This is a genomic window from Vreelandella neptunia (assembly GCF_000712975.1).
GTDB lineage: Bacteria > Pseudomonadota > Gammaproteobacteria > Pseudomonadales > Halomonadaceae > Vreelandella > Vreelandella qaidamensis.
In genome coordinates, this window is record NZ_JHQL01000005.1 from 115,343 (window position 1) to 171,069 (window position 55,727).

Annotated in this window: 63 protein-coding genes, 4 tRNA genes and 1 riboswitch (1 of these 68 cut by a window edge); of the genes, 15 read left to right on the plus strand and 52 right to left on the minus strand. The window is 53.1% G+C overall.

Annotated features, from left to right (window positions below):
• Positions 1 to 1,972, minus strand: the 5' portion of a protein-coding gene (locus tag CR46_RS0114990) for a CRISPR-associated helicase/endonuclease Cas3 (protein WP_030074189.1). 704 nt of this gene lie to the left of the window's left edge; the window shows 1,972 of its 2,676 coding nt (coding positions 1–1,972); it begins with the start codon at positions 1,970 to 1,972; its stop codon lies off the left edge, out of view.
• A 160-nt stretch (positions 1,973 to 2,132) separates the two neighbouring features.
• Here CR46_RS0114990 and CR46_RS0114995 point away from each other — a divergent pair, with 160 nt between their 5' ends.
• The 5 genes from CR46_RS0114995 (at position 2,133) to CR46_RS0115015 (ending at position 6,710) form a co-directional block, all read left to right on the plus strand.
• Positions 2,133 to 2,795: a hypothetical protein gene (locus tag CR46_RS0114995; RefSeq protein ID WP_030074190.1), complete on the plus strand. Its 663-nt coding sequence runs from the start codon at positions 2,133 to 2,135 to the stop codon at positions 2,793 to 2,795.
• A gap of 340 nt (positions 2,796 to 3,135) precedes the next feature.
• Positions 3,136 to 3,870 (plus strand): metal ABC transporter ATP-binding protein, encoded by a 735-nt coding sequence (locus CR46_RS0115000; RefSeq protein ID WP_030074191.1) that lies wholly within the window; start codon positions 3,136 to 3,138, stop codon positions 3,868 to 3,870.
• A complete protein-coding gene (locus CR46_RS0115005) occupies positions 3,854 to 4,744 on the plus strand; it encodes a metal ABC transporter permease (RefSeq protein WP_030074192.1) in 891 nt (296 codons plus the stop codon). Before CR46_RS0115000 ends, CR46_RS0115005 begins: the two co-directional genes overlap by 17 nt.
• A gap of 27 nt (positions 4,745 to 4,771) precedes the next feature.
• The gene (locus CR46_RS0115010; protein ID WP_030074193.1) at positions 4,772 to 5,875 is read left to right on the plus strand and encodes a metal ABC transporter solute-binding protein, Zn/Mn family; all 1,104 of its coding nucleotides are present in this window, start codon (positions 4,772 to 4,774) and stop codon (positions 5,873 to 5,875) included.
• A gap of 139 nt (positions 5,876 to 6,014) precedes the next feature.
• Positions 6,015 to 6,710: a cupin domain-containing protein gene (locus CR46_RS0115015; RefSeq protein ID WP_030074194.1), complete on the plus strand. Its 696-nt coding sequence runs from the start codon at positions 6,015 to 6,017 to the stop codon at positions 6,708 to 6,710.
• Here CR46_RS0115015 and CR46_RS0115020 read toward each other — a convergent pair.
• Together CR46_RS0115020 and gloA are read right to left on the minus strand one after the other, a co-directional pair.
• On the minus strand, positions 6,691 to 7,056 hold the full coding sequence (locus CR46_RS0115020; protein WP_030074195.1) for a DUF6164 family protein: 366 nt from the start codon (positions 7,054 to 7,056) through the stop codon (positions 6,691 to 6,693). The two genes, CR46_RS0115015 and CR46_RS0115020, sit on opposite strands and share 20 nt — an antisense overlap.
• Before the next feature lies 1 nt (position 7,057).
• Positions 7,058 to 7,591: a lactoylglutathione lyase gene (gloA, locus tag CR46_RS0115025; protein ID WP_030074196.1), complete on the minus strand. Its 534-nt coding sequence runs from the start codon at positions 7,589 to 7,591 to the stop codon at positions 7,058 to 7,060.
• A 244-nt stretch (positions 7,592 to 7,835) separates the two neighbouring features.
• Here gloA and CR46_RS0115030 point away from each other — a divergent pair, with 244 nt between their 5' ends.
• From CR46_RS0115030 to thiE, 4 genes are all read left to right on the plus strand, one after another.
• Positions 7,836 to 8,210, plus strand: coding sequence for a DUF2237 family protein (locus CR46_RS0115030; RefSeq protein ID WP_030074197.1), 375 nt, complete (start codon positions 7,836 to 7,838; stop codon positions 8,208 to 8,210).
• A 154-nt stretch (positions 8,211 to 8,364) separates the two neighbouring features.
• Complete coding sequence (locus CR46_RS0115035; RefSeq protein ID WP_030074198.1) at positions 8,365 to 8,709, plus strand: hypothetical protein; 345 nt, start codon at positions 8,365 to 8,367, stop codon at positions 8,707 to 8,709.
• Between the two features lie 120 nt (positions 8,710 to 8,829).
• Positions 8,830 to 8,925: riboswitch (TPP riboswitch) on the plus strand.
• Positions 8,926 to 8,951: 26 nt separating this feature from the next.
• Positions 8,952 to 9,761, plus strand: coding sequence for a hydroxyethylthiazole kinase (gene thiM, locus CR46_RS0115040; RefSeq protein ID WP_030074199.1), 810 nt, complete (start codon positions 8,952 to 8,954; stop codon positions 9,759 to 9,761).
• A complete protein-coding gene (thiE, locus tag CR46_RS0115045; RefSeq protein WP_030074200.1) occupies positions 9,751 to 10,371 on the plus strand; it encodes a thiamine phosphate synthase in 621 nt (206 codons plus the stop codon). Before thiM ends, thiE begins: the two co-directional genes overlap by 11 nt.
• Before the next feature lie 72 nt (positions 10,372 to 10,443).
• Here thiE and trhP read toward each other — a convergent pair whose 3' ends face one another.
• The 49 genes from trhP to CR46_RS0115285 all read right to left on the minus strand — a co-directional run bounded on the left by trhP (position 10,444) and on the right by CR46_RS0115285 (position 47,955).
• The gene (trhP, locus tag CR46_RS0115050; RefSeq protein ID WP_030074201.1) at positions 10,444 to 11,808 is read right to left on the minus strand and encodes a prephenate-dependent tRNA uridine(34) hydroxylase TrhP; all 1,365 of its coding nucleotides are present in this window, start codon (positions 11,806 to 11,808) and stop codon (positions 10,444 to 10,446) included.
• Between the two features lie 189 nt (positions 11,809 to 11,997).
• Positions 11,998 to 12,873 (minus strand): DMT family transporter, encoded by an 876-nt coding sequence (locus CR46_RS0115055; protein WP_030074202.1) that lies wholly within the window; start codon positions 12,871 to 12,873, stop codon positions 11,998 to 12,000.
• Between the two features lie 98 nt (positions 12,874 to 12,971).
• On the minus strand, positions 12,972 to 14,324 hold the full coding sequence (locus tag CR46_RS0115060) for a serine hydrolase (protein ID WP_232222403.1): 1,353 nt from the start codon (positions 14,322 to 14,324) through the stop codon (positions 12,972 to 12,974).
• A gap of 264 nt (positions 14,325 to 14,588) precedes the next feature.
• Positions 14,589 to 14,975 (minus strand): 50S ribosomal protein L17, encoded by a 387-nt coding sequence (gene rplQ, locus CR46_RS0115065; protein WP_030074204.1) that lies wholly within the window; start codon positions 14,973 to 14,975, stop codon positions 14,589 to 14,591.
• A gap of 39 nt (positions 14,976 to 15,014) precedes the next feature.
• On the minus strand, positions 15,015 to 16,010 hold the full coding sequence (locus CR46_RS0115070; RefSeq protein ID WP_009723881.1) for a DNA-directed RNA polymerase subunit alpha: 996 nt from the start codon (positions 16,008 to 16,010) through the stop codon (positions 15,015 to 15,017).
• A 125-nt stretch (positions 16,011 to 16,135) separates the two neighbouring features.
• Positions 16,136 to 16,756 (minus strand): 30S ribosomal protein S4, encoded by a 621-nt coding sequence (rpsD, locus tag CR46_RS0115075; RefSeq protein ID WP_030074205.1) that lies wholly within the window; start codon positions 16,754 to 16,756, stop codon positions 16,136 to 16,138.
• Positions 16,757 to 16,768: 12 nt separating this feature from the next.
• Entirely contained in the window at positions 16,769 to 17,155 is a 387-nt protein-coding gene (rpsK, locus tag CR46_RS0115080) for a 30S ribosomal protein S11 (protein ID WP_027337525.1), read from the minus strand.
• A gap of 52 nt (positions 17,156 to 17,207) precedes the next feature.
• Positions 17,208 to 17,564, minus strand: a complete 357-nt coding sequence (rpsM, locus tag CR46_RS0115085; RefSeq protein WP_030074206.1) for a 30S ribosomal protein S13 — start codon at positions 17,562 to 17,564, stop codon at positions 17,208 to 17,210.
• Positions 17,565 to 17,687: 123 nt separating this feature from the next.
• Positions 17,688 to 17,801 (minus strand): 50S ribosomal protein L36, encoded by a 114-nt coding sequence (gene rpmJ, locus CR46_RS18260; RefSeq protein ID WP_009099023.1) that lies wholly within the window; start codon positions 17,799 to 17,801, stop codon positions 17,688 to 17,690.
• A gap of 28 nt (positions 17,802 to 17,829) precedes the next feature.
• Positions 17,830 to 19,161 (minus strand): preprotein translocase subunit SecY, encoded by a 1,332-nt coding sequence (gene secY / locus CR46_RS0115090; RefSeq protein ID WP_030074207.1) that lies wholly within the window; start codon positions 19,159 to 19,161, stop codon positions 17,830 to 17,832.
• Positions 19,162 to 19,596 (minus strand): 50S ribosomal protein L15, encoded by a 435-nt coding sequence (gene rplO, locus CR46_RS0115095; protein WP_030074208.1) that lies wholly within the window; start codon positions 19,594 to 19,596, stop codon positions 19,162 to 19,164.
• Positions 19,597 to 19,599: 3 nt separating this feature from the next.
• Entirely contained in the window at positions 19,600 to 19,782 is a 183-nt protein-coding gene (gene rpmD / locus CR46_RS0115100) for a 50S ribosomal protein L30 (protein WP_009723888.1), read from the minus strand.
• Between the two features lie 6 nt (positions 19,783 to 19,788).
• Positions 19,789 to 20,289, minus strand: coding sequence for a 30S ribosomal protein S5 (gene rpsE / locus CR46_RS0115105; RefSeq protein ID WP_007111990.1), 501 nt, complete (start codon positions 20,287 to 20,289; stop codon positions 19,789 to 19,791).
• 11 nt (positions 20,290 to 20,300) lie between these two features.
• On the minus strand, positions 20,301 to 20,651 hold the full coding sequence (gene rplR / locus CR46_RS0115110) for a 50S ribosomal protein L18 (protein ID WP_009723890.1): 351 nt from the start codon (positions 20,649 to 20,651) through the stop codon (positions 20,301 to 20,303).
• Positions 20,652 to 20,660: 9 nt separating this feature from the next.
• The gene (gene rplF / locus CR46_RS0115115) at positions 20,661 to 21,191 is read right to left on the minus strand and encodes a 50S ribosomal protein L6 (RefSeq protein WP_009723891.1); all 531 of its coding nucleotides are present in this window, start codon (positions 21,189 to 21,191) and stop codon (positions 20,661 to 20,663) included.
• Positions 21,192 to 21,200: 9 nt separating this feature from the next.
• Positions 21,201 to 21,593: a 30S ribosomal protein S8 gene (gene rpsH, locus CR46_RS0115120; RefSeq protein WP_009723892.1), complete on the minus strand. Its 393-nt coding sequence runs from the start codon at positions 21,591 to 21,593 to the stop codon at positions 21,201 to 21,203.
• Positions 21,594 to 21,625: 32 nt separating this feature from the next.
• Entirely contained in the window at positions 21,626 to 21,931 is a 306-nt protein-coding gene (gene rpsN / locus CR46_RS0115125) for a 30S ribosomal protein S14 (protein WP_009723893.1), read from the minus strand.
• A 10-nt stretch (positions 21,932 to 21,941) separates the two neighbouring features.
• Positions 21,942 to 22,481, minus strand: a complete 540-nt coding sequence (rplE, locus tag CR46_RS0115130; protein ID WP_009723894.1) for a 50S ribosomal protein L5 — start codon at positions 22,479 to 22,481, stop codon at positions 21,942 to 21,944.
• An 18-nt stretch (positions 22,482 to 22,499) separates the two neighbouring features.
• Positions 22,500 to 22,814 (minus strand): 50S ribosomal protein L24, encoded by a 315-nt coding sequence (gene rplX, locus CR46_RS0115135; protein WP_009723895.1) that lies wholly within the window; start codon positions 22,812 to 22,814, stop codon positions 22,500 to 22,502.
• Between the two features lie 14 nt (positions 22,815 to 22,828).
• Entirely contained in the window at positions 22,829 to 23,200 is a 372-nt protein-coding gene (gene rplN / locus CR46_RS0115140) for a 50S ribosomal protein L14 (RefSeq protein WP_009723896.1), read from the minus strand.
• Positions 23,201 to 23,250: 50 nt separating this feature from the next.
• A complete protein-coding gene (rpsQ, locus tag CR46_RS0115145; protein ID WP_009723897.1) occupies positions 23,251 to 23,511 on the minus strand; it encodes a 30S ribosomal protein S17 in 261 nt (86 codons plus the stop codon).
• Position 23,512: 1 nt separating this feature from the next.
• Complete coding sequence (rpmC, locus tag CR46_RS0115150) at positions 23,513 to 23,704, minus strand: 50S ribosomal protein L29 (RefSeq protein WP_009723898.1); 192 nt, start codon at positions 23,702 to 23,704, stop codon at positions 23,513 to 23,515.
• Positions 23,704 to 24,117 (minus strand): 50S ribosomal protein L16, encoded by a 414-nt coding sequence (rplP, locus tag CR46_RS0115155; RefSeq protein WP_007112000.1) that lies wholly within the window; start codon positions 24,115 to 24,117, stop codon positions 23,704 to 23,706. The genes rpmC and rplP overlap by 1 nt, the downstream gene beginning before the upstream one ends.
• Before the next feature lie 15 nt (positions 24,118 to 24,132).
• On the minus strand, positions 24,133 to 24,834 hold the full coding sequence (gene rpsC / locus CR46_RS0115160) for a 30S ribosomal protein S3 (RefSeq protein WP_030074209.1): 702 nt from the start codon (positions 24,832 to 24,834) through the stop codon (positions 24,133 to 24,135).
• Between the two features lie 11 nt (positions 24,835 to 24,845).
• Entirely contained in the window at positions 24,846 to 25,178 is a 333-nt protein-coding gene (gene rplV, locus CR46_RS0115165; RefSeq protein WP_010626471.1) for a 50S ribosomal protein L22, read from the minus strand.
• Positions 25,179 to 25,196: 18 nt separating this feature from the next.
• Complete coding sequence (rpsS, locus tag CR46_RS0115170; protein ID WP_009098993.1) at positions 25,197 to 25,472, minus strand: 30S ribosomal protein S19; 276 nt, start codon at positions 25,470 to 25,472, stop codon at positions 25,197 to 25,199.
• A 33-nt stretch (positions 25,473 to 25,505) separates the two neighbouring features.
• A complete protein-coding gene (gene rplB, locus CR46_RS0115175) occupies positions 25,506 to 26,336 on the minus strand; it encodes a 50S ribosomal protein L2 (protein WP_030074210.1) in 831 nt (276 codons plus the stop codon).
• Positions 26,337 to 26,353: 17 nt separating this feature from the next.
• The gene (gene rplW / locus CR46_RS0115180; protein ID WP_009723902.1) at positions 26,354 to 26,650 is read right to left on the minus strand and encodes a 50S ribosomal protein L23; all 297 of its coding nucleotides are present in this window, start codon (positions 26,648 to 26,650) and stop codon (positions 26,354 to 26,356) included.
• Positions 26,647 to 27,252: a 50S ribosomal protein L4 gene (gene rplD, locus CR46_RS0115185; protein WP_030074211.1), complete on the minus strand. Its 606-nt coding sequence runs from the start codon at positions 27,250 to 27,252 to the stop codon at positions 26,647 to 26,649. Before rplD ends, rplW begins: the two co-directional genes overlap by 4 nt.
• A 15-nt stretch (positions 27,253 to 27,267) precedes the next feature.
• On the minus strand, positions 27,268 to 27,906 hold the full coding sequence (gene rplC, locus CR46_RS0115190) for a 50S ribosomal protein L3 (protein ID WP_009723904.1): 639 nt from the start codon (positions 27,904 to 27,906) through the stop codon (positions 27,268 to 27,270).
• A 150-nt stretch (positions 27,907 to 28,056) separates the two neighbouring features.
• Positions 28,057 to 28,368 carry a 30S ribosomal protein S10 gene (gene rpsJ, locus CR46_RS0115195; protein WP_009098983.1) on the minus strand — a complete coding sequence of 104 codons (312 nt, stop codon included), beginning with the start codon at positions 28,366 to 28,368 and terminating at the stop codon, positions 28,057 to 28,059.
• A 160-nt stretch (positions 28,369 to 28,528) separates the two neighbouring features.
• Positions 28,529 to 29,722, minus strand: a complete 1,194-nt coding sequence (tuf, locus tag CR46_RS0115200; RefSeq protein WP_009723905.1) for an elongation factor Tu — start codon at positions 29,720 to 29,722, stop codon at positions 28,529 to 28,531.
• 29 nt (positions 29,723 to 29,751) lie between these two features.
• Positions 29,752 to 31,875, minus strand: a complete 2,124-nt coding sequence (fusA, locus tag CR46_RS0115205) for an elongation factor G (protein WP_030074212.1) — start codon at positions 31,873 to 31,875, stop codon at positions 29,752 to 29,754.
• Between the two features lie 167 nt (positions 31,876 to 32,042).
• Complete coding sequence (gene rpsG, locus CR46_RS0115210) at positions 32,043 to 32,513, minus strand: 30S ribosomal protein S7 (protein WP_009098975.1); 471 nt, start codon at positions 32,511 to 32,513, stop codon at positions 32,043 to 32,045.
• A 141-nt stretch (positions 32,514 to 32,654) separates the two neighbouring features.
• Positions 32,655 to 33,029: a 30S ribosomal protein S12 gene (gene rpsL, locus CR46_RS0115215; protein ID WP_009098973.1), complete on the minus strand. Its 375-nt coding sequence runs from the start codon at positions 33,027 to 33,029 to the stop codon at positions 32,655 to 32,657.
• Between the two features lie 198 nt (positions 33,030 to 33,227).
• A complete protein-coding gene (rpoC, locus tag CR46_RS0115220) occupies positions 33,228 to 37,442 on the minus strand; it encodes a DNA-directed RNA polymerase subunit beta' (protein ID WP_030074213.1) in 4,215 nt (1,404 codons plus the stop codon).
• Positions 37,443 to 37,452: 10 nt separating this feature from the next.
• Complete coding sequence (gene rpoB / locus CR46_RS0115225) at positions 37,453 to 41,529, minus strand: DNA-directed RNA polymerase subunit beta (RefSeq protein ID WP_030074214.1); 4,077 nt, start codon at positions 41,527 to 41,529, stop codon at positions 37,453 to 37,455.
• A 350-nt stretch (positions 41,530 to 41,879) separates the two neighbouring features.
• The gene (rplL, locus tag CR46_RS0115230; protein WP_030074215.1) at positions 41,880 to 42,251 is read right to left on the minus strand and encodes a 50S ribosomal protein L7/L12; all 372 of its coding nucleotides are present in this window, start codon (positions 42,249 to 42,251) and stop codon (positions 41,880 to 41,882) included.
• Between the two features lie 112 nt (positions 42,252 to 42,363).
• Positions 42,364 to 42,867, minus strand: a complete 504-nt coding sequence (gene rplJ, locus CR46_RS0115235; protein WP_030074216.1) for a 50S ribosomal protein L10 — start codon at positions 42,865 to 42,867, stop codon at positions 42,364 to 42,366.
• Positions 42,868 to 43,174: 307 nt separating this feature from the next.
• Complete coding sequence (gene rplA / locus CR46_RS0115240; RefSeq protein ID WP_030074217.1) at positions 43,175 to 43,867, minus strand: 50S ribosomal protein L1; 693 nt, start codon at positions 43,865 to 43,867, stop codon at positions 43,175 to 43,177.
• 2 nt (positions 43,868 to 43,869) lie between these two features.
• A complete protein-coding gene (gene rplK, locus CR46_RS0115245) occupies positions 43,870 to 44,301 on the minus strand; it encodes a 50S ribosomal protein L11 (RefSeq protein ID WP_009098963.1) in 432 nt (143 codons plus the stop codon).
• 123 nt (positions 44,302 to 44,424) lie between these two features.
• Positions 44,425 to 44,958 (minus strand): transcription termination/antitermination protein NusG, encoded by a 534-nt coding sequence (nusG, locus tag CR46_RS0115250; RefSeq protein ID WP_009723912.1) that lies wholly within the window; start codon positions 44,956 to 44,958, stop codon positions 44,425 to 44,427.
• Between the two features lie 8 nt (positions 44,959 to 44,966).
• The gene (gene secE / locus CR46_RS0115255; RefSeq protein ID WP_030074218.1) at positions 44,967 to 45,350 is read right to left on the minus strand and encodes a preprotein translocase subunit SecE; all 384 of its coding nucleotides are present in this window, start codon (positions 45,348 to 45,350) and stop codon (positions 44,967 to 44,969) included.
• A gap of 73 nt (positions 45,351 to 45,423) precedes the next feature.
• A tRNA-Trp gene (locus CR46_RS0115260) sits at positions 45,424 to 45,499 on the minus strand.
• A gap of 145 nt (positions 45,500 to 45,644) precedes the next feature.
• Positions 45,645 to 45,719: transfer RNA gene (locus CR46_RS0115265), tRNA-Thr, on the minus strand.
• A 14-nt stretch (positions 45,720 to 45,733) separates the two neighbouring features.
• Positions 45,734 to 45,807, minus strand: a tRNA-Gly gene (locus tag CR46_RS0115270).
• A gap of 105 nt (positions 45,808 to 45,912) precedes the next feature.
• A tRNA-Tyr gene (locus tag CR46_RS0115275) sits at positions 45,913 to 45,996 on the minus strand.
• Positions 45,997 to 46,135: 139 nt separating this feature from the next.
• Positions 46,136 to 46,975 (minus strand): type III pantothenate kinase, encoded by an 840-nt coding sequence (locus CR46_RS0115280; RefSeq protein WP_030074219.1) that lies wholly within the window; start codon positions 46,973 to 46,975, stop codon positions 46,136 to 46,138.
• Positions 46,972 to 47,955, minus strand: a complete 984-nt coding sequence (locus CR46_RS0115285; RefSeq protein WP_030074220.1) for a biotin--[acetyl-CoA-carboxylase] ligase — start codon at positions 47,953 to 47,955, stop codon at positions 46,972 to 46,974. The genes CR46_RS0115280 and CR46_RS0115285 overlap by 4 nt, the downstream gene beginning before the upstream one ends.
• A gap of 163 nt (positions 47,956 to 48,118) precedes the next feature.
• On the opposite strand from CR46_RS0115285, the gene typA reads away from it, so the two are divergent.
• From typA to CR46_RS0115315, 6 genes are all read left to right on the plus strand, one after another.
• On the plus strand, positions 48,119 to 49,945 hold the full coding sequence (gene typA, locus CR46_RS0115290; protein ID WP_030074221.1) for a translational GTPase TypA: 1,827 nt from the start codon (positions 48,119 to 48,121) through the stop codon (positions 49,943 to 49,945).
• Between the two features lie 319 nt (positions 49,946 to 50,264).
• Positions 50,265 to 51,698 (plus strand): sodium-dependent transporter, encoded by a 1,434-nt coding sequence (locus CR46_RS0115295; protein ID WP_030074222.1) that lies wholly within the window; start codon positions 50,265 to 50,267, stop codon positions 51,696 to 51,698.
• Between the two features lie 52 nt (positions 51,699 to 51,750).
• The gene (locus CR46_RS0115300) at positions 51,751 to 52,521 is read left to right on the plus strand and encodes an ABC transporter ATP-binding protein (protein ID WP_030074223.1); all 771 of its coding nucleotides are present in this window, start codon (positions 51,751 to 51,753) and stop codon (positions 52,519 to 52,521) included.
• 85 nt (positions 52,522 to 52,606) lie between these two features.
• Positions 52,607 to 53,335, plus strand: coding sequence for an ABC transporter ATP-binding protein (locus CR46_RS0115305; protein ID WP_030074224.1), 729 nt, complete (start codon positions 52,607 to 52,609; stop codon positions 53,333 to 53,335).
• A gap of 16 nt (positions 53,336 to 53,351) precedes the next feature.
• Entirely contained in the window at positions 53,352 to 54,356 is a 1,005-nt protein-coding gene (locus CR46_RS0115310; RefSeq protein ID WP_030074225.1) for a branched-chain amino acid ABC transporter permease, read from the plus strand.
• Complete coding sequence (locus CR46_RS0115315; protein WP_030074226.1) at positions 54,356 to 55,681, plus strand: branched-chain amino acid ABC transporter permease; 1,326 nt, start codon at positions 54,356 to 54,358, stop codon at positions 55,679 to 55,681. Before CR46_RS0115310 ends, CR46_RS0115315 begins: the two co-directional genes overlap by 1 nt.
• Positions 55,682 to 55,727: the final 46 nt, after the last annotated feature.

Below are 55,727 nucleotides of genomic sequence, written 5' to 3' on the forward strand. Positions count from 1 at the left end.
GTAAATCAATGGGTGCGATATCGCTGACCATCACATCCACATCACAGTCCAAGGACTCCTGGAATACCTGCGTGCTGATTAACACCTGGCCCTTGCGCATGTCGGGTGTCGAATCCTTGCCTAAACGCTCAATGACCTGAGATTCAATGCGCTGCCTATCCACCATGGCAAAACGACTGTGGAATAGCAGGCAGTGCTCTGGGTCAGGATGGCGGGCAGCAATCGCTTCAAACGCGCGAATAGCGTCATCAACGGTATTGCGCACCCAGGCAATACACTCACCGGCCTCTATTGCCGCCAGCACAGCATCAATGGCCTGCTCTTCTTCGGTTAGCCAATCAACCTCTACGCTTCTAGCAACTTCCTTGCGTGAGCCAAGCGGCAATTCTAGCGGCTGCCCTTCACTCACATGAGTCAGAAGCGGAAAATCATCTTTTTGTGGCGTTGTTTCTGACTGGCCAAGTCCTGCTTGCCAAGCAGCCATCAAGTCACTGCGCATAGCGCGGGGAAGCGTCGCGGTTAACAGAATAGCGCTACCGCCCTGCCGAGCGTGGTAGCTTAGTAGCTGGCTTAGCAGCGTCTGCATGTAATTGTCGTAGGCATGCACTTCATCAATCACTAACACCTTGCGCGCCAGCCCATACAATCGCAGTGACTGATGACGAAATGGCAAAATAGCCATCAGCGCCTGATCGATAGTGCCGACACCGACTTCAGCCAACAGTGCTTTTTTACGCGAGTCCGCTAGCCATTGATTACAGCGGCTGGTCGCTGAGAGCTCACTGCTGGTGTAATCAAGATCGCCAGGATGAGGCGCCGCAACCGCTGCCATAAAATCATCGTTTAAATCCCGCGCCCCATGGGCAAGAACAAAAGAAGGCATTGATTCAGCGGTGTAAAATCGACGATGTAAATTGCCTAGCCGTGCATACATGGCGTTAGAAGTGGCCATTGTAGGCAGTGCAAAATAAAGCCCATCGCCATGACCTGCTGCCAACAGGCGCTGGGTAAGAATGCAGGCAGCTTCTGTTTTCCCTGAACCTGTCTCATCTTCCAATATAAACAGCTGTGGCCCATCGGTAATTGCCACCGTTTCCGCTGCGTGCTGCAAAGGGGTAGGCGTGACAGTTTGCTGGCCAAACCAGCTTGCCATACCCGCGTAAGGAAGTGGCTCAGGGAGGCGTTTAAATCCTGTTTCTTGCAGTGCCCGCTCTGCGTTAGCCAACGCCATTTGCCAGTAATCAGTAAGTGGCATCTTCATTTGGTGGTAAGCAAAGTGATCCTGATTAGAACCTAACCAATCACTTAATGTTGCCCAGCCTGCAATTGACCAGCTTAAGGTTTGCAGCGCATAAACCCACTCTTCAGAAAACAGCTGCTCGGTGGGCCAATCTGGCGGGACAATGTCGGCCCAATCAGCAATAAACTGACGCGTTGCCTCCACGTCATCTGCGTGTTGATCACGGCAAAAGAATGCCTCTACATCAACTTTTCCTGCCTCAACAGGCTGGCCGTGATGGCCGAAAAAAGGCGGTGTGAGGACAGGCAAAGCTGCGCGTAGCGCCTTGCGCTCCATACGGCTAAATCCAGCAGGCCATCGTAGCGTGCCGTCTTCAAACCATTCATGCCATTTAGCCTCCCAAATCACTGCGCCTAAGCGGTCATGGCGCTGCGTATAGGCACATTGTGCTATTGGCGGTACCAAATCTTGATTTGCTGAAGATGTAAAAAGCCCTTGAAAAGCTCGTGAGAACTTACCGATATCGTGCAGGCCAAGCCAAAAAACCAATAGCTGGCGCAGCGCTTCAGGTTTAAGACTTAGTTGTGCTGCCAAGCGTTGCGTCAGCGGCCTATCAGGCGAAAGCAATAGCCAACCCACAGCAGCAACATCGAGGTTGTGATAAGGCAATAGGTGGCACTCAACAGCCTGCCCTTTGGCCTGCGCTTTACCCCAGTAGCGGTAGTAAGTCACTGCTGCCTCCTTGCGCCTTTGTCTATCCCTCCATCTAACCATTCTTTACTCACCCTCGCTATTGACCTTAGTCATACTTAGCGCTCCTGAACACCACGCCATCTCGTTGCACGTGACGTGCTACGCTTTACGTTACTTTTTCTTATTTAGGTAATTTGCTATGCCGATGTTTCGTGTGTGGGCGGCTTCTGCGCTGGTGCTATTTACGCTGTCTACGCAAGCTCAGGCGCAGTCGTCTACTGACTGGACAATGTATGACGATGTGTTTGAAAACGGGGCACACCATGCGGCGTGGTGGGATGCGGGGTGGACGGGGATTTATGCGACGAGCCTTGCCTTTGATGCTTACCAGTCGAGCGAGGCGAGTAGCCGCAATGACCGCTTTGATGCGCGGGTGGGGGTGGTGAAGTCGGCTTTAGCCTTGGGTGGAATGCTCACGGATCGGCAGCCACATCAGGCGGCATTGATTGAGTACGAGCGTTTGAAAGCGCGTGGCGAGCTGAGCGGCGTGCAGGCGCTGGGGTTACAGCTTGCCCAGGCGGAGCGTGAACGCCGTGGGTTTGAGGCGCGCCTTAGTTCGCTGTTGGTGAATAGCGTGGCGGGCGCGGTCATTGCCGCCGATGGCCGTGAACGCGATGGCGCGGTGAACTTTGCCACCGGTATGCTGATCAATGAGCTGCAGATTTGGACGCAGCCCAACCAGGCCTCCAGTGCAATTAACCGCTTTCAGCCTGCTCGCCTCTCGGTTGGCCCTGTCACGCTGGATGGCGAATACGCATTATTGATCTCCCCACAGCAAATTGGTGCTACGTGGCGCTATTAGCCGCGACGTGATCGCCGTATGCCATGGTGATAGTAAGAGACACGTTGATTCACGCACGGGGTACTGCCAGTCGATTTAACATTGTCAGTGCAGCAGGATTGTCAGCACACCAGGAGCGCGTAAAATATTGGCCTCTTTTTTGGTTTCACCAATTGTTATGTTATAACTTATTTATTGGTTAGCGAGGACACTCAATGAGTGAGCATATGCATCGCCATAACAAGGAAGGTCCTTGTCATTTTTCGTTGATGTCGTTATCTGCCGCGAAGCGGTTGGGTTTAGTGGCACTCCCGCTGCTGGGGTTGTGGGGTTTAGTGGTGTGGGCCAGCGGGTGGCCACTATGAGTGAACGTTCACTTTCACGCTTGCAGTTGCATGATTTGCACCTTGCCCAGGGCGGACGCACGGTTCTTGAGCATGTTGATGGCGATATAAAGCCCGGTGCTATTACGGCGCTGATTGGCGCGAATGGGGCGGGTAAAAGTACGTTGATCCAGGCGATTATGGGTGAGCTACGTCCTATTAGTGGTGAAGTAGTCTGCACGATCGATAAAGCACGCCGTGCGTGGTTGCCCCAGCAGTTGGCGTTAGACCTGACTTTTCCGATGAGCGTTGAAGAGTTGGTAATGACCGGCAGCTGGCCAAGCCATGGGGCGTTAAAAGGCTACTGCGCAGCGCATTATCGCAAGGGCCGCGACATCATGGCGCGCTTGGGTATTTCGCATTTGGCTCACCGCCCTTTGGGTGAGCTTTCTGGTGGTCAGCGCCAGCGGGCACTGATTGGCCGTACGTTGATGCAGGAAGCGGAGCTTTTGTTACTGGATGAGCCGTTTGCCAATGTGGATAGCGATACGGTGGATATTTTAATTCGCAGCTTGCGTCAAATGGCCGATGAAGGCGTAACCATCATTGTTGTCCTGCACGATATGGATCACCTAAGCCGCCTAGCCGATGAAGTGTTGATGTTAAGTGGTGGGCATGGGCGCTGGGTCGCGCCTAGCGCGCTTAACCACCAACATGCACCAGCACAGGTGGTGCCGTTTGCTTTGGGAGGTCGTCATGCTGGCACTGCTTGATGCATGGTTTGTGGCACCTTTCGAGTATGGCTTTATGCGCCGTGCTGTCGTTGGTGGCTTAGCCCTTTCGCTTGCTGCCCCTCCGTTGGGCGTATTTTTGGTGCTACGGGGCATGAGCTTGATTGGCGATGCCATGGCGCACGCTATTTTGCCTGGTGTGGCACTGGGTTTTTTGCTCGCAGGGTTCTCTCTGCCGGTGATGAGCGTCGGCGGTGTTCTGTTCGGCGTGATGGTGGCCTTACTTGCTGGAGCTGTGTCGAAAATGGGCGGCCAGCGGGAAGATGCGGCGATGGCGAGCTTTTTTATTATTTCGCTAGCGGCCGGAGTATTACTTATTTCTATGGGTGGCAGCAGTGTGGATTTAACCCATGTGCTGTTCGGCTCAATTTTGGCGATTAACTCCACAGCGCTACTGCTCATTGCCTCTATCAGCACGTTGATTGTGATTATTCTGGCGATTATTTTCCGGGCGTTGGTCGTGGAGTGTTTAGACCCCCTGTTTTTACGCGGGCAAAGCCGCCGCAGTGGCTGGGTACATAGTGTTTTTTTAGGGCTATTGGTGCTGAATTTAACTGCGGGGTTCCAAACATTGGGCACGTTAATGGCGGTGGGCTTAATGATGCTGCCTGCTACAGCAGCACGGTTTTGGAGTAAACGACTGGAAGGCTTAATCGGCATTGCCGTGGTCTTAGCCATGATCGCTAGTACCGGTGGCTTGTTGATTTCGTTCCACCTTGATACCCCCTCTGGGCCAAGCATTATTTTGCTGGCGGGGTTGGGCTATCTACTGTCGGCACTGTTCGGCCGCTATCACAGCTTAGCCGCGAAGCTGCGGCGTAAGACAACGCCGCTAGCGCTTGAACAGTCGTCATAACTTTTTATCTTTTTGAAGGAGCGTTGTATGTCGCTTTTCTCTTCATCGCGCTGGTTGGTAGGCGTTTCAGCCATGCTGGCACTGCCTGCGGCAATGGCTAACGATCGTGTTCAGGTGGTGACCAGCTTCTCTATTTTGGCCGATATGGTCGAAAACGTGGGCGGCGAACATGTCGAAGTTACATCGCTTGTCGGCCCTGACGGCGATGCTCATGTTTATTCGCCCAGCCCAGGCGATGCCCGCGCGCTGGCTGGCGCTGATATGGTGGTGTTTAACGGGCTGTTATTTGAAGGCTGGATGGAGCGCTTGATTGAATCGAGCGACTATTCGGGCGCACTGGTTATGGCAACGACAGGCCTTGAACCCCGAGCTTTTGCCGAGCATGGTCATGAAGAAGAGGGTCATGATGACCATGGGCACGGGCACGACGATCACGGGCACGACGATCACGGGCATGACGACCACGGGCACGACGAGCACGATCACAGTGAACATAACCACGGCGATGATGATCCACATGCATGGCAGGACCTACGTCAAGCAAAGGTCTACGTTACCAATATTCGCGATGGCTTGATCGAAGCTGACAGCGCTAATGCCGATAGTTATCAAGCGAATGCTGAGCGTTATTTAGCAGAGATAGAGCAGGCGGATAGCGAGATTCGCGATTTGTTAAGCGGCATTCCGGCATCTGCCAGCGTGATTACCGGCCACGATTCGTTTGGCTATTTTTCAAATGCTTATGGGGTGAGCTTTCTTTCTCCTGTCGGCCTGTCTACTGAAGCTGACCCCAGCGGCGCTAGCATGGCTGCGCTGGTGGATGTCATCGAACAGGAAAACGTGCAGGCACTATTTCATGAGAACATGACCAACCAAGCGATCATTAATCAGCTTGCCGAAGAAACTGGCCTGCCGATTGTTGGCACGCTATATGCTGATGCGCTGGCCAGTGAAGGCGACGCCAGCACTTACCTGGGCATGATGCGTCATAACGCCAAGGTGTTGCACGCGGCTCTGGCCGAGGCGGGTCAAGCTAATGACGACCACGACCACGACCACGACCACGACCACGACCACGACCACGACCACGACCACGACCACGACCACGACCATCATGGTCATGCTCATTAAGATAAAATGTAAACATTTGAATACCGTCAAGCAGACGGTATTTTTTTGCGTTGCATTTTGCCCTGGGGATGGGGAGACTTGCACTACTGCTGCGAATTTTCACCTCTGCAAATTTTCACCCCTGTAAAGAGCCAACACCATGCGACTGAACGCCGATTTTAGCCACTTTGCCTGTGTCACACCGGATCAGTATCGTTGGGTGGACTCCCCCAGTGCTGGTGTAGAGCGCATGATGCTGGACCGCATTGGCGACGAAGTCGCCAGAGCTACTAGCCTGGTGCGCTACGCGCCGAACAGCCAGTTCAGCCGTCATACTCACGGCGGTGGTGAAGAAATTTTGGTGCTGGAAGGTGTCTTTGCCGATGAGCATGGCCGCTATCCGGCAGGCAGCTACTTACGCAACCCGATTGGCACTGGTCATACCCCGCAAATAGGCGAAGAAGGCGCACTTATTCTGGTTAAGCTACACCAGTTTGATGAAGATGACCTTCTTCAGCTGGCCGTGCCTGCCCATCGCCTTCCCTGGCAACCCGACCGGCGGCCTGGCATTACTTATAAAATGCTACACACCTATAGCTCAGAACAGTACGGTCCTGAACGAGTCAGCCTAGAACGCTGGGAGGCCGATACAACGGTGTCTTATCCAACGCTTAGCGGCGGTTTAGAGCTATTTGTGTTGGAAGGTGCTGTTCTTAGTGATGGGCAGGAGTACGCAACTGGCAGTTGGTGTCGCTTCCCGGTGGGTGCGGCACCTCAGTTGCAAGCAGGTAGCGAAGGCGTGCAGCTTTATTTAAAGCGCGGCCATTTAGCCGCCGCTAATTTACTAAGCCAATAAACGGTAGCAGCGTCAATAACGCAATCAGTATCACGGCAACCATCACCAATAAGACTTGCACGGGGTGGGCGAGAAAGCGCCGCCATAACGTAGGGGCATTGCCACTAGCAACGGCTTCTTCATGGGCGCGCCGTGCGTTGGCTTGGCGGTTTTCCTGATACGCTGCCAACGCTGCTTCGGCAGCCTCGCGTTGTGCGGTGTTACGCAGCCAAATGGCATCGACACCCAGGCGAAAAAACCCCGCCTGGGTTTCATACACATCAAAGCCCTGCTCATCTAGCAGCTGGCGTACTTCCATCGCCTCTTCATCTGTCACGTGGCGCAACCGAAACAGCAAGTGGGCCATGTTAGTCGCCCTTATCAGCCATACGGTCTGCCTGAATCACCTCGATCCAGTAGCCGTCTGCATCTTTGACAAAAATAACGTCTTTCATCTTGCCCTGATCCGCGCGCTTAACGAACGTCACCTGATGCTCGTCGAACCATGCTTGAGCGGCTTCTAGGTCAGGCACGCTAAAACAAATATGACCAAACCCTTGGGGCTCTGCGTTACCGTCGTGATAGGCAAAATCTTGCTGATCCTCGGTGCTCCAGTTATGCGTTAACTCTAACAAGCCTTTCTGACTGAAGGTCCAGGCAGTACGGGCTTGAAGGTCTTCCGGTACATTATCGCTGTCATCCATATTGGCTAGAAAGTAGAGCGAAAACTGCATCTCTTCAAAATCCAATCGACGTAGCACCTGCATGCCAAAGACCGTGGAGTAAAACGCTAGCGCGCGTTCGGGATCTTTTACCCGCAGCATCGTATGATTTAAGCGAAACCCTTGGGTTTGCGGCGCCGCGGATGCGACACCGGGATGTTGTTCGCCTTGAAACGACATAACCTCTCCTATTTCATATTCATAAAATACGTTGACGAACCCTACAACTTGTACAAAACTTTGACCACTTTCAATATTTTGTAAGCTTTTAAGTACAAACGTTTTTAAGTACGTAAGCTTTTACGTACGTAGTCTATCAGCACCTGATGCACTACCTTACCTCATCATGCTGTTTCACTATTTAAAAGGTGGGCATCGTTTAGCTAGCCCTTAGCTTAGCCCGCCCTATGCCAGAGGAGCCACTATGTCTCGTGATCGCAATGTGCTAGGTGAACCATTAACTCCCTGCTGCCATGACCCTAAAACTGGTTTTTACCGTGATGGCTTTTGTCGCACAGGGCCCGATGATGTCGGTACGCACTCAGTATGCGCGATGGTAACCGAAGAATTTTTAACGTTTTCAAGAGCTCAAGGCAACGACCTAGTGACTCCACGCCCAGAATATGGGTTTCCAGGCCTGCAGCCCGGCGACCGCTGGTGTGTCTGTGCTAACCGTTGGCAGGAAGCTGCACAAGTTGGCTTGGCTCCACCAGTGTTATTGTCTGGCACTCATGAGAAAACATTAGAGATTATTCCATTCATCAAGCTGCAGCAGCATGCACTGGATGCTGTTCATTAAGTGCTTTCGCTTCGAATCCTGGAATTTCTATGCAAACCTTCTACACTCTAGTGTGTATTTTTACAAAACTTAATTACCTTTACTAACTTCGCTTGTAGCATTCCTCTAGAGAACACTGTGATGCCTTACTAACGGTATCCACTTGGAGTTTGTCATGACTGCGATTGATATGACCCTCGGCGACCATCTAACACTCAAGCAGTTGGCCCGCGCTATACAGAATGGCTTTTCGCCTATTGTGGAAGTCGAATCCATGGATGGCATCTATAAAGTTCGCTTCCATCACGCTAACGGTGTCTCTGATTTAACCAATGCCCAAGGCCATGTCAGTACCTTTTTGGGCACTGGTGAAATTCGCGATACTCTAGGCCAATTAGGCCTTACTCATGGCGTGCTTACCTTTGCAGACCAGTGTGGCGATGAAATGATTGGTGTCGAAGGAAAAGCGATAACTCCCGATGAAATGTTAACTTACGGTACACGTATCGCATTTCGCTAATCGCGCTTCGCTAATAGCTAACTGTTCGCTAATAGCTAACTGGTAGTCTGTTAATAGCTAAGACAGTTAGTAGCGCGAAAGCCCTCAGGCTTTACAGATTGATCTAAGCCAAGGATAGTACTACCACGACAGGGGCGCCCATGACTAATGGGCTGAGAAGCACCCTTTGAACCTGAACCGGATAACGCCGGCGTAGGGAGTCGTGGTGCGGCTGCACCACCTCCCCCTGCCGGGAGGATATTATGCTTTCACGCCCACTCGGCGATTACCTCATCGATCTGCGCGCTGCGACACCACTGGTACATTGCATTACCAACTACGTGGCGATGAACAGCACCGCTAATTTGCTATTAGCGACAGGCGCATCCCCTGCCATGCTACATGCGCAAGAAGAGGTGGCTGAATTCACCGCTATTTCTGGCGCGCTATCGATCAATATTGGCACCCTCTCTTCCCCTTGGGCTGACGCCATGGTTATCGCTGCGCGCACCGCCCAGCAAAACAATATTCCATGGGTGCTCGATCCTGTTGCGGTTGGTGCCACCACCTTTCGCCAGCGTTTGTGCAAGACGCTGCTGACTTATCAACCCAGCGTTATTCGCGGCAACGCCTCGGAAATCCAAGCGCTTAACGGTTTGGCTAGCCTGGGGCGAGGCGTTGATGCCACCACCAGTTCTCAAGAAGCCACGACCGCAGCCATTGCGCTAGCACAACAACATCGTTGCGTCGTCGCGGTTACCGGTGAGACAGATGTCATCACTGACGGCACCCATCATTATCGGCTTAAAGGTGGTCACCCGTTAATGCCCCGCGTGACTACCTTAGGCTGTGGACTGAGTGCGCTGGTGGCAAGCTTTGTGGCCGCCAATCACGAGCAGCCGTTGGAGGCCAGCTTGGCCGCCTTAGCATGTTTTAGCATAGCGGGCAGTCGCGCAGGTAAGCAGGCTCAAGGCCCTGGTAGTTTCCAGGTGGCGCTGTTGGATACGCTCTATCAGTTAACGCCCGACGATCTCTCAACTTTTGCTCAATTGGAGGCAGTGCATGCCGTTTGATCTTTCGCTCTATCTCATTACTGATGCTGAGCTATGCGCCGAATTTGGCCTTGAAAAGACGGTCGAAGCGGCTATACAAGGCGGCATTACCATGGTGCAGCTTCGCGATAAATACGCGAGTGACGAGCAAATGATCGCCCAGGCCAAACGCCTCAAAGCGATGTTATCAGGTAGTGGCGTTCCACTGATTATTAACGATCGTCTGAACGTGGCGTTAGCCAGCCAAGCTGATGGCTTACATGTCGGGCAAAGCGACACGGCTGTTCAAGAAGCGCGAAACACTCTCGGCCAGCACGCCATTATTGGGCTTTCGATTAACACCCCTGCCCAACTTCAGGAAGCTCCCGTCGAACTGCTCAATTACGTCGGTTTAGGGCCCGTCTTTGCAACTGGCAGCAAACAAGATCATGCCCAACCAATTGGCTTTGATGGGCTGGCATGGCTTGCTAATGCTTGCCAACTCCCCAGTGTCGCGATTGGTGGACTAAAAGCTGAACACATGGCTCAAGTGAAAGCCGCTGGGGCAAACGGTATTGCGGTTATTTCTGCTATTTGTGGTCAGCCAGACCCACGCTTAGCCGCGCAGGCCTTTTTCCACGACCGCTTGTAACCATCTTCCTAACGACGCTCTTAACGGGTCTCTTAAGACCACGCAACAACTGTGCGTGATTTTAAGGATAATTTAAGCAGCAGGTACGCCGAGTTGAACCGCGGCAATAGATCCTGCTGGCTTGAGGTCGCGCATCAAAAGCGCAAACTCTAGCTGTTCAGGAGGGATGCTGACGCCTGGCACTGGGATACGTACCCGGTGCCCAGAGCCAGGAGCGGCCTTTTGGGCTTCGCCGCGGGTATTCTCAATATGGTCAAGCACAAAACGGTGGTTTCCACTTGGCAGCATCAGCTCCATGCCATCGCCTATTTCAAAGCGGTTTTTCACCTCAATGTCTAGCCAGCCACGCACGGGATCGTAGCCCAATACTTCACCGACAAACTGTTGGTGGACACCGATAGAACTGCCCTGCTCATAGCTCTGAAATTCATCGTGTACATGGCGCCGATAGAAGCCTTCGGTGTACCCCCTGTTGGCTAGGTTTTCAAGCTCATCCATTAGCCCCATATTAAAGGGACGGCCAGCCACGGCATCGTCGATTGCGCGGCGATAAACCTGCGCGGTACGCGCAACGTAGTAGTGGGACTTTGTCCGCCCTTCGATCTTTAGCGATGCCACACCCATTTCTGTCAGGCGCGCTACGTGCTGTACCGCACGCAGATCCTTCGAGTTCATAATGTAGGTGCCGTGTTCATCTTCGTACACCGGCATTAATTTACCGGGGCGGGTAACGTCTTCAATTAGCGCCGAGAGCTCGTCTTGGTCGGCGGCAGTCGTGCTAACACCGGCAGGTATCAGGTCGCCTGTCTCATCTTGGGTAGCCGCTATCGTGTTGTATTTCCAACGGCATGCATTGGTGCAGGTACCTTGATTGGGGTCGCGGTGGTTAAAATAGCCCGATAGCAGGCAGCGCCCAGAATAAGCGATACATAGCGCACCGTGAACAAAGGTTTCGATCTCTAGGCCAGGGCACTCGGCACGAATTTCACCTATTTCTTCAAGGGATAACTCCCGAGATAAAATAATGCGGCTGATACCTTGGCGCTGCCAGAATTGCGCAGCGGCCCAGTTCACCACGTTAGATTGCACCGAAAGATGGATCTCTTGATCCGGCCAGCGATCGCGAATCATCATAATCAGACCCGGGTCTGACATGATCAGCGCATCCGGCCCCGCCTCAATGACTGGCTCCATATCCCGCAGGTACGTTTTCAATTTGCTGTTATGTGGGGCAATGTTAGAAGCAACGTAGAACTTCTTGCCTCGCGCGTGGGCGTAGTCAATACCACGATGCAAATTATCGACTTTAAAATCGTTGTTGCGCACCCGAAGTGAATAGCGAGGTTGACCTGCGTACACCGCATCAGCCCCATAGGCAAACGCGTAACGCATATTTTTAAAAGTACCGGCAGGCGAGAGTAATTCAGGAGCTTGCATAGATAGTCACCGTTGTCAGGACGATGGCGCAGGAGCGCTTATGATGAGAGTGGCGGATTATAACTAGCTCAAGCCCTCTGTCTTGCCCAGCTACCAACTTTGATGATCCAGATCAAAAAGTAACCGTAATCAGTTGTTTGATAACCCTTAGGGGTAACAACGCTGTTGCTCACCCAGCGGCCAACACGTTTACGCAGTTGGGCGACGCTTCAGCGTCGTACGGCGGTCATGGTAGGCAATCGCTAGCCCGCTGCCCATAATCAGCGCACTGCCCACCCATACCCATAGGTCAGGCAGTTCTCCCCAGAACCACCAACCCAACAGTACCGCCCACAGCATGGCCGTGTAATCAAACGGTGCTGCAATAGCCGCTGGGGCAAAGCGAAAGGCTAGGGTAATAAATACGGTGGCTCCGATACCTAATACACCGGCGGCTAAAAAACCCAACCAGTGCCAGGGCTGCGGGGTCTGCCATACCCAGGGCAAGCTAATAGTTGTCAGTAAAAAAGGTACTAACGTCATATAAAATACCATTGCCCATAGGTGCTCCCGAGCGCCATAGCGACGCGCAGTAATCATCAGCAATGCATAGAAAACTGCCGCCCCCAGAAGGGTCAGCGCGCCCACCTGAAACGCGCCACCACCTGGGCGAACCACGATTAATACACCAACAAAACCAACTAACGATGCTATCAGTACCGGTGGATCAATACGCTCACCAAGCAGCGGCACCGACAGCAGCGTGACAAACAGCGGCGCTACAAATGCAATCGCTGTGGCTTCGGCAAGCGGCATCAGCGTTAGCCCCCAAACAAAGCAGACCATGGTGGCAGTGTAAATTAGCCCTCTTAACAAATGCACACGAGGCCGCGCGGTACGCAGCTTGCGTAATCCACCTGAGAAATAAGCCAAGAGTGCAATTAACGGTAATGACACTAAGGTACGAAAGAAAATAATCTGTAACGGCGAATGCACTTCACCTAGCCATTTCGACACCGCATCACCCAACGCTAAGAACAGCACCCCCAAGCACATACAGAGAATGCCTTTTAACGACGTAGTCACGATGCTCTCCTTACTTTCCGGACACTATCTAGCGGAATTCAACACTAATAAAAACCCCGCCAATGGGACACTGGCGGGGTCGCGATTGTCGTGTGGCTTTATAAGCTTGCGTTGACCACCATGCACTCCATACCCTGTGCCTTTAACGACCTACAGGCACGCCTTGCACGCGGTTCATCCAGTGCCACGACCCTAGCGCGGAATACTGTTGTTTGGCCCTCTAGCGCATCGATAGCAACACGTCCACCCACTTCATGGGGTAGTCGTTGAGCTGCTTGACGTGCCAGTTGCTCAGCGCGTGCCGCTTGGCTAAAAGCCCCTACCTGAATGCCCCAGCTATCTGAGGAGATTGCTCCCTGGGGCACTCCGGCAAGCTCTCGCTCACGTTCAAGAAAAACAGCAAGTGGGTCTGGGGCATTGGTTGTAGATGCTTCCGCCGCTTCTTCCATTGAGCGTGAAAGGCGCTCTTCAACTTCGACAGACGGCGTAGAAGAAGCTGGTAAAGGGGACAACCTGGTCGCGGTTAAATCATTCCTAGTAGTGCCGTCACTCGCCAGTACGGGACGACTAGCTGCAGGTGGCGTTGTTACAGGCCGAGAAAGGGGGCGAGCAACAGGACCAGAAAAAGCCATATATTCGCTAGAAAAATTGGTATTCGCCAGCCATGTCTGCTGGTCTCGTAGGGCTGCACGTGCAAAGCTACGGTCTAATAGGTTAGCCATATGAGCATCTCGAGACGCCCCACTAAAGCCCCCCATTACAATTCCCACCAAACGACGACCGTCGTGAACAGCCGTTGTCGCCACGTTAAAACCCGATGCACGGATAAAGCCGGTTTTAAGGCCATCTGCCCCTGGGTAGTTTTTCACTAAACGGTTATGGCTGGTATGGCGGGTACCGCGATAAGTAAATTCTTGCAGCCCAAAATAGTGATAGTACTGAGGAAAGTCTTTCATCACTCGAACGGAGAGGGTCAGCATATCTCGAGCAGTCGTTACCTGTTGATCATCAGGCAGACCAGAGGCATTACGAAAGGTAGTGGCATTCATACCCAGTTCACGAGCTTTATCTGTCATTATTGCCCCAAAGCGTTGTTCGCTTCCTCCTAACGCTTCGGCTACTACGACAGCGACATCATTCGCTGACCGCACTGCTAACGCACGTATAGCAGTATCTACAGGAATAGTACTACCTGCCGATAACCACAATTTAGTGGCTGGCATTGCTGCGGCTTGAGCAGAAACCGGCAGCGGCTGATCTAAACGAAGTTCGCCGCTTTCCAATGCTTCAAACGTAAGGTACAGCGTCATCATCTTGGTTAACGATGCAGGATAGCGACGCTCATCGGCATTCTCGGCGTACAAAACTTCCCCGTTTTCCAGATCTACCACGATACCCGCATAGCGCGGATTTGCCTGGGCAGCTGTCGCAATCCCCAACAGCAATACCATCAGAGACAATGGAAGCCACCAACACGCGACTTTTGTTGAGTACATTCCCCTTGTTGCCATACATGCCCCTTTCTTATTTGGCGTGATGTCGCCTTGCCTGCGAATGTCCTGATTAGCACACTTTAACGATCTAAGACTAGCACGGTAACTCGGCAAGTGAATTAACTAAGCAGTATATCGCTTGGAAACACAATGAATAGACCAAAAAAAACCGACCCTAAGGGGGTCGGTTTTCATTCTTGCTGAGTGACAGCGCAGAGAAACTTACTCTTCTGCCGCTGCTTCTTCAACAACCGGGCGATCTACTAGCTCAACGAACGCCATAGGTGCGTTGTCGCCTGTGCGGAAACCGCACTTGAGAATACGGATGTAGCCACCCGGACGCTCGGCATAACGCGGACCTAACTCGTTGAACAATTTGCCGACGGCTTCTTTAGAGCGCGTACGGGAAAATGCCAAACGACGGTTTGCAACGCTATCCTGCTTAGCTAAGGTAATCAGCGGCTCGATAACGCGACGCAGTTCCTTGGCCTTAGGCAGGGTTGTCTTAATGACTTCATGTTCGACCAGCGAGACAGACATGTTCTTAAACATGGCCTGACGATGCGAGCTGGTACGATTCAGATGACGACCACTCTTACGATGACGCATGGTTGTAATTCCTTACCAAACTGGGACTCGAGTCGACACTCACGCGGAGGCCTTGTCGTCCTTCAGGCTAGCGGGTGGCCAATTTTCCAGCCGCATACCGAGGGACAAGCCACGCGCTGCCAGTACATCTTTGATTTCATTCAAAGACTTTTTACCAAGATTAGGTGTCTTCAGCAGCTCAACTTCAGTGCGCTGGATCAGATCACCAATATAATAAATATTCTCGGCTTTTAGGCAGTTAGCGCTGCGAACTGTCAACTCAAGATCGTCTACGGGGCGCAATAGGATAGGATCAACAAGATCCTCTTCCTCTTCGACTTCCTGTTCTTTGTCAGCTTCCAGGTCGACGAAGGCGGCCAGCTGCTCTTGCAGAATGGTCGCACTGCGACGGATAGCCTCTTCCGGATCCAGTGTACCGTCGGTTTCCAGATCGATAATTAGCTTATCGAGGTCGGTACGCTGCTCAACACGAGCGGCTTCAACCGAATAGGAAACACGCCGAACAGGGCTGAAGGTGGCATCCAGCTGCAGGCGGCCAATTGCACGTGTCTCCTCATCAGAGCCACGAGCGTCAGCCGGTTCGTAACCACGACCCAGCGCTACCTTAAGCTGAATTTTCAGCTCGGCACCTTCATTGACATGAGCAATGACGTGATCCGGGTTGACGATTTCGACGCTATGATCAAGCGCAATGTCGCCAGCGGTGACGACAGCTGGGCCCTGCTTGTTCAGCGAGAGCACCGCCTCGTCGCGGCTGTGCATCTTGATCGCAACATCTTTCAAGTTCAGGAGGATTTCGATGACATCTTCCTGCACCCCTTCGAGTGCACTGTATTCGTGCTCTACACCGGCAATTTCAGCCTCTACCACGGCAGCGCCGGGCATAGACGAAAGCAGAATGCGACGAAGTGCATTCCCCAGGGTGTGACCAAAGCCGCGCTCGAACGGTTCGAGAACGATTTTGGCATGATGTGCGCTGATTTCTTCGACCTTGATGTCGCGAGGGCGAAGAAACTCTGTCACTGAACGCTGCATATGAACACCTTTCAGGCTGCCAAACGGATACTGAGTACTCTAGAGCACACTACTCAAGAGCATCTGGGCGGTTAGCTTTGCTACCCCGCCCAGGTCTCAAGAAGCAGAAATGTAAATCAAACTGCTTACTTGGAGTACAGCTCGACGATCAGGTTTTCGTTGATGTCGGCAGTCAGGTCACCGCGTTCAGGCAGAGCCTTGAAAGTGCCTTCCATCTTCTTGGCGTCGATTTCGATCCAAGCGATGTCGCCACGGTTGGCCGCAATGGTCAACGAGTGTTGAATACGTGCTTGGTTCTTCGCCTTTTCGCGAACAGCTACGACGTCACCGGGCTTCACTTGATAAGAAGCAACGTTAACAGTACGGCCGTTCACAGAAATCGCCTTGTGGCTGACCAGCTGACGCGCTTCAGAGCGAGTCGAGCCAAAGCCCATGCGGTAGACGACGTTATCCAGTCGGGATTCAAGCAACTGCAACAATACTTCACCAGTCGCACCTTTCAGGCGAGCGGCTTCTTTGTAATAGTTGCGGAACTGCTTTTCGAGTACGCCATACATACGGCGTACTTTTTGCTTCTCGCGAAGCTGCAAGCCGTAGTCGGAAAGACGCTGACGACGCTGGCCGTGTACACCCGGGATTTGCTCGGATTTACACTTTTTCTCGAAGGGAGTCACGCCACTCTTTAAAAAGAGATCGGTGCCTTCACGACGAGACAGTTTGCACTTCGGTCCAATATAACGAGCCATGAATCTGTCTCCTTAAACGCGGCGTTTCTTAGGCGGACGGCAGCCATTGTGGGGAATGGGCGTCGCGTCAATGATGCTTTGCACGCGGAAGCCGGCGGCATTGAGAGCGCGCACAGCGGATTCACGGCCAGGACCGGGGCCTTTGACCAGCACGTCTACGTTTTTCACACCATACTCGGCTGCAGCAGTTGCTGCACGTTCACTTGCCACTTGAGCAGCGAACGGGGTGCTCTTACGAGAACCACGAAAACCCGAACCACCGGCAGTTGCCCATGAAAGAGCATTGCCCTGGCGGTCTGTGATCGTCACGATCGTGTTGTTAAAAGAAGCGTGGATGTGCGCTACGGCGTCCACTACCTGCTTTTTAACCTTTTTACGGTTACTACGCGGGTTAGCCATGTTGATGTCTATTCCTGTCTTTACGTCAACTCTCTATTAAAGAGCCTGCGTATTATTTGCGGATCGGCTTACGCGGGCCCTTACGGGTACGCGCGTTAGTCTTAGTCCGCTGACCACGCAGCGGAAGACTACGACGATGACGCAGACCACGGTAGCAGCCTAAGTCCATGAGACGCTTAATATTAAGCGTAACATCACGACGAAGGTCGCCTTCTACGGTGTACTTGCCAACTTCAGAACGCAGGGTATCAAGCTCATCGCTAGATAGATCCTGGATCTTGGCAGTAGGCGCGATACCGGCAGCAGCACAAACGTGCTGTGCGCGGGTACGGCCAATCCCGAAGATATAGGTCAGCGAGATCGCCGCATGCTTGTTGTCCGGGATATTGACGCCTGCAATACGGGCCATCAGCTTACTCCGAAATTTGAGCGGCTTGCTCGTTTATTCATCTACAAAAGGCGCAACAGCATACCCCTTTATAAGCCTTATGGCAAGGGGTATGCCGGCACCCGCTTAAAAACAACCCAGGAATTAACCCTGGCGCTGCTTGTGCCGCGGTTCGATGCAAATGACGCGGACAGCGCCATTGCGACGAATGATCTTGCAGTTACGGCACATCTTCTTTACGGAAGCTCGAACTTTCATCGTTCTCTCCAAATCGCAACGGCGCGCCTCAGCGCGTGATGCCGCCGCTACCGTAGCCTTTCAGGTTGGACTTCTTCATCACCGAGTCATATTGATGCGACATGAGATGCGACTGCACCTGGGCCATGAAGTCCATGATGACCACAACCACGATTAGAAGCGAGGTACCACCGAAGAAAAACGGCACGTTCCAAGCGACTATCAGGAACTGGGGCATCAAGGAAACCGCAGTGATATACAAGGCACCGAACAAAGTAAGACGAGTCATTACTTTATCGATATAGCGAGCGGTCTGCTCGCCGGGGCGAATGCCCGGCAGGAAAGCACCTGACTTTTTGAGATTGTCAGCTACATCCTTGGGGTTGAAGACCAGCGCTGTGTAAAAGAAGCAGAAGAATACCACTGCCGCCGCGAAAAGCAAGATGTAAAGCGGTTGGCCAGGGCCTAACGCTTGTGATGCACGCTGCAACCACTCCATTCCTTCGCCAGCACCAACCCACTGACCAATTGAGGCCGGGAAGAGCAAAATACTGGAGGCGAAAATTGCTGGAATAACACCAGCCATATTCACTTTCAAAGGCAAATAGCTGCTTTGACCTGCATACATCTTATTGCCAACCTGTCGCCTAGGGTAATTCACTTTCAAACGGCGTTGACCGCGTTCGATGAATACCACAAATGCAACGGTAGCAATACCTAGCACTGACAGCGCTAACAGCGGAAGAACATTCCAGGCCCCTTCATTACGAGCAAGCTCGAATGCTTGCCCGACGGCACTGGGCAGCCCAGCAACGATCCCCGCGAAGATTAGCAGCGAAATACCGTTGCCAATACCCTTCTCGGTGATCTGCTCACCTAGCCACATCATAAACACCGCACCTGACACAAACGTAATCACGGCGGTGAAATAGAAGCTAAAGTCAGCGCTGTATGCGATGCCTTGGCTAGCCAGACCGACCGACATGCCGGTCGCCTGGACAAGAGCCAGTATCACCGTGCCGTAGCGGGTGTACTGGCTAATCTTGCGGCGGCCAGCCTCACCCTCTTTCTTGAGCTGCTCAAGATGAGGAGAGACTGCAGTCATGAGCTGCATGATAATCGACGCCGAAATGTAGGGCATTATGCCCAAGGCGAGGACGCTCATACGCTCCAGGGCGCCACCTGAGAACATGTTGAACATGCCTAGGATGGTGCCCTGTTGCTCCCTAAACAAGGCAGCAAGCTGGTCAGGATTGATACCGGGAACGGGAATGTGGGCACCAATACGGTACACCACGATGGCGAGGAGTACGAAGCGCAAACGCGCCCACAGTTCACTCAGACCGCTGCCCATCGCCGGCATATTTCCTGACTTGGCCATTTAGTCCTCTACCTTGCCGCCGGCGGCTTCGATCGCTTCACGGGCACCTTTGGTGACCTTGATACCACGAACGGTAACCGCCTTGTTCAGTTCGCCAGAAAGGATGATCTTCGCGTGAAGCGTCGCATCCTTCAGCACGTTGGCTTGCTTCAGAGTTTCCATAGTGACTTCGTCACCAGCAACCTTAGCAAGTTCAGCCAGACGTACTTCTTCAGATACCAGCGACTTAGCAGACGTAAAGCCAAACTTCGGCAAACGACGCTGTAGTGGCATCTGACCGCCTTCGAAACCAGGCTTGACGCTGCCGCCACTGCGAGATTTCTGACCTTTGTGGCCACGGCCGCCGGTCTTACCAAGACCGGAACCGATACCACGACCAACGCGCTTTTCAGCGTGTTTGGAGCCCGGTGCAGGGCTCAGGGTATTGAGTTTCATGGATTACTCTCCCTCAACGCGCACAAGGTAGTTAACCTTGTGGATCATGCCGCGTACGGCAGGGGTGTCTTCCAGCTCAACCGTGTGACCGATGCGACGCAGACCCAGGCCTTTCATAGTAGCCTTGTGCTTGGGCAAAACGCCGATGGTGCTGCGGATCTGGGTAACCTTGATCGTTGCTGCCATGGTGCCTTACCCCGTGATCGCTTCGACAGACAGACCGCGCTTAGCGGCCACGTCTTCCGGTGCTTGCATGGAGGAGAGACCTTTAACAGTCGCCCGTACCACGTTAACCGGGTTGGTGGAACCGTAGCACTTGGCCAGTACATCATGGACGCCAGCAAGCTCTAGTACAGAGCGCATAGCGCCGCCAGCGATGATACCGGTACCTTCAGAAGCCGGCTGCATGTACACCTTGGAAGCACCATGACGGGCTTTTACCGGGTACTGAAGCGTATGGCCTGCAAGGTTGACCTTGACCATGTTGCGACGAGCTTGATCCATCGCTTTCTGAATCGCGACCGGCACTTCACGCGCCTTGCCACGACCAAAACCGACACGACCTTTACCATCACCAACGACGGTCAGCGCGGTGAAGCCGAAAATACGACCACCTTTGACCACCTTGGCGACGCGGTTAACCTGCACTAACTTCTCTTGCAGATCACCGCTTTGCTGTTCGTTCTTCGCCATCGTAAAACCCTTTAGAATTCCAGGCCGCCTTCACGAGCGGCGTCGGCCAGAGCCTTAACGCGACCGTGATACTTAAAGCCAGCACGATCGAAGGCCACCTGGGTGATGCCTGCTTCTTTAGCGCGTTCAGCAATCAGAGCGCCAACCTTAGAGGCGGCTTCTGCGTTGCCAGTCGCACCCTCGCGCAGTGCTTTGTCCAGCGTAGAAGCACTGGCTAGCACTTTGCCACCATCCGGCGAGATAATCTGCGCATAGATGTGACGCGGAGTACGGTTGACGCACAGGCGATACACGCCCAGCTCGCGGATCTTTGCGCGAGCGCGGCGGGCACGACGGAGACGAGATTCTTTCTTCGCGTTCATAACCCTGCCTTACTTCTTCTTGGCTTCTTTGCGACGCACCTGCTCGTCGGCGTACCGAACACCCTTGCCTTTATACGGCTCAGGGGGACGGAAGGCGCGGATTTCCGCGGCGCACTGGCCGAGCATCTGCTTGTCCGCGCTTTTCAGCACGATCACGGTGTTCTTCGGCGTTTCCGCTGAGACACCCTTAGGCAGTTCATAGTCGACCGGGTGCGAGAAGCCCAGTGAAAGATTGAGCGTCTGGCCCTTAGCTTGGGCACGATAACCGACGCCTACAATTTCGAGAGTTTTTGTGAAACCCTCGGATACGCCCGTTACCAGGTTCTGAACCAAGGCGCGGGTAGTACCGGCCATTGCCCAGCTCTTGGCAGACTCACTCGGGGCGAAGGTCAGCTGACCATCTTCTTGACCAATCACCACATCTTGGTGAATGGTCATAGATAGTGTGCCCTGGCCGCCTTTGGCGGTCAGCTGGCCAGCATCGATTTTAATCTCGACACCAGCAGGCACTTTAACCGGATATTTCGCTATGCGGGACATTCCAGCCTCCTAGAATACGGTGCAGATGACTTCGCCACCGACGCCTGCTTGGCGCGCGGCACGATCGGTCATGACACCATTAGAGGTGGTGACAATCGCGATACCCAGACCATCGGCGACCTTAGGCAGGTTGTCCTTGCCCTTGTATTGGCGCAAAGACGGCTTGGAAACCCGCTGAATGTGCTCAATAACCGGCTTACCCTCGAAGTACTTGAGAGTAACGGTCAGCTCGGGTTTAACGCCTTCAGCCACCGTAAAGTCGGTAATGTAGCCTTCTTCCTTTAACACGCGGGCCACTTCAACTTTCAGCTTGGAGGACGGCATGGTAGCCGTCTCCTTGGTGGCCATCTGCGCATTGCGGATACGGGTAAACATATCCGCTAGAGTGTCTTGCATGCTCATTTAATGTGCGCTCCTGATGATTCGACGTGACGTTACCAACTGGACTTTTTCAGACCAGGGACGTCGCCACGCATGGCGGCTTCACGCAGCTTGTTACGGCCAAGGCCGAACTTGTTGTAAAAACCGTGCGGACGGCCAGTGACGCGGCAGCGGTTACGCTGACGCACCGGGCTTGAGTCACGCGGCAGTTGCTGCAGCTTCAGCGTCGCCTCGAAACGTTCTTCTTCAGAAGCGTTCACGTCCGAGATGATTTTCTTGAGCTCTGCGCGCTTAGCCGCATACTTCTCGACTAGCTGAGTACGCTTGAGCTCGCGCTCTATCATACTTTTCTTAGCCATGATCCAACCCTTATTTCTTAAACGGGAAGTTCAGTGCCGCTAATAGCGCACGACCTTCCTCGTCGGTGTTGGCGGTAGTAGTGATAGTGACGTCCAGCCCCCGGATACGATCGATCTTATCATACTCGATCTCTGGGAAGATGATCTGCTCACGCACACCCATTGAGTAATTGCCGCGACCGTCAAAAGACTTCGGATTGAGACCACGGAAGTCACGCACGCGGGGAATCGCAATGTTCACCAAACGGTCCAAGAAGTCCCACATACGCGCTGAGCGTAGTGTAACTTTGACACCAATCGGCCAACCTTCGCGCACCTTGAAGCCCGCGATGGACTTGCGTGCCTTGGTCACCAACGGTTTTTGACCGGAGAGTTTCTCCAGGTCGCCGATGGCATTATCGATCAGCTTTTTATCGCTGACCGCTTCGCCGATACCCATGTTCAGAGTCACTTTCGTGATCCGGGGTACCTGCATTACGTTGGCGTAGCTGAACTGCTCTTTGAGCTGAGCCACGACCTCGTTTTGATAACGTTCTTTCAAGTTCGCCATTTTGCTACCCGACTCGCGTTAGGCGTCGATCTGCGTCTGCGTCGACTTGTAGATACGTACCTTGGTACCGTCTTCCTTAACTTGGAAGCCGACGCGATCCGCCTTACCGGTCTCCGAATTGAAGATGGCTACGTTGGACGCGTGAATCGGAGCCTCACGCTCGACGATACCGCCCTGATTTCCCGCCATGGGATTAGGCTTGGTGTGACGTTTAATCATATTCACACCGGACACCACGAAACGGTTTTCTAATACCCGCTTAACAGTGCCACGCTTGCCTTTATCCTTCCCGGCGATGACGATGACTTCATCGTCACGTTTGATCTTTTGCATATCCGCCTCGCTCCTTACAGCACTTCAGGCGCTAGGGAAATGATCTTCATGAACTTCTCATTACGAAGTTCACGAGTTACCGGCCCGAAGATACGCGTGCCGATCGGCTGTTCGTTGGTGTTATTCAACAAAACTGCCGCATTTCCATCGAAACGGATCAGCGAACCGTCACTACGACGGACGCCACTACGGGTGCGAACGACTACCGCTTTCAGCACTTGGCCTTTTTTGACCTTACCGCGCGGAATCGCTTCCTTCACCGTTACCTTAATGACGTCACCAACGCGAGCGTAGCGACGGTGTGAACCGCCTAACACCTTGATGCATTGCACCCGGCGCGCTCCGCTGTTGTCGGCGACATCCAGCATTGTCTGAGTCTGAATCATCGGTTTTCTCCAAACCTAATCTGACTGCACTGGTTGAACAGACAAGGGGATTAACCCTTGGCTTGTTCGACCACCTCGACCAGCGTCCAAGCTTTCTTCTTGGAAAGCGGACGGCACTCCTGAATGGAAACCGTATCGCCTGCCTTAGCCTGGTTCGCCTCATCATGGGCGTGCAGCTTGGTGGAGCGCTTGACGTATTTTCCGTAGATCGGGTGACGCTCACGACGCTCGATCATTACGACGATGGATTTATCCATCTTATCGCTCACCACCTTGCCGGTGAGCGTACGTGTTTTTTTCTCTTCGGCCATCTTATTCACCTGCCTTCTCGTTGAGCATAGTCTTCACGCGGGCGATATCCCGGCGGACCTGCTTGAGCAGATGAGTCTGGCTCAGTTGGCCAGTGGCCTTCTGCATGCGCAGGTTAAACTGCTCGCGGAGTAGCTCGAGGAGTTGCTCTTGAAGCTCTCCTACGGACTTTTCACGAATTTCCTGGGCTTTCATCACATCACCGTCCGTTTAGCAAAGGTGGTGGACAAGGGCATCTTCTGTGCGGCCAACTCAAATGCTTCACGGGCCAGCTCTTCAGATACACCTTCAATTTCGTACAGGACCCGACCCGGTTGGATCTGGGCTACCCAGTACTCAACGGAACCTTTACCTTTACCCATACGAACTTCGAGCGGCTTCTTGGAGATCGGCTTATCAGGGAAGACGCGGATCCAAATTTTACCGCCACGCTTAACGTGACGTGTGATCGCACGACGGCCGGCTTCGATCTGGCGCGCAGTAATGCGGCCACGACCGGTTGCTTTGAGACCGTACTCCCCGAAGCTGATCTTGCTTCCGCGATGCGCCAGGCCACGGTTGCGGCCTTTCATCATCTTACGGAATTTCATACGCTTGGGCTGTAACATCGACTCGCTCTCCCCTTACCTGGAACCTTTCTTCTTGGGCGCGTTGCCGGCAGGCTGTTGCTTAGCCTTGGCACGTACTTCCTCGATACCACCGAGGATTTCGCCCTTGAAGATCCACACTTTGACGCCGATGACGCCGTAGGTGGTGTGAGCTTCGTAAGTGGCGTAGTCGATATCCGCACGCAACGTGTGCAACGGAACGCGACCTTCGCGGTACCATTCGGTACGTGCGATTTCGGCACCACCCAGACGACCTGACAGCTGAATCTTAATGCCGCCAGCGCCAAGACGCATTGCGTTCTGTACCGCGCGCTTCATAGCACGACGGAACATGACGCGACGCTCAAGCTGACCCGCTACGTTAGCAGCGACTAGCTTGGCATCCAGCTCCGGCTTGCGAACTTCTTCAATGTTCACATGAACCGGAACGCCCATCATCTCGGTGAGATCACGACGCAAACGGTCGACATCTTCACCTTTTTTGCCAATCACGATACCCGGACGGGCAGTGTGAATGGTGATGCGGGCATTATTAGCCGGACGCTCGATGTGAATGCGGCTTACGGAAGCGTTTTTCAAACGCTGTTCCAGGAAGCTGCGCACTTCGAGATCATTATTGAGCTTATCGGCATAGGCGCCGCGCTCGGCATACCAGACAGAAGCATGGTCTTTGACGATGCCCAGTCGAATGCCTGTTGGATTGACTTTCTGACCCATCTGGTCGACTCCTACTTCTCGGCTACCTTGACGGTGATGTGACAGGTGCGCTTCAAGATACGATCCGCACGCCCTTTGGCACGCGGCTTGATACGCTTGAGCGTCATGCCCTCATCGACGCAGATGGTCGAGACACGCAGCTCGTCTATATCCATGCCGTTATTTTCTTCCGCGTTTGCAATGGCGGACTGCAGCACTTTCTTAACCAGCTTGGCAGCCTTCTTCGGTGAGAAGGTCAGCAGGTCGAGTGCTTCGGCGACCGGTTTACCGCGCACCTGGTCAGCCACCAAACGGGCCTTCTGGGCGGATAAACGAGCGCCACGCAGCTTAGCTGTGACTTCCATCTCTCAATCCTCTCTGGCTTACCGTTTGGCTTTCTTGTCCGCCGCATGCCCGCGATAAGTGCGAGTAGCAGCGAATTCGCCCAGCTTGTGACCAACCATTTCCTCGGAGACATGCACCGGGACGTGTTGGCGACCGTTATGGACAGCGATTGTGAGGCCTACCATGTTTGGCAGGATCATCGAACGACGCGACCAAGTCTTGATCGGTTTGCGATCGTTCTTCTCCACTGCAGCCTCTACCTTCTTCAAAAGATGAAGGTCAATGAAGGGACCTTTCTTTAGTGAACGTGGCACAGCCGTTACCTCTTAATGTCTTGGCAATTTAGATCAACGCGTCTTATTACGACGACGAATGATCAGCTTGTCGGTGCGCTTGTTCTTACGCGTCTTGTGACCCTTAGTCGGCACGCCCCATGGGGATACCGGGTGACGACCACCACTGGTGCGGCCTTCGCCACCACCGTGCGGGTGATCGACTGGGTTCATCGCGACACCGCGAACAGTCGGACGCACGCCTCTCCAGCGCTTCGCACCGGCCTTGCCAAGTTGACGCAGGCTGTGCTCAGAGTTGCTCACTTCACCCAAGGTCGCGCGGCATTCAGCCAGTACTTTACGCATTTCGCCAGAGCGAAGACGCAAGGTGGCATAATTACCTTCACGAGCGACCAACTGGGCGCTAGTACCGGCACTGCGAGCAATCTGCGCGCCTTTGCCCGGCTTCAGTTCGATACCGTGAACGGTAGAACCAAGCGGGATGTTGCGCAGCGGCAAAGCATTACCTTTCTTGATGGGCGCGTTTACACCAGATTCCAGCACGTCACCCGCGCTGACACCTTTCGGTGCAATGATGTAACGACGCTCGCCATCAGCGTACTTTAGCAGTGCAATGTGCGCACTGCGGTTCGGGTCGTGCTCCAGACGCTCAACAGTGGCAGGAATGCCATCTTTTGTGCGCTTGAAGTCGATCAACCGATAGTGGTGACGATGACCACCGCCCACGTGGCGAGTGGTGATGCGACCGTAGTTGTTACGGCCACCGGACTTGGACTGTTTTTCCAAAAGCGGTGCATAAGCACGGCCTTTGTACAGTTCTTCACCAACGATCTTAACGACGTGGCGACGACCGGCGGATGTGGGTTTGGTCTTGACGATTGCCATTATCCGTACTCCTGCCCTTATTCGGCGCCAGAGAAGTCTTCGAGCGTTTCACCCGCAGCCAGGGTCACATACGCTTTGCGGTAACCCTTACGCAGGCCAACGCCGTGAGCAGTACGCTTAGTTTTACCCTTCACGTTCAATACTTGAACGCTGCCGACCTTCTTGCCGAATAGTGCTTCAACGGCTTTCTTGATCTCGGGCTTGGTAGCATCAGATGCCACTTTGAAAACGTACTGGTTGCGCTCGGCTGCCATCGCGGCCTTTTCGGTCACGTGCGGTCCAAGCAGAACCTTAAATACGCGCTCCTGGTTCATGCCAGCTTCTCCTCGAATTTACGCAGGGCGGAGACGGTGACCAGAACCTTATCAAAGGCAACTAGGCTCACCGGATCAGCTGCAGCGACATCCACCACGTCAACGTGGGGAAGGTTGCGTGCGGCCAGATAGAGCTTCTCGTCAATTTCTTCAGTAACGATCAACACTTTCTCAAGGTTGAGCTCTTTCAGCTTGGCAGCTACCTGCTTGGTCTTCGGCGCTTCAACGCTAAACTCTTCAATAGCGATCAGACGCTCTTGACGTACGAGTTCAGACAGGATGGAACGCATCGCCGCACGGTACATTTTGCGGTTTACTTTCTGGCTATGGTCCTGAGGACGCGCCGCGAAAGTTACGCCGCCGCTGCGCCATAGCGGAGAGCGGATAGTACCGGCACGTGCACGACCGGTACCCTTCTGACGCCACGGCTTTTTACCACCACCACGTACGTCGGAACGGTTCTTTTGAGCGCGAGTACCTTGACGGCCACCAGCCAAATAGGCAGTTACCACCTGGTGAACCAGCGCTTCGTTGAATTCTTTGCCAAAAGTGGCGTCGGCTACTTCAACGGTACCCGTGCCTGCAGCAAGATTCAGATTCATTGGTAATTATCCCCTTCAGCGAGCTTTCACGGCGCTGCGAACGATAACATCGCTACCGGTCGCGCCCGGAACAGCACCTTTGATCAGCAGCAGGTTACGCTCGGCGTCGACACGGACGATCTCAAGGCTCTGTACGGTGCAACGGGCATTACCCATTTGACCGGCCATTTTTTTGCCTTTAAATACGCGACCCGGGGTCTGACACATGCCGATAGAACCCGGCGCGCGGTGCGACAGGGAGTTACCATGCGTGTTGTCTTGGGTACGGAAATTCCAGCGCTTAACAGCACCCTGGAAGCCTTTACCCTTAGAGGTGCCGGTCACATCAATCATTTGACCAGCTTCGAAGAGGGATACGGTGAGTTCGCCACCCACTTCTGGAGATTCTTCGCCTTCTGCAAGACGAAATTCCATCAGTGAACGACCAGCCTCAACACCCGCCTTGGCAAACTGACCCGCTTGCGCTTTGGTGAGGTGCTTGGCTTTGCGAGAACCTGTGGTGACCTGAACCGCTGCATAACCGTCAGACTCAAGGGTCTTAACGCGCGTTACACGGTTAGGATCAACTTCAATAACGGTCACGGGCACAGAAGCGCCATCTTCGGTAAAGACACGGGTCATCCCGGCCTTTTTACCGACTAAACCGATAGTCATACTCAGTCTCCTATAGTGTACGGGGCTATCACCCGCTATGGCTGCCCTTTCCAGAGCATTCCACTAGCACATTGTGTGGCGCCTCACGGCGCGGCGGCTGCTGCTCATTCTAAAAATTAATGAGCGCTGGGCCGCGAGTGTCTAGTGTAATTAGTCGAGCTTGATTTGCACGTCTACGCCAGCGGCGAGATCGAGCTTCATCAATGCATCAACAGTTTTCTCGGTTGGCTCAACAATATCGAGCACACGCTTGTGCGTACGAATCTCATACTGGTCACGCGCATCTTTGTTGACGTGCGGTGAAATCAGAATGGTGTAACGCTCGCGGTTGGTCGGCAGCGGGATCGGACCACGAACCTGAGCACCAGTACGCTTAGCGGTTTCAACGATTTCCGCTGTGGACTGATCAATCAGGCGATGGTCGAACGCTTTCAACCGAATGCGAATCTTTTGGTTCTGCATTTGCCCTAAACTCCAATGGATGTCGACGGCGCGAGCCGTCTACCCACGCATTCAAAGGATGCGCATTATAGGCACGCCAAAAGCCCATGTCAAACATTTGCTATTGGTGCGCAGAAAAGGGGGCTCTAACGAGCCCCCTTGATCAATCAATCAAGCAAGCTTACTTGATGATTTTTGCAACAACGCCAGCACCAACGGTACGACCACCTTCGCGAATTGCGAAGCGCAGACCGTCGTCCATAGCGATCGGAGCGATCAGGGTAACAACCATCTTAACGTTGTCGCCCGGCATTACCATTTCAACACCTTCCGGCAGTTCACAAGTTCCCGTTACGTCAGTGGTACGGAAATAGAACTGAGGACGGTAGCCCTTGAAGAAAGGCGTGTGACGACCACCCTCTTCTTTGGACAGCACGTACACTTCTGCTTCGAAGGTAGTGTGCGGGTTGATGGTGCCTGGCTTAGCCAGAACCTGGCCACGCTCGACGTCATCACGCTTAGTACCACGCAGCAGAGCGCCAACGTTCTCACCTGCACGACCTTCGTCGAGCAGCTTACGGAACATTTCAACACCGGTAACGATGGTTTTAGTGGTGTCGCGAATACCGACGATTTCTACTTCTTCGCCCGCTTTAACGATACCGCGCTCTACACGACCGGTAACAACAGTACCGCGGCCAGAGATAGAGAACACGTCTTCGATCGGCATCAGGAACGGCTGGTCGATAGCACGCTCCGGCTCAGGAATGTACTCATCCAGAGCTTTGATCAGATTCGCAACAGCAGTAGTACCCATGCCGTTTTCGTCTTCACCGTTCAGCGCCATCAGCGCAGAACCAGTGATGATCGGCGTGTCGTCACCCGGGAAGTCGTACTCGTCGAGGAGTTCGCGAACTTCCATCTCAACCAGTTCAAGCAGCTCTTCGTCATCGACCATGTCCGCTTTATTCAGGAACACAACGATGTACGGAACGCCAACCTGACGAGACAGTAGGATGTGCTCACGCGTCTGCGGCATCGGGCCGTCAGCAGCAGAACATACCAGGATTGCGCCGTCCATCTGCGCAGCACCGGTGATCATGTTCTTGACGTAGTCAGCGTGCCCCGGGCAGTCAACGTGTGCGTAGTGACGCTCTTCAGACTGGTATTCAACGTGAGACGTAGCGATGGTGATACCGCGCTCGCGCTCTTCAGGAGCGTTATCGATGGTATCAAACTCACGCCAGTCACCGCCGAAAACCTCAGCAGACACGCGGGTTAGGGCCGCTGTCAGGGTCGTTTTACCGTGGTCGACGTGACCGATGGTGCCGACGTTGACGTGCGGTTTGGAACGTTCAAATTTTTCCTTAGCCACTGCTATAACCTCTTTACGTTAGCTAACGGTTAACCGTTTTGATTGATGACGGCTTCAACGACGCTGGAGGGCGCCTCCTCGTACTTCGCGAACTCCATAGAGTAGCTCGCGCGGCCCTGGGTTTGCGAGCGTAGGTCGGTTGCATAACCGAACATCTCACCCAGTGGCACCGTTGCACGAATGACTTTACCAGAAGAGGAGTCATCCATGCCCTGCACCAGACCGCGACGACGGCTCAGGTCGCCCATGACGTCACCCATAAATTCTTCGGGGGTCACGATTTCGACCTTCATCACCGGCTCCAGCAGCACGGCCTTGGCCTTCCTGGCACCTTCTTTCACTGCCATAGAAGAAGCAATCTTGAACGCAGTCTCATTAGAGTCCACGTCGTGGAAGGAACCATCAAACAGCGTTACCTTGACGTCGATCATCGGGTAGCCCGCGATGACACCGTTTTTGAGCTGTTCGTAGGCACCCTTCTCAACCGCAGGCACGTATTCTTTGGGAACCGCACCACCTACGATTTCAGAGTTGAATTTGAAGAAAATTTCGCCTTCGCCTTCACCCTTTTCTGCTGCTACCAGCGGCTCGATACGCAACCAGACATGACCGTACTGACCGCGGCCACCTGACTGACGTACAAACTTACCTTCCTGCTCAACACTACCGCGAATGGTTTCACGATAGGCAACCTGAGGCTTGCCGATATTGGCTTCAACCTTGAACTCGCGACGCATACGGTCAACGATAATGTCCAGGTGTAGCTCGCCCATACCAGAAATAATGGTCTGGCCGGTTTCTTCGTCAGTCTTAACCTGGAAGGAAGGGTCTTCCTGGGCCAGTTTACCCAGAGCGATACCCATTTTTTCCTGGTCAGCTTTCGACTTCGGCTCAACCGCTACCGAGATAACCGGATCCGGGAATTCCATGCGCTCGAGAACAATTTTGTTATCGATATCACATAGAGTGTCGCCCGTGGTCACGTCTTTCAGACCGATACACGCTGCGATATCACCCGCCAGAATCTCTTTAATCTCTTCACGCGAGTTGGCGTGCATCTGAACAATACGGCCAACACGCTCTTTCTTCTGCTTAACGGAGTTGTAAACGCCGTCACCAGATTTAAGAACGCCCGAGTAGACGCGGATAAAGGTCAAGGTACCAACGAAGGGGTCGGTAGCGATCTTAAACGCCAACGCTGCGAACGGTGCGCTATCATCGGCTACACGAGTAGCGATGGTACCGTCTTTATCGTCAAGCTCACCTTCGATCGCTTTAACTTCTGTCGGCGAAGGCATGTATTCGATAATACCGTCGAGCACTGCCTGAACACCTTTGTTCTTAAATGCAGAACCACAGGTAACCAGAACAATGTCGTTTGCTAACGTACGCGCACGAAGACCAGCCTTGATCTCTTCAACTGTCAGCTCACCGCCTTCTAAATACTTGTCCATCAGCTCTTCAGAGCCTTCGGCAGCGGCTTCAATCATTTGCTCGCGATATGTTTCGGCTGTTTCTTGTAGCTCAGCCGGAATATCAACGAGATCAAAGTTCATACCCAGACTCGCCTCATCCCACAGGATGGCCTTCATCTGGATCAAGTCGATGACGCCTTTGAAGTCTTCTTCTGTGCCCCAGTTGATCTGGATTGGCACAGCGTTAGCCCCCAAGCGCTCTTTAAGCTGGTCAACGACCATAAAGAAATCAGCGCCGGTACGGTCCATCTTGTTGACGAATACCATGCGCGGAACTTCATACTTATTGGCCTGACGCCAAACAGTTTCGGTCTGCGGCTGAACGCCGGAAGAGCCACACAGTACAACGACAGCACCATCAAGAACACGCAAAGAACGCTCAACTTCGATTGTGAAGTCAACGTGTCCAGGCGTATCAATGATATTGATGCGATGCTCGTCAAACTGCTTGCTCATACCTTGCCAGAAGGTGGTAACAGCAGCAGAGGTGATTGTAATACCACGCTCTTGCTCCTGCTCCATCCAGTCTGTCGTCGCAGCACCGTCGTGTACTTCACCCACTTTGTGGGAAAGACCGGTATAAAACAGTACGCGTTCCGTTGTCGTGGTTTTACCCGCGTCAACGTGAGCGACGATACCGATATTGCGATAACGATTAAGTGGAGTCTTGCGTGCCACGGTGAAGCTCCCGTTAGTTGGCGATGCTCGTTAATTCAGCAGTATTCATTTTGCGTATGCTACTGCCGCCATCGACAACGATAGCGGCGACGTGTTGCAACATGGCGAAAAAATTCTTTAACGCAGCGCAACCAGCAAAAATGAATACATACTTAGAAACGCCGAGTTTAGAAACGATAGTGAGAGAAGGCCTTGTTGGCTTCTGCCATACGATGCACATCTTCACGCTTCTTAACAGCCGAGCCTTTGCCTTCAGCGGCATCCAGCATTTCACCTGCCAGGCGCTGAACCATCGTTTTTTCACCGCGGCGACGCGCAGCGTCCACCAACCAGCGCATTGCTAGGGCTTGGCGACGCGAAGGACGAACTTCGACCGGCACCTGATAGGTCGCACCACCAACGCGGCGCGACTTAACTTCGACCATCGGCTGGATGGTTTCCAGCGCTTTGTCGAAGATTTCCAGCGGCTCTTCATTACTACGCTCGGCAACCTTGTCCAACGCACCGTAGACGATGCGCTCAGCTATGGACTTCTTGCCGCTGACCATCAGATGGTTCATGAACTTCGCCAGACGCTCACTTCCGAACTTAGGATCCGGCAGGATTTCGCGTTTAGCTACAACTCTTCTTCTAGGCATGATAAGCCCTCAATTAAGGATCCTTCAGGTAAACCCGGAACTAATGTGTGCTAATTGCACCGCCCGACCTTACTCTTATCAGACCGTCATATTCGTATTAAGGTAACAACACAGCATCGTAAAACGCTGCAACAAGACGCCTTAGGACTTCGGACGCTTGGTACCGTACTTAGAACGACCCTGCTTACGGTTCTGTACGCCGGAAGTGTCGAGTGCGCCACGAACGGTGTGATAACGCACACCTGGCAAATCCTTTACACGACCGCCACGGATCAGAACAACAGAGTGCTCTTGCAGGTTGTGACCTTCACCACCAATGTAAGAAGACACTTCGAAACCGTTGGTAAGGCGCACACGGCAAACCTTACGCAAGGCCGAGTTCGGCTTCTTAGGGGTAGTAGTATAAACGCGCGTACATACGCCGCGCTTTTGCGGGCATGCCTGAAGCGCAGGTACGTCACTCTTAGTGACGGGGCGCTTGCGCGGCTTGCGCACTAGCTGATTAATCGTTGCCATGGTGTTTAGCTGACTCCAATGGTTGCCTGGCCTTTCAACAAATACGAGCAGCGGATGCGGGCGCACCCGCCCCACTGTTAAAGGCTGCGCATTCTAAAGGCTGACCCTAGGTGGCGTCAAGTCTTGCTGGCGGTTTAACCAGCAAGACTGCGCCATAAGGACCAGCGACTCGTTGTTACTCGTTTGCCTTACCGCTAATTACAGCTCGTCGTCTGAATCAAGGGCGGTTAACTGAGCACCAAGCTCCTGCTCAACTTCGGTAGCCGAGGGGTTGAACAAGCGCTCAACGTCTTCACGTTTGCGACGACGCTCTGCGTGGTGAGTCAGGCCGGTACCTGCCGGAATCAGACGCCCAACCACCACGTTTTCTTTCAGGCCGCGCAGATAGTCGCGTTTGCCTGTCACCGCTGCTTCGGTCAATACACGGGTCGTTTCCTGGAACGATGCCGCTGAAATGAACGACTCAGTGGCCAAGCTGGCCTTAGTGATACCCAGCAGCAAGCGCTGATACTTGGCTGGGAATTTACCTTCTTTCTCAAGACGCGCATTCTGCTCTAGTACGCGTACAAGTTCGGCTTGATCGCCAGTAATAAAGTCAGAGTCACCTGAATCAGAGATCTCTACCTTACGCAGCATCTGACGAACAATGACTTCGATATGCTTATCGTTGATGCCAACACCCTGCAGACGGTAAACATCTTGTACTTCAGCAGTGATGTATTTGGCCAGTTCCGCCACACCCAGTAATCGCAGAATGTCGTGGGGATTGCTCGGTCCATCCGAAATCACTTCACCCTTCTCGACGGCTTCACCTTCGAAAACAGCAATTTGACGCCACTTCGGGATCAGTGCTTCAAACGGATCGCCAGATTCCGGTGTAATCGTCAAACGACGCTTACCCTTTGTCTCTTTACCGAAGCTGATAACACCGCTGATTTCAGCCAGAATCGCCGACTCTTTCGGCTTACGCGCCTCAAAGAGATCAGCAACGCGTGGCAGACCACCAGTAATATCTTTGTTACCTGATGCTTCTACCGGGATACGTGCGACCACCTCGCCCACGCCAATGGTAGATCCATCGTCGACAGAGATAATCGAGTTGCCTGGCAGCAAGTACTGCACTGGCGTATTCGAGCCAGATACCGACACGTACTCACCCGCCGCGTCTTGCAGCATGACCATCGGGCGCTTATCGCGGCCGGCCATCGGGCGGGCTGCTGACTCAATCACCTCGATAGATGAAAGGCCAGTCATTTCATCGACGCTGCGGTGCATGGTGACACCTTCATCAAGGTCGATAAACTGCGCCTTACCTTCTACTTCAGCAATAATCGGATGGGTGTGCGGATCCCACTTCGCGACAATCGCACCACCATCAACCACGTCACCGTCACGAACAGACAGCTCGGCACCGTAGGGCAGTTTATAGTACTCACGCTCACGACCATGGTCATCAGCAACTGCCAGTGCACTTGAGCGAGAAACAACCACCAGCTTACCGTCAGCGCGCTCTACATGCTTGATGTTGTGCAGGCGTACTTTACCGCCATGCTTGACCTGAACGCTGTCCACTGCTGATGAACGCGATGCCGCACCACCAATGTGGAACGTACGCATGGTCAGCTGTGTACCCGGCTCACCGATGGACTGTGCAGCGATAACACCGACAGACTCACCAATATTGACCTGATGGCCACGTGCCAAGTCACGTCCGTAACAGGAAGCACAGACACCGTGGGCAGTGTCACAGGTAATGGTAGAACGAACGATAATTTCGTCGACACCCATGGTGTCTAGCGACGCACACCACTTTTCGTCCAGCAACGTGCCGCGCGGAATAAGCACTTCATCATTGCTCGGATCGATCACATCAATCGCAACAACACGACCAAGTACGCGCTGAGACAGCGGTACAATAATGTCGCCGCCCTCGATGATCGGGTGCAAGGTCAAGCCGTTTTCAGTGCCACAGTCGGTCTCAGTAATAACCAAGTCCTGAGCAACATCCACCAGACGACGAGTCAGGTAACCAGAGTTGGCCGTTTTCAGGGCCGTATCCGCAAGACCTTTACGTGCACCGTGGGTCGAGATGAAGTACTGCAGTACGTTTAGACCTTCACGGAAGTTAGCGACGATCGGCGTTTCGATGATTGAGCCATCCGGCTTAGCCATCAAACCACGCATACCCGCCAACTGACGGATCTGGGCAGCAGAACCACGCGCACCGGAGTCAGCCATGATGAAGACGCTGTTGAACGAATCCTGCTCGACTTCATTGCCTTCACGATCAATGACGGTCTCTTTTGAGATACCCACCATCATCGCTTTGGCAACTTTATCGTTGGCCTTCGACCAGATATCGATAACCTTGTTGTACTTCTCACCAGCAGTTACTAGGCCAGAAGAGAACTGGTCTTCGATCTCTTTAACTTCTGCTTCTGCAGCATCAACAATCTCGGTTTTCGCATCAGGAATAACGAAGTCGTTAACACCGATAGAGGCGCCCGACCACGTTGCCAAACGGAAACCGGTGTACATCAGTTGGTCAGCGAAGATAACCGTAGGCTTCAAGCCAGCACGACGGTAGACCTCATTGATCAAGCTAGAGATCGCCTTCTTCTTCATCGGCTGATCGATTAGCGAGAACGGCACGCCTTCCGGCAAAATACGGAACAGTAGTGCGCGGCCAACCGTCGTGTCATAGATGCGACGATGGAAACTACGCTCGCCGGTCTCTTCTTCGACATCGACTTCGTCCAGACGCACTTTCACGCGAGCATGCAGCGATACCGACTGAGTACCAAAGGCGCGCTCTACCTCATTGAGGTCAGAGAACACCATGCCCTCGCCTTTAGCGTTGATCTTTTCGCGGGTCATGTAATACAGACCCAGAACAACGTCTTGCGATGGAACGATGATCGGCTCGCCGTTGGCGGGTGACAGCACGTTGTTGGTAGCCATCATCAGCGCACGCGCTTCAAGCTGGGCTTCCAGGGTCAGCGGTACGTGTACCGCCATCTGGTCACCGTCAAAGTCGGCGTTGTAGGCGGCACATACCAGCGGGTGCAGCTGGATCGCTTTACCTTCGATCAACAGCGGCTCAAACGCCTGGATACCAAGACGGTGGAGCGTCGGTGCGCGGTTAAGCAGCACCGGGTGCTCACGGATAACATCGGCAAGGATGTCCCACACCTCAGGCAATTCGCGCTCAACCATCTTCTTGGCAGCTTTAATCGTTGAGGCGTAGCCCAACGACTGCAGCTTGGAGTAGATAAACGGCTTGAACAGCTCAAGCGCCATTTTCTTGGGCAGACCACACTGGTGCAGACGCAAGGTCGGCCCCACAGTGATAACCGAACGGCCGGAGTAGTCGACACGCTTGCCTAGCAAGTTCTGGCGGAAACGACCCTGCTTACCTTTGATCATGTCGGCAAGGGATTTCAGCGGACGCTTGTTAGAACCTGTAATGGCGCGGCCACGACGGCCGTTATCCAACAACGCATCAACCGCTTCTTGCAGCATGCGCTTCTCGTTGCGCACGATAATATCCGGCGCATTAAGATCAAGCAGACGCTTCAGGCGGTTGTTACGGTTGATAACGCGACGATAAAGGTCGTTCAGATCTGAGGTCGCAAAGCGGCCGCCGTCCAGCGGTACCAACGGACGAAGATCCGGCGGCAGCACAGGCAGCACTTCCATGACCATCCACGCTGGCGCGTTGCCGGAGTGGTAGAACGCTTCAAGCAGCTTCAAACGCTTTGAAAGCTTCTTAATCTTGGTTTCAGAATTAGTCTGCGGAATCTCTTCACGCAGGTGATTAATCTCTTCTTCCAGATCGATATCTTTCAGCAGCTCTTGGACAGCTTCGGCACCCATACGGGCGTCAAAGTCATCACCGAACTCTTCTAGCGCTTCAAAGTACTGCTCATCGTTGAGTAACTGACCACGCTCCAGCGTGGTCATACCAGGATCGATGACGACAAAGCTTTCAAAGTACAGCACGCGCTCGATATCACGCAGAGTCATATCGAGGAACATGCCGATACGAGACGGCAGTGACTTCAAAAACCAAATGTGAGCAACCGGCGATGCCAGCTCAATGTGGCCCATGCGCTCACGGCGCACGGCAGCCTTGGTGACTTCAACGCCACACTTCTCACAAATGATGCCGCGGTGCTTCATGCGCTTATACTTACCGCACAAACACTCATAGTCTTTTACTGGGCCGAAAATTTTGGCGCAGAACAGACCATCCCGCTCCGGCTTAAAGGTACGGTAGTTGATGGTCTCAGGCTTCTTCACCTCGCCAAACGACCAGGAGCGAATCATGTCCGGCGACGCCAGGGTAATCTTGATCGCGTCAAACTCTTCGGACTGAGATTGCGATTTGAGTACTTTCACCAAATCTTTCATGGGACGGCTCCTAGCTCTCTAACTCGATATCGATGCCCAGCGAGCGGATTTCCTTCACGAGTACGTTGAAGGATTCCGGCATGCCTGCCTGCATGGTGTGGTCGCCATCCACGATGTTTTTATACATCTTGGTGCGGCCTTCGACGTCGTCCGACTTGACGGTGAGCATCTCTTGCAGCGTATACGCGGCACCGTAAGCTTCCAGCGCCCACACTTCCATCTCACCAAAGCGCTGACCACCGAACTGCGCCTTACCACCCAGCGGCTGCTGAGTCACTAGCGAGTAAGAACCGGTAGAGCGCGCGTGCATCTTGTCGTCTACCAAGTGGTTCAGCTTGAGCATGTACATGTAGCCAACGGTCACCGAGCGGTCAAACGCATCGCCAGTACGGCCATCGTACAGCGTCATCTGTCCAGACTCAGGAATGTCAGCAAGCTTCAGCAGGTGTTTGATCTCGTGCTCTTTAGCACCGTCAAATACCGGCGTTGCCATAGGTACACCGCCTTTGAGGTTTTTCGCTAGCGCAATGATCTCTTCATCACTTAACGAATCAATATCCTCAACACGGGTTCCTGGCGTGTTATATATCTGGCCTAGGAAGTCACGAATTTCAGCAACTTGCTGACCACGTGCATCGCGTAGCATCGCGTCGATCTTGACACCCAAACCGCGGGCAGCCATGCCCAGGTGAGTTTCAAGAATCTGACCAACGTTCATCCGCGACGGAACACCCAGCGGGTTCAATACCACATCAACCGGCTCGCCCTTCTCATCGAACGGCATATCTTCGATGGGCATAATCGCTGAGATAACACCTTTGTTACCGTGACGGCCTGCCATCTTGTCGCCTGGCTGAATGCGACGCTTAACCGCCATGTAAACCTTGACGATTTTCAGCACGCCCGGTGCGAGATCATCGCCCTGGGTCAGCTTGCGCTTCTTATCTTCAAAGCGCTCGTCCATCTCTTTACGGCGGTTTTCGAGTTGCTCATCGGCTTGAGCCAACAGCTCGTTATAAGCCTCATCCTGCATACGCAGTTTGAACCACTGCTGGCGCGGTAGTTCGTCGAGGTAAGCCTCGTCAAGTACATCGCCTTTCTTCAGGTTCGGGCCGCCATTAACAGCCTGACCTTCCAATGTACGCTTCAGGCGCTCAAAGGTAGCGTCTTCAGCAATACGATAGGTTTCCTGAAGATCTTTACGAACTTCATCCAGCTGCATCTGTTCGATAGCAAGCGCACGAGAGTCTTTTTCAACGCCGTCGCGGGTAAATACCTGAACGTCGATGACGGTACCTTTCATACCAGTCGGCGCGCGCAGCGACGTGTCTTTAACGTCAGATGCTTTCTCACCGAAGATGGCACGCAGAAGCTTTTCTTCCGGCGTCAGCTGGGTCTCACCTTTCGGTGTTACCTTACCGACCAGAATATCGCCGGGGCCAACTTCAGCACCGATATAAACAACACCAGCTTCGTCCAACTTACCCAGCGCAGACTCCCCAACATTGGGAATATCGGCGGTGATCTCTTCCGGCCCTAACTTGGTATCGCGTGATACGCAGGTCAGTTCCTGAATATGAATCGTGGTAAAGCGGTCTTCTTGAACCACCCGCTCAGATAGCAGGATGGAGTCCTCGAAGTTGTAACCGTTCCAGGGCATGAACGCGATGCGCATGTTCTGACCTAGCGCCAAATCACCCATGTCAACAGACGGGCCGTCAGCAAGAATATCGCCACGGGCTACGCTGTCACCAGGGCGCACAATGGGGCGCTGGTTCATACAGGTGTTCTGGTTAGAACGGGTGTACTTGGTCAGGTTGTAGATATCAACACCAGCTTCGCCGCCGATGATTTCATCTTCATGCACCCGCACCACCACACGACGCGCGTCAACCGAGTCGATCACACCACCACGACGTGCCACGGCGCAAACGCCAGAGTCACGCGCAACAAAGCGCTCCATACCGGTGCCCACTAACGGCTTGTCAGCGCGCAGGGTCGGTACCGCCTGACGCTGCATGTTCGCACCCATCAAGGCACGGTTAGCATCATCGTGTTCCAGGAACGGAATCAATGCAGCTGCTACCGAAACTACCTGACGCGGCGACACATCCATTAGCGTGACTTGCTCAGGACGCATAAAGGTGGTTTCACCACGGTGACGCACCTGAACCAAGTCATCACTCAGCCTGTTGGACTCATCCACACCAGCAGATGCCTGGGCAATAACAAAGTCGCCCTCTTCAATCGCCGACAGGTGAACGATATCGTCTGTCACTTGCCCAGCATTGACCTTACGGTATGGCGTTTCGAGGAAGCCATAGCTGTTGGTGTGACTGTACGTCGCCAACGAGTTAATCAAACCGATGTTCGGGCCTTCCGGCGTTTCAATCGGGCAAAGGCGACCATAGTGCGTGGCGTGTACGTCGCGCACTTCGAAGCCAGCACGCTCACGGGTCAAACCACCTGGGCCGAGTGCAGACACACGGCGCTTGTGGGTAACCTCAGAAAGCGGGTTGTTCTGATCCATAAACTGGGAAAGCTGGCTAGAACCGAAGAACTCTTTCACCGCTGCCGCGACCGGCTTAGCGTTGATCAGATCTTGCGGCATCAGGCCTTCGCTTTCCGCCATGGAAAGACGTTCTTTCACCGCACGCTCTACACGAACCAAGCCAACGCGGAACTGGTTTTCTGCCATTTCGCCAACGCAGCGAATACGGCGGTTGCCCAAGTGATCGATATCGTCAACGTCACCGAAGCCGTTACGGATATTGATCAGCTCGCGTAGAACATCAAGGATGTCTTTACGATCCAGTACGCCAGAGCCTGTGTCGGTATCGCGACGCAGTCGGCGGTTGAACTTCATACGACCTACGCCTGACAGGTCGTAGCGATCTTCGCTGAAGAACAGGTTGTTAAACAGCGTCTCAGCAGCCTCTTTAGTAGGCGGCTCACCAGGGCGCATCATGCGGTAAATTTCAACCAACGCTTCAAGCGCAGAGCCTGTAGAATCTAGCTTCAGCGTATCGGAAATAAACGAACCACAGTCGAGGTCGTTGGTGTAGAGCGTTTCGATGTGGGTGATGCCACCCTGCGCCATACGCTCGAGTACTTCAGGCGTAATTTCGGTATTACACGGACAAATCAGCTCGCCAGTTTTAGTATCGATCTGATCTTTGGCCAACGTTTTACCAAACAGATACTCCATCGGTATTTCCAGACGATCCAGGCCAGCTTTTTCCAGCTGACGGATGTGCTTCTGGGTAATACGACGCCCTTCTTCAACAATGACATTACCTTCACCATCTTTAATGTCAAAGGTAGCGGTTTCACCGCGCAGACGTGACGGCACCAGCTCTACAAAGAAGCCGGTTTTCTCAATGCTAAACTTGCTAGTTTCGAAAAACTCCGCAAGGATCTCTTCGGTATTCATACCCAAGGCACGCATTAACACTGACGCAGGAAGTTTCCGGCGACGGTCAATACGCACAAAGACGTTATCTTTAGGGTCAAATTCGAAGTCCAACCAGGAACCACGATAAGGAATCACTCGGGCAGAGTAGAGCAGCTTGCCTGAGGAGTGGCTCTTACCTTTGTCGTGATCGAAGAACACACCGGGCGAACGGTGGAGCTGAGAAACGATAACCCGCTCAGTACCATTGATAACAAAGGTACCGTTCTCGGTCATCAGGGGGATTTCCCCCATGTAGACTTCCTGCTCTTTAATATCCTTGATTGCCTTGTTCGAGGAGTCGCGATCATAGATGATCAAGCGAACCTTGACACGCAGCGGGGCGGAATAGGTCACGCCACGCAGCTGACACTCTTTTACATCGAACGCCGGCGTGCCGAAACGGTAGCTGACATACTCCAGCGCCGCATTCCCAGAGAAACTCTCGATCGGAAACACGGACTTAAACGCCGCGTGCAGACCAATCTCGTGGCGCTCGTCGGGCGAACGATCCTGCTGGAGAAAGTCGTAGTAGGAATCAAGCTGGATGGCCAGCAAGTAAGGCACATCCATCACTTGGGGCAGTTTGCCGAAATCCTTGCGGATGCGTTTTTTCTCAGTATATGAGTAAGCCATCTGTATTCCCCAGCTTGTTCACCATGGGTGACCGATGCGTGGTCATCTGCCCCGCGGGCGTTTCAGACGCAGACAGCAAGCTCCTAAATCGGTAGCTCGCCGTCAAAAATCTTGATAGATAACAGTGTTACAGTAGTGCTGTTAGCGCTTTGCTATCACTCGCGCTCACAACTTACGCTTCACAACTTACGCTTCACAACAACGGTCTTACTGTTTTGCTGCTTTATACGGCAGCTTTTCTGCTGCAATGCTGCCAAGCAACATGATACAACAGAAAAAGGCCGGCAGCGGGATAAGCCCGCCGCCAGCCGTGGAAGCTTACGCAGCGCGTAAAGCCGTCAGCACAAGAATTACTTGAGCTCGACGCTTGCGCCCGCTTCTTCCAGCTTGGTTTTAGCTGCTTCAGCGTCTTCTTTAGACATTGCTTCTTTGATAGTAGCTGGCGCGCCATCAACTGCGCCCTTGGCTTCTTTCAGGCCAAGACCAGTGATTTCACGAACTGCTTTGATGACGTTAACTTTCTTGTCACCAGCAGAGGTCAGTACCAGATCAAATTCAGTCTGCTCTTCAGCAGCTGCTTCGCCGCCTGCAGCCGGGCCAGCCATTACGGCTGCTGCTGCAGAAACACCGAATTTCTCTTCCATTGCTTCGATTAGCTCGACAACTTCCATTACGGACATGTCGGCTACAGCATTGATGATATCGTCTTTGGTCAGTGCCATTGTCTCGTTCCTAACTTTGCGGGAGCCTCGGTTTGCCGAGTGCTCAGGATTCATTGCATGGTTCAAGCAGCGCCCTGCTTATGCAGCACAGACTGCTTGCAAAAAGGCCTGCTTATGCAGCTTCTTCTTGCTTCTGATCGCGCAGGGCGGCCAGAGTACGAACCAGCTTGCCAGCGGAGGCTTCTTTCATTACCGACATCAACTTGGCAATTGCTTCGTCGTAAGTCGGTAGGGTTGCCAGACGATCGATGTCAGCAGCCGGAATCAGCTCACCTTCGTAGGCCAGCGCCTTCACTTCGAAGTTCTGATCTTGCTTTGCAAACTCTTTGAACAAACGAGCAGCAGCGCCCGGGTGGTCAGTAGAGAAAGCCAGCAGAGTAGGACCAACAAAGCTCTCGTTCAGGCACTCCCACTGAGTACCTTCGAGGGCGCGGCGTGCCAGAGTGTTGCGAACAACACGCAGCTGGACGCCATTCTCACGCGCTTGCTTACGCAGGTCGGTCATTTTACCGACTGTAACGCCGCGAGAATCGGCAACTACGACGGAGAGTGCGCCCTTGGCCGCTTCACTGACCTCGGCAACAATCGCTTTCTTGCCTTCAAGTGCTAGTGGCACAGTGATCACTCCTTCGTGCCGGAACCCACAACAGGCTCCGGTGGTTACCATCTCTTCCAGACGAAAAACAACGCTGGAAGCCTTGGGGGATGGTGCTCACCAGAAAGCGGTTTGGCTAAAAACCTCAACCAACTGGCGGCCACACCATCTGCGCAGGCGCTTTTAGGGCGATTAAGCCGCACCCTTAAAAGATGCGGCACCTGCGGTCTTTGACGATGCCCTGCTTGGCTTACGCATTCACAGGGGACCGCAAAGTTCTTGCTCGGTTCTTACTTAATCAGCTCTTACGAAACGTACGACTACTTGCTTAAACCAACGCAGAGTGGTCGATAGTCAGACCTGGGCCCATGGTAGTGGACAGGGTGACTTTCTTAAAGTAGATACCTTTAGAAGAGCTCGGCTTGAGTCTCTTAAGGTCAGCAACCAGCGCTTCCAGGTTACCCAGAACAGCGGATGCTTCAAAATCAGCCTTACCCAACGTTGTGTGGATAATGCCGTTTTTGTCGGTACGGAAACGCACCTGACCCGCCTTAGCATTTTTAACCGCAGTAGCAACGTCAGGTGTAACGGTGCCAACTTTAGGGTTAGGCATCAGGCCGCGCGGACCAAGAATTTGACCCAACTGACCAACAACACGCATAGCATCTGGAGAAGCAATCACGACGTCAAAATCCATTACGCCTTTTTTGACTTGCTCAGCCAAATCTTCCATACCTACGATGTCAGCGCCTGCTTCTTTAGCAGCATCGGCGTTAGCACCCTGAGTAAAGACCGCTACACGCACGTCTTTGCCAGTACCGTTAGGCATGACAGTAGCACCACGTACAACCTGGTCAGATTTACGCGGATCAACACCAAGATTGATCGCTACATCCAAGGACTCTTTGAATTTAACGGTAGACAGCTCAGCGAGCAGCGCAACCGCTTCTTCAAGAGAGTAAGCTTTGTTCGGGTCTACTTTCTCGCGAATAACTTTCGCGCGCTTAGTTAGTTTAGCCATGATCAGAGACCCTCCACATTTAGGCCCATGCTACGAGCGCTGCCAGCGATGGTGCGCACCGCGGCATCGAGATCAGAAGCCGTCATATCTGGCTCTTTCGTTTTAGCGATCTCTTCAAGCTGCTCACGCGTCACGGTACCAACCTTCTTCTTGTTCGGCTCACCAGAACCGGACTTGATGCCCGCCGCTTTTTTCAGCAGCACGGCAGCAGGCGGCGTCTTAGTGACGAACGTGAAGCTACGGTCAGAGTAGACGGTGATCACGACAGGCGTCGGCAGGCCAGGCTCAATTTCTTGAGTAGCCGCGTTGAACGCCTTACAGAATTCCATGATGTTCACGCCGTGCTGACCCAGCGCAGGGCCGACGGGCGGACTTGGATTGGCTTTACCTGCAGCAACCTGCAGTTTGATATAAGCCTGTACTTTCTTGGCCATGTTAAATACTCCAGTTGGGTGATAGCGCCTTACGGCTCCCCGGTACACATAAAGCAGCGCTTAGCTGCTTCACATAATGCAGGGATGACATGCAATGCACGCCATCCCGCCACTTAATTAAACTTACTCTTTTTCTACCTGAGAGAATTCAAGCTCCACAGGTGTTGCACGCCCGAAGATCAACACACTGACCTGCAAACGGCTCTTATCGTAATTAACTTCTTCAACCACGCCATTGAAATCGGCGAACGGGCCATCAACAACGCGAACCGATTGACCCGGCTCAAACATCGTTTTAGGCCGTGGCTTATCAGTACCGTCTTTCACCCGACGCAGAATAGCGTCTGCTTCACGCGAAGTAATTGGAGCAGGCTTCTCTTTCGTGCCACCAATAAACCCCATTACACGAGGAGTTTCATTGACGAGGTGCCAGGTTTCGTCGGCCATTTCCATCTCGACCAGCACGTAACCTGGATAGAATTTGCGCTCACTCTTACGGCGCTTTCCGTCACGCACTTCGACGACTTCTTCCGTTGGCACTAGAATTTCGCCAAAGCGATCTTCCATGCCATACATTTTCACACGCTCGATAAGCGAACGCATGACATGCTTTTCAAAGCCGGAATAAGCGTGGACGACATACCAACGTTTGGACATGAAAGCTCCTAACCAATGACGCCGGACATCGCCCAGCCAAGAAGAGTATCAATCAACCACAGCATCAAACCCACCACCACAACAGCCGCCAACACAATAGCTGTCGTCTGAATGGTTTCGGGGCGAGTCGGCCATACAACGCGCTGTATCTCTTTCTTGGCGCTTACGGCAAGCTCTACTAAATCGCGACCTTTAGCAGTGGTCAGCGCGATCAAACCCGCAATCGCACACAACACCACCACACCCAATACGCGGTAGAGCAGGCCAATATCAGCGAAATAGGTATTACCAACAACTGCAACAACAAGCAGCGCCACAACCGCTGCCCACTTGAGCCCGTCATGGCGCGACTGTTGCACCTCTTCGCCATGTTTTACGGAACTAGGCTTCATAAAAACGAGACTCCCAAGGGTGCAGCGAGCGACAAAGGAATTCTAGAAAAAGACATACCAACCTGGGGAAGGTTGGCAGGCCAGGAGGGAATCGAACCCCCAACCTGCGGTTTTGGAGACCGCTGCTCTGCCAATTGAGCTACTGGCCTGTATCGTCATGTGCACAAACAAATGCCTGCGCAACAGCGGGCGTCATAATAGCGGATAACTCTCCACTTGACAACCCCATTCAACACCCATCAAAACTGACGAGTGAAAACAAAAAAAGCGAGCTTAGCTCGCTTTTATGCAATATGGAGCTCATGGACGGAATTGAACCGTCGACCTCACCCTTACCAAGGGTGTGCTCTACCCCTGAGCTACATGAGCCAAACACATCAAACTGGAGCGGGCGGCGGGAATCGAACCCGCACCATCAGCTTGGAAGGCTGAGGTTCTACCATTGAACTACGCCCGCCGAACTTGCCTATGGAATGACAATCCGTTGCACGATATACAGTAGCTAAGCCCGCTTACCGGCCTTTCATTCCCAAGCAATGACTTAGTCACTGCTTGATAAAACTGGTGGAGAGGGAAGGATTCGAACCTTCGAAGCTTTCGCGGCAGATTTACAGTCTGCTCCCTTTGGCCACTCGGGAACCTCTCCAGCTGTGGCGGCACATTATGCCAGCCTCCAAAACGGTGTCAAGCTTACAAACTCTTTATTTTTTCAAAGCTTGTGAACTTATCAACACTTGCACACTAATACTTAGCGTGGCTTATGCCTTGGAACGCGCTGCATTCTGTCAAAGCAGCATTGAGAATGCAAGACCCGCGCGAATTTTTTCTAACGAAACAGGCTCAGGCACGCTTGGCGCGCCTGACATTTTGCCAGCACGCTCTGCAAAGGTAAGCGGAAAACTAGCCTCTAATCCGCCATATACCATATCTGGCCATACAGCGTGGGGTACTTGCACACCACGAGAAACCACTCTGGCGTCTCCACCCGTTAGCATCATGGGCAACGCGACACCTTGCTGATCACACACCTCGCTATAAATTCGATTAATCGCGCTAACTGCCGCCATGTAGATGCCGTGATTCACCGCATCGACCGTGCGCCGCCCCGGCTCGAGTAGCGCGTCTGCTTCACTTTCTGGATCAATCGCCACGTTACGGGTGCCTAACTTAAGGCTCTCTTTCATCAGCCGCAAACCAGGCACAATAAACCCACCAAGATGAACACCGCCAGGCAGTACAAAATCAATCGTTATTGCACTACCGCAGTCGACAGCACAGCAGCCACCAGCCAATTGATAGCCAGCCAATGCGCCCATCCAACGATCCACCCCTAAGCGCCCAGGCTCTTCGTAGCCATTAATAACACCCAACGCTTCAGGCGTAGAGCGCGCCACATAGACCTGGCGTACTTGGCGACGCAGCAAGGCAACGGTCTCTTCCAGCACGGTAGCTCTGGCAACACTGGAAATACGTACTGCCTCTACTACGTCAAGATTCGGAATATCTGCCCCTGGCCGCCACTCTTCTCGCGTCCACACCGCACCTCGTGAACGTATCTCACTACTTTCGGCATCTTTTAACCGCCACTTTGATAGCGTATTGCCGATATCCAAATCCAAAATCATAGGCGCCTGCGTACACTGATCTCACCGCCCGACAGGCGTCGCGAGTGATCATTTTCGGTAACCCAAAGATTACCACTCTCATCTACCTCTCTAGCCACTGCATCACTTGAGCGCTCACCCTGAATAATACGGATCGGCAACCCTGCATAGGCATGGCGACTATTCCATTCGTCTCGCCAAGGGGTAAACCCTTCGCTTTCGAAGCCTGCCAGCATATCCAATAATTCAGATACCATATCCGCAGCTAACTGATTGCGCGAAATACCCGCCTTTGCATCAAACAGCGCCGCCACAGGCTGATCAATAGTGGCACGCAGACTATCGGGTAGCGACAGATTCATGCCAATCCCAATGACTACTTCACACGGACCTGCTGCATCCCCAGTGACTTCAATCAAAATACCGGCCAGCTTGCCAAGCTCACTACCTTTCTCTGCCAGCAATATGTCGTTAGGCCATTTTAATTTGGGTGAAACCCCATACTGCTCCAGCACTTGAGCAACCACCACGCCAACCGCAAGACTCAACCCCTCCAGGGCGTTAACCCCTGACTCAAAACGCCAGCCAAGCGAAAGCATTAAGCTCTGCCCCCAAGGCGTAGACCATACGCGCCCGCGACGGCCACGACCGGCGGTTTGTAGCTCAGCAAAGCATACTTCACCGTGCCCTGCTCCCTGCGCAAATCGCTGGCGTATATATTCATTACTCGATGGCAGCTGGTCTTCAATGAATAGCCTGGATAAGAGATGGCGAGCATTCGCGGGCAAACGCTCTACAATTTTTGCCCCATCCAGCGGCTCTAACGGATAGGCAAGTCGATAACCGCGACCTTTCACAGCCACCAGCTCAACGCCCAATGCGTCTAATTTTTTTAGCTGTTTCCATACGGCGGCTCGGGAAACGCCCAGCGCTTCACCTAATTGTTCACCGGAATGAACCTCGCCATCGCTTAACAAACGCATCAGGTTACCGATGGTCATGTGCTTGCCCCAACTGGGAAAACGCCTATCTTAACGGAAGCACCGCTAGAGCGAAAACTGCCATGTTTAGGTTATTGACTTGCACCTTTATTTAAGACAGCACTGGTAGTGAACCGCACCCAGACCCTATAATGCCGCCCTATTTTTCTAGCAGGATCGCGTCGTGATCGAGAATCTTCGCAACATTGCCATCATCGCCCACGTTGACCATGGTAAAACTACCTTGGTAGACAAGCTGTTAAGCCAGTCCGGAACGCTCGACCGCAAGGCCGAAGGCCAAGAGCGCATCATGGACTCCAATGACCAGGAAAAAGAGCGTGGCATCACCATCCTGGCCAAAAATACTGCTATTCAGTGGCAAGATGGCAATGGTAAGGATTACCACATCAACATCGTGGACACCCCTGGACACGCCGATTTTGGTGGCGAGGTTGAGCGGGTCATGTCCATGGTGGACTCGGTACTGCTTCTGGTAGATGCCGTTGACGGCCCTATGCCGCAAACGCGCTTCGTTACTCAGAAAGCATTTGCCCAGGGCCTAAAGCCGATCGTCGTCGTCAATAAAATTGACCGTCCCGGCGCTCGCCCTGACTGGGTTATTGATCAGATTTTTGATCTGTTTGACAACCTCGGTGCTTCCGACGACCAGCTTGATTTCCCAATCATCTACTGCTCGGCGCTGAACGGCATTGCTGGCATGGATCCGGAAGAGTTGGCTGACAACATGGACCCCATGTTCCAGGCGATTGTCGATATCGTCGAGCCACCCGCCGTTGAGATTGATGGTCCGTTCCAGATGCAAATCTCGGCGCTGGATTACAATAGTTACGTGGGCGTTATCGGCCTTGGCCGTATCAAGCGTGGCTCGGTGAAGCCTAACCAGCAAATCTCGGTTATCAGCGTTGATGGCTCTACCCGCAAGGGTAAGATCGGCCAGGTTATGACCCATATGGGTCTTGAGCGCGTCCAAACGACAGAAGCTACCGCAGGCGATATCGTTTGCGTTACTGGCATTGAAGATCTATCGATCTCTGACACGCTGTGCGATCCAAGTGCCATTGAAGCATTGCCGCCACTGTCTGTTGACGAACCGACCGTTTCAATGACGTTCCAGGTCAATGACTCCCCGTTTGCTGGCAAAGAAGGCAAGTTCGTCACCAGCCGTAATATTAAAGATCGCCTGGAACAAGAGCTGATTCACAACGTAGCACTACGCGTTGAGCAGGGCGAAACGCCTGAGAAGTTCAAGGTATCTGGCCGTGGTGAATTGCACTTGTCGGTATTGATCGAAACCATGCGCCGTGAAGGCTTCGAGCTGGCGGTTGGCCGCCCAGAAGTTATCATTAAAGAGATCGATGGCGTTAAGCAAGAGCCTTACGAAGAGGTCATCATCGACTGTGAAGAGCAGCACCAAGGCTCTATCATGGAAGAGCTTGGCTACCGTAAGGGCGAGCTAACTAACATGAACCCTGATGGCAAAGGTCGTGTTCGTTTGGACTTTATTATTCCGGCGCGCGGTTTGATCGGTTTCCGTGGTCAGTTCTTAACCTTGACCTCAGGTACCGGCATCCTGACTAGCCGCTTTGACCACTACGGACCACTTAAGCCCGATGCGTCTATCGAGCGTCGCAATGGCGTACTAGTTTCTATGGTCGGCGGTAAAGCCCTTGCATACGCGCTCTACGCCTTGCAAGAACGCGGCAAGCTGATTATTGATCATGCGACCGAAGTATACGAAGGTATGCTGATTGGTATTAACAACCGTGCCAACGACATGGTAGTTAACCCAACCAAAGGCAAAAAACTCGATAACATGCGCTCAACGGGTAATGATGAAAACATCGTGTTGACGCCGCCGATCAAGTTCACTCTTGAGCAGGCCATCGAATTCTTGGATTCTGATGAATTGGTAGAAGTTACTCCCAGCCATATTCGTCTGCGTAAAAAGCACTTAACCGAAAACGAGCGTAAGCGTGCTAGCAAGAAATAACTCTTTGCCAGTCAACGCTCGATAGTAAATGATCGACAGCAAGTCCCTGAAGCCCGCCATGTGCGGGCTTCTTTTTTTATGGGGTTGATAACGCTCTTCCCTCACACTTTTCTCGCTTTCGCCTCCCCCCATGCCCCGTGCCCTACGCCAAGCGGCGTCATAAACGCAGCCTTAACGCTAGCAGGCTGGTAAGCGTAGGCGTTCTATCGCAAAGTAGTACTTATCTCAGTGCGGCCCTGGAGCACTGGCAACCTATAATTCATACAGGTGTTTGGATATTTACCCCCATCCTTTCACCACGACATGGACACTCCTCCACATGAGCGGTCATAACGTCTGGACTCACAAAGGCACGTTTTTGCTAGCAGCGGTTGGCTCTGCCGTCGGCCTAGGCAACCTCTGGCGCTTTCCCTATCTCACAGGGGAAAATGGTGGTGGTGCATTTATTTTAATTTACGCACTGACCATTTTTGCGGTTGGCATCCCCATTTTGATTGCGGAAACAATGCTTGGGCGAACCAGTCGCCAAAGCCCCATTATGGGGATGCGCCATTTAACCAAAACACATAAGACCTCCCGTGCCTGGGAATCCATTGGCTGGCTGGGCGCTGCTTCCGCCTTTTTAATTTTGAGTTTTTATTCTGTCATTGCTGGCTGGGCACTGCACTACACGTGGCTGATGCTAACTGGCTCATTAGTCGGTGCCGATGCTGCAACGATTAGCGCTGGCTTTGATGCGTTGCTAGCGTCTCCGGGCCTGATGACGCTTTATCACACGCTGTTTATCGCCTTCTCGGCGTTAATTGTCGGCATGGGGATTCATAAAGGGATCGAGTCAGGGCTGCGCATCATGATGCCAGCGCTGTTTGTGATTCTCATCGTGGTACTTATCTACGGCGTCATTAATGGCGACGTGAGAGCGGCAGCAAGCTTCTTATTTACGTTCAATATTGCCGATCTCAGCTTAGAGGGTTGGTTACAGGCAATGGGGCAATCTTTCTTCACCCTGAGCCTTGGGATGGGTGCCATCATGGCCTACGGCGCTTATATGTCCAGCGAAGCCTCCTTGACTCGAACAGCTATCGCCGTGGCGTTTGTAGATACTGCGGTTGCCATGGTGGCAGGGCTAGCAATTTTCTCGCTGGTATTTGGGGCAGGCCTAGAAACCGGTCAGGGTCCTGGCCTGATGTTTGTCACTTTGCCGCTAGCATTTGCTGACATGCCATTTGGTGCTCTGGTGGGCGGGGTCTTCTTTATTTTGGTGCTGGGGGCTGCGGTTAGCTCGTCTATTTCGTTAATAGAACCTGTTGCGGCCTTTCTGGTCGAGCGTTTTGATATGACCCGTCCCCAGGCGGTCACCATTATGGTCGTCGCGGCTTGGGCAATGGGCTTACTCACCGTAGTGAGCTTCAACATATGGGCCGAAGGGACGATTTTCCACGCTCTCTTTGGCCGCAGCGCTTTTGAATTTATTGAGCTGTTGACCAATATCTTTATGCCGCTGGGCGGGCTAATGATCGCTCTATTTGCAGGCTGGGCACTGACCCAAAGCGAAGTGATGAAAGAGCTTGGTACCAACCTTACATGGTTTAAAACCTGGCGTTTCTTGGTGCGCTTTGTGGGTCCTGCTGCAGTATCATTTGTATTTTTACGTACTCTTCCACAAGTGGAAGGCTACGTTATCCCAACCCTCGGCGCACTGCTCATTGTCGGTGCGTTTGCCTTGAGTCAGCGGCTGCGTAAGCCTGCTTAATATAATGCTAATAACCCAGGCGGCCAAAGGTCGCCTGCGGCGCGAGGACATGATGACTCCCCTTATCGAGGTACAACACGTCAACAAAGCCTTCGGCGGGCTGCACGTTATCAACGACTGCTCAATCCGTGTTGAAAAAGGTTCAATTACCGGCATGATCGGCCCCAACGGAGCAGGTAAGTCCACGCTCTTCAATTTAATTGCGGGCGCACTTACGCCAGATAGTGGCCGCATTCTGTTGGATGGTGAAGACATTACCTCGCTAAGCGCTGATCAACGCTTCCACAAAGGCTTACTACGCACCTTCCAAATCGCCCATGAGTTTAGCCAAATGAGCGCACTGGAAAACTTGATGATGGTGCCACCCAATCAAGCAGGGGAACATCTATTTAATACCTGGTTCAAGCCTGCCCTGGTACGCAGCCAGGAGGCAGAGGTGCGCCGCCGCGCACTGGAAGTCATTGAGTTTGTTGGCTTGCATCATGTACGTAACGAGCTTGCGGGCAACTTGTCGGGTGGTCAGAAAAAACTGCTAGAGCTAGGCCGCACGATGATGACCGATGCCAAAGTCGTGCTGTTAGACGAAATCGCCGCTGGTGTAAACCGCACGCTACTTGGCGATTTAATGGGCAATATCGAACGTTTAAATCGCGAAATGGGCTATACCTTTCTGGTGATTGAGCACGATATGGATATGATTTCGCGGCTCTGCGATCCAGTGATTGTACTGGCCCAAGGCAGCGTCATGGTTGAGGGTTCAATTGAAGAAATACAAAACAATCCGGCCGTTATAGAAGCATATTTCGGCACTGATGCCGCTTGATAACGCTGAGTTTGTCACCTAGATAACAGCCACAACAACATGGTCGCCATTGTTCACCACAGTGCGGCCCAGCTGAGACGCGCCTATGTCATCCACACCGTCATCCCCACAGCCACTGCTTGAGGCACGCGATGTGCACGGCGGTTATGGCAGTATGAATATCCTTAATGGGGTCAATATGACCCTGTATGCCGATGAAGTTGGTGTCATTGTTGGCCCTAACGGCGCAGGCAAATCCACGATGCTAAAAGCAGTTTTTGGGCTGTTGAACGTTAATCAGGGCGAGATTTTGCTTAACGGACAGCCGATCCATAACCTGCCGCCGAATCAATTGGTTGAGCGTGGCATGGGCTTTGTCCCCCAGGAGAAAAACGTTTTCCCCAGCCTGACGGTTAAAGAGAACCTGGAAATGGGTGCCTATCTTAAACCTCAAAACGTAAAGCGCATGCTGGAGCAAGTTTACGACTTCTTCCCCCCTCTCGTTGAGAAGCGTCACCAGCCCGCGGGAGAGCTTTCCGGTGGTCAGCGCCAAATGGTCGCCATGGGCCGTGCGTTAATGGCTGAACCTAGTCTGCTGCTACTGGATGAGCCAACAGCTGGCTTGTCGCCCCTTTACATGAATGAAATTTTTGATCGGGTTAAAAAAATTAACGCCGCTGGCGTGGGCATTTTGATGGTGGAACAGAATGCTAAACAGGCCTTAGCCATTGCCGATAAAGGCTTTGTGCTGGCGGCGGGACAGAACCGCTTTACAGACACGGGGGCTGCGTTACTGGCTGACCCTGACGTCGCCAAAAGCTTTTTGGGCGGCTAGCCCGGGGGAGAAACGCGTGAACGAACTGGTCTTTTTTATCAATAACGTAGTGATTGCAGGTAGCGTCACTGGCTCTATTTATGCCATTGGTGCCATTGGCGTCACGCTAATCTTTAGCATTATGCGCTTTGCCCACTTTGCCCATGCCGACATAATGACCTTTGGTGCCTTTATGGTGCTACTACTGACAACTGCCTTCCCAGCGGCAGGTGCCAGTATCGGCGTACCAACGGCGCTTATCATGCTGCCGTTAGCCATGTTACTGACGGCAGCGCTGGCGGTGGGCATTGATAAAGCATTCTATAAACCGCTACGCGCCCATGGCGTCAAACCTATCGTGATGGTGATTGGCTCGCTGGGCGTAACGCTCATGCTTCAAGGGCTTATCCGGTTATTTTCCGGCACCGGTGGTCAAAGCTTGTACGTCGATGACCGCAAGGAAATTTTCCGCATCGCGCTACCTTTCGAGGGAGTTCGAGCCCCCATCGTGATTACCGAGCCTCAGATTTATTTGTTTGTGATTACGTTAGTGGCAGTGGTCGCCCTACACCTATTCCTCAATCGCTCGCGACTTGGCAAAGCCATGCGCGCCATGTCAGACAACCCTGAACTTGCTCAGGCATCTGGTATTAATACCAACACCATTGTGGCCGTCACATGGGTGATTGCAGGCGGGCTGGCGGCAATTGCGGGCACCCTGTTGTCACTAGATGTCACGTTTAAACCCGACCTAAGTTTCTTCCTGCTACTGCCTATTTTCGCGGCGGCCATTGTCGGAGGCGTAGGCCACCCGTACGGGGCCATTGCAGGGGGATTTGTCGTCGGCTTTGCAGAAACCCTGGCGGTATTTAACTGGAATGTTCTCCTACGTCCCTTCCGCGACAGCCTACCTACTTGGCTGGAGCTCCCCTCTAACCTCGCCTTTGTAGGCACTGAGTACAAAATCGTGGTGCCGTTCTTTATTTTGGTGGCCATCTTAGTGTGGCGTCCTACCGGCCTGTTTAAAGGCAAGGTGATCTAATGAGCCATTCCACAAAAAACCACAATCCTGCCTACACGCCCAAAGATGCCACTCCTGAGCGGCGCTTTCCGTTGCGCGAGCTGGTGCTATTTGGCGCTCTATTAGCTGCCGTGCTAGCAGTCTACGCGGCAATGGGCGCAGCCTACAGTACGCGCATGCTGGTAGAAGCTGCTTGTTACGCCATTCTTGCTCTGGGCCTAACGATTCAATGGGGCTACGCCGGACAGTTTAATGCTGGTGTCATGGGCTTCGTCGCACTCGGCGGTTTCTGCGCCATGCTGTTTAGCGTCCCAGTGAATGACGCATTCTGGGGTACTGAACTACCGGGAGAGCTCGGCCAAGTTCTATTGTATGGCATTGCGGCAACCTTGATCGTCGTCGGAGTTACAAAGCTTGATCGGTTCGGCGTGCCGAAAAAGCTGCGTACCGTACTCGCCGTCGTGATCGGGATCGTACTCTATTTGATTGTCATCAGCCTGCTTCGCGAGGTGACCAGTCAAATACAGTCTCAGGCGGGCTTTATTGGCGGTTTTGGCTTACCTGCCTGGGTAGGCTGGATTGTCGGTGGCGCCCTTGCTGGCGGCGTTGGTTACTTTATTGGCCACGTTTGTCTTGGCCTACGCAGTGACTACCTCGCCATTGCCACACTGGGTATCGCGGAAATCATCAAAGCTTTTTTGAAAAATTCCGACTGGCTGACACGCGGCACTGCCACAGTATCGCCTCTTCCTTGGCCTACCCCTGGCCCGGCGGAACTCGGCTTTACGCTTTCCCGAGCGATTTATCTTTCTGTGACGGCTGTCGTGATCGCAGTGATTTTCTTTTTACTCCATCGGGCGTACCACGCCCCCTGGGGAAGAATGATTCGTGCGATTCGCGATAACGAAGTCTCGTCAGCGGCCATGGGTAAAGATATCAACAAGCGGCGCCTGGAAATTTTCGTATTAGGCTGTATTTTGATGGGCCTTGGCGGCGGCATGCTGGGCACCTTTAACAGCCTGTTTGATCCTCAAGGCTACTTGCCTCTCAATCACACCTTCCTGGTGCTGGTCATGGTTATTTTAGGTGGCCCAGGTAATAACCTTGGCACCATTTTTGGGGCAGTCGCGGTTTATATTATTTGGATTATGTCAGAACCACTGGCTCTATTTTTAATGCAACTAGCGGTCACGCTGGGGGAGAACGCCTTCGGCTGGGAAGCACCTAGCAATATGGATAGCCGGGCACTGCAAGCACGGGTTCTGGTAATCGGCATGTTGATTACCCTGGTACTACGCTTTGCTCCGAAAGGTTTGCTGCCAGAGAAAATAAAAACCCACGGTTAACGCCCTCACAGCGCTAAAAACACAGTGCTAAAAACACAGTGCTAAA

Bases quoted from the DNA above. Each gene is read 5' to 3' on its own strand.
- rpsD (WP_030074205.1), bottom strand. From the start codon at position 16,756: ATGGCTCGTTATATTGGACCGAAGTGCAAACTGTCTCGTCGTGAAGGC.
- CR46_RS0115285 (WP_030074220.1), bottom strand. From the start codon at position 47,955: ATGACCATCGGTAACCTGATGCGTTTGTTAAGCGATGGCGAGGTTCAT.
- rplW (WP_009723902.1), bottom strand. From the start codon at position 26,650: ATGAACCAGGAGCGCGTATTTAAGGTTCTGCTTGGACCGCACGTGACC.
- CR46_RS0115005 (WP_030074192.1), top strand. From the start codon at position 3,854: ATGCTGGCACTGCTTGATGCATGGTTTGTGGCACCTTTCGAGTATGGC.
- thiE (WP_030074200.1), top strand. From the start codon at position 9,751: ATGCCGTTTGATCTTTCGCTCTATCTCATTACTGATGCTGAGCTATGC.
- rplD (WP_030074211.1), bottom strand. From the start codon at position 27,252: ATGAATCTGAATCTTGCTGCAGGCACGGGTACCGTTGAAGTAGCCGAC.
- CR46_RS0115000 (WP_030074191.1), top strand. From the start codon at position 3,136: ATGAGTGAACGTTCACTTTCACGCTTGCAGTTGCATGATTTGCACCTT.
- rpmJ (WP_009099023.1), bottom strand. From the start codon at position 17,801: ATGAAAGTTCGAGCTTCCGTAAAGAAGATGTGCCGTAACTGCAAGATC.
- rpsK (WP_027337525.1), bottom strand. From the start codon at position 17,155: ATGGCTAACCCGCGTAGTAACCGTAAAAAGGTTAAAAAGCAGGTAGTG.
- CR46_RS0115300 (WP_030074223.1), top strand. From the start codon at position 51,751: ATGACTCCCCTTATCGAGGTACAACACGTCAACAAAGCCTTCGGCGGG.
- rplX (WP_009723895.1), bottom strand. From the start codon at position 22,814: ATGCAAAAGATCAAACGTGACGATGAAGTCATCGTCATCGCCGGGAAG.
- rplL (WP_030074215.1), bottom strand. From the start codon at position 42,251: ATGGCACTGACCAAAGACGATATCATCAATGCTGTAGCCGACATGTCC.
- rplN (WP_009723896.1), bottom strand. From the start codon at position 23,200: ATGATTCAGACTCAGACAATGCTGGATGTCGCCGACAACAGCGGAGCG.
- trhP (WP_030074201.1), bottom strand. From the start codon at position 11,808: ATGCAAGCTCCTGAATTACTCTCGCCTGCCGGTACTTTTAAAAATATG.
- CR46_RS0115060 (WP_232222403.1), bottom strand. From the start codon at position 14,324: ATGGTATTGCTGTTGGGGATTGCGACAGCTGCCCAGGCAAATCCGCGC.
- CR46_RS0115280 (WP_030074219.1), bottom strand. From the start codon at position 46,975: ATGATTTTGGATTTGGATATCGGCAATACGCTATCAAAGTGGCGGTTA.
- rplP (WP_007112000.1), bottom strand. From the start codon at position 24,117: ATGTTACAGCCCAAGCGTATGAAATTCCGTAAGATGATGAAAGGCCGC.
- rplA (WP_030074217.1), bottom strand. From the start codon at position 43,867: ATGGCTAAACTAACTAAGCGCGCGAAAGTTATTCGCGAGAAAGTAGAC.
- rplC (WP_009723904.1), bottom strand. From the start codon at position 27,906: ATGACTATCGGTTTAGTCGGTAAAAAGGCCGGGATGACCCGTGTCTTT.
- rpmC (WP_009723898.1), bottom strand. From the start codon at position 23,704: ATGAAAGCCCAGGAAATTCGTGAAAAGTCCGTAGGAGAGCTTCAAGAG.
- rplB (WP_030074210.1), bottom strand. From the start codon at position 26,336: ATGGCAATCGTCAAGACCAAACCCACATCCGCCGGTCGTCGCCACGTC.
- CR46_RS0115305 (WP_030074224.1), top strand. From the start codon at position 52,607: ATGTCATCCACACCGTCATCCCCACAGCCACTGCTTGAGGCACGCGAT.
- rpsE (WP_007111990.1), bottom strand. From the start codon at position 20,289: ATGGCGAAGAACGAACAGCAAAGCGGTGATCTGCAAGAGAAGTTAGTG.
- rplE (WP_009723894.1), bottom strand. From the start codon at position 22,481: ATGGCGAACTTGAAAGAACGTTATCAAAACGAGGTCGTGGCTCAGCTC.
- secE (WP_030074218.1), bottom strand. From the start codon at position 45,350: ATGAAGCCTAGTTCCGTAAAACATGGCGAAGAGGTGCAACAGTCGCGC.
- CR46_RS0115020 (WP_030074195.1), bottom strand. From the start codon at position 7,056: ATGGCCCACTTGCTGTTTCGGTTGCGCCACGTGACAGATGAAGAGGCG.
- rplR (WP_009723890.1), bottom strand. From the start codon at position 20,651: ATGAACGCGAAGAAAGAATCTCGTCTCCGTCGTGCCCGCCGCGCTCGC.
- rpsQ (WP_009723897.1), bottom strand. From the start codon at position 23,511: ATGGCCGAAGAGAAAAAAACACGTACGCTCACCGGCAAGGTGGTGAGC.
- rplQ (WP_030074204.1), bottom strand. From the start codon at position 14,975: ATGCGTCATCGTAAGAGTGGTCGTCATCTGAATCGTACCAGCTCGCAT.
- rpsG (WP_009098975.1), bottom strand. From the start codon at position 32,513: ATGCCTAGAAGAAGAGTTGTAGCTAAACGCGAAATCCTGCCGGATCCT.
- rplF (WP_009723891.1), bottom strand. From the start codon at position 21,191: ATGTCCCGCATAGCGAAATATCCGGTTAAAGTGCCTGCTGGTGTCGAG.
- CR46_RS0115295 (WP_030074222.1), top strand. From the start codon at position 50,265: ATGAGCGGTCATAACGTCTGGACTCACAAAGGCACGTTTTTGCTAGCA.
- CR46_RS0115315 (WP_030074226.1), top strand. From the start codon at position 54,356: ATGAGCCATTCCACAAAAAACCACAATCCTGCCTACACGCCCAAAGAT.
- CR46_RS0115015 (WP_030074194.1), top strand. From the start codon at position 6,015: ATGCGACTGAACGCCGATTTTAGCCACTTTGCCTGTGTCACACCGGAT.
- rplK (WP_009098963.1), bottom strand. From the start codon at position 44,301: ATGGCCAAGAAAGTACAGGCTTATATCAAACTGCAGGTTGCTGCAGGT.
- rplO (WP_030074208.1), bottom strand. From the start codon at position 19,596: ATGAAACTCAATACCCTGAGCCCTGCACCGGGCTCCAAACACGCTGAA.
- rpoB (WP_030074214.1), bottom strand. From the start codon at position 41,529: ATGGCTTACTCATATACTGAGAAAAAACGCATCCGCAAGGATTTCGGC.
- CR46_RS0115070 (WP_009723881.1), bottom strand. From the start codon at position 16,010: ATGCAGCGTTCAGTGACAGAGTTTCTTCGCCCTCGCGACATCAAGGTC.
- secY (WP_030074207.1), bottom strand. From the start codon at position 19,161: ATGGCCAAGTCAGGAAATATGCCGGCGATGGGCAGCGGTCTGAGTGAA.
- gloA (WP_030074196.1), bottom strand. From the start codon at position 7,591: ATGTCGTTTCAAGGCGAACAACATCCCGGTGTCGCATCCGCGGCGCCG.
- CR46_RS0115030 (WP_030074197.1), top strand. From the start codon at position 7,836: ATGTCTCGTGATCGCAATGTGCTAGGTGAACCATTAACTCCCTGCTGC.
- rpsL (WP_009098973.1), bottom strand. From the start codon at position 33,029: ATGGCAACGATTAATCAGCTAGTGCGCAAGCCGCGCAAGCGCCCCGTC.
- rpoC (WP_030074213.1), bottom strand. From the start codon at position 37,442: ATGAAAGATTTGGTGAAAGTACTCAAATCGCAATCTCAGTCCGAAGAG.
- CR46_RS0114995 (WP_030074190.1), top strand. From the start codon at position 2,133: ATGCCGATGTTTCGTGTGTGGGCGGCTTCTGCGCTGGTGCTATTTACG.
- nusG (WP_009723912.1), bottom strand. From the start codon at position 44,958: ATGTCCAAACGTTGGTATGTCGTCCACGCTTATTCCGGCTTTGAAAAG.
- rpsN (WP_009723893.1), bottom strand. From the start codon at position 21,931: ATGGCTAAGAAAAGTATGATAGAGCGCGAGCTCAAGCGTACTCAGCTA.
- thiM (WP_030074199.1), top strand. From the start codon at position 8,952: ATGCTTTCACGCCCACTCGGCGATTACCTCATCGATCTGCGCGCTGCG.
- rpsJ (WP_009098983.1), bottom strand. From the start codon at position 28,368: ATGCAGAACCAAAAGATTCGCATTCGGTTGAAAGCGTTCGACCATCGC.
- CR46_RS0115035 (WP_030074198.1), top strand. From the start codon at position 8,365: ATGACTGCGATTGATATGACCCTCGGCGACCATCTAACACTCAAGCAG.
- CR46_RS0115010 (WP_030074193.1), top strand. From the start codon at position 4,772: ATGTCGCTTTTCTCTTCATCGCGCTGGTTGGTAGGCGTTTCAGCCATG.
- rpsM (WP_030074206.1), bottom strand. From the start codon at position 17,564: ATGGCCCGTATTGCAGGCGTCAATATCCCGGACAACAAGCATGCGGCG.
- rpsC (WP_030074209.1), bottom strand. From the start codon at position 24,834: ATGGGTCAGAAAGTCAATCCAACAGGCATTCGACTGGGCATCGTCAAA.
- rpmD (WP_009723888.1), bottom strand. From the start codon at position 19,782: ATGGCAGCAACGATCAAGGTTACCCAGATCCGCAGCACCATCGGCGTT.
- rpsH (WP_009723892.1), bottom strand. From the start codon at position 21,593: ATGAGCATGCAAGACACTCTAGCGGATATGTTTACCCGTATCCGCAAT.
- rplV (WP_010626471.1), bottom strand. From the start codon at position 25,178: ATGGAAGTCACAGCTAAGCTGCGTGGCGCTCGTTTATCCGCCCAGAAG.